Below are 57,671 nucleotides of genomic sequence, written 5' to 3'. Positions count from 1 at the left end.
TTCCTCTCCTCTTTTTTCATCGACTCCATCAAATCGTCTGACTCATAGATACGCTTTTCATTCAAATAAAATGGAAAAGGCTTCAACCCTCCCTCACTGATCCACGCTTCTACCGGTGAACCTCCGACACTGGAATTTATGATTCCTACCGGAACCTTTGTCTTTTGATAGACATCTTTAGCGAAGAAATAGGCCAAAGCAGAGAAAGGCATCACATTTTCAGGAGTCATCGCTTGCCAGGAAATTCCCGGAATATCTGCCTGCGGAGCATGAAAATTATAGAGCAGAGGTGTTTTTATATAGCGTACCATCGGATAGTTACTGTCCGTAGATATTTCATCGCGAAAACGATCTGTAACCCGTGAAACAGGCAATTCCATATTCGACTGTCCCGAACATACCCAAACATCACCAATAAGAATATCCTTTAATTCGATATCATTAATGGCCATCGTATAAGGTCCGCCAGCTTTCAATATAGGCAAAGTCACTTTCCAGTTACCTTGTACATCAGCAACAGTCTTATATTTCTTTTTCAGGAAAGTTATATCAACGGTTTCATCAGGATCAGCCGTTCCCCAGATATTGACAGGTTCCCCACGCTGAAGTACCATTCCGTCGGAAACAAGAGTCGGAAGTTTAACCTTTGCTCCGCCCAACAAGGCGAAGCAAAGGAACACAACTACTAACCCTACCTTATAAAACCAATACTTATTCATTCTGTCTTTTCTTTTATATGTCTTTATTTCATGATAATTTAGCAAGAGAAGAAATCCATCGGGATTCCACTTTGCAAACTTAGGAAGTTTCTTCCCACTTACCCAGAAATTCTGATTCAAATCATTACTCGCTTGTTACATCATCGTTTACGTATGTTACAAAAACTTGTTGCAATGTTACATTCAAGCTGAAACCACCGATAAACAAGAGGAAAGGGAAAGTTTTAGAACGAGCGGATTACAGTAGTTATTGTTATTCATTTAATCCACTCCAAGATAATAACAACTACTGTAACCCTCACTCTCCCCTTCTTTAATCGTTATAAAATCATTTATTCCAAATCTCCGGTAAAGTCTCCGCTGACATCTTTACCAGCCAAACCATCGGCCACTCCCTTATAAGCATGTTTACGTGCATAATTAGCATCCCAAAGGTTCGGAGCATCATTCGGTATCCAATTCACATGTTCTTTTTCATTGTCCGATACTCCCCAGATGGTAATACCATATTGTTTGTCCGCTGGGATATACTTCTTGTACATATCAATGACATACTGATACATTTCTGCCTGTTGTGCCAGATTTTCAGTAGTAGGCGACGAAGTGTTAACCTTAATATCCAACTCGGATACTTTAATCAACTTGCCGGTAGCACCCAGTTTCTGGAACATTTGAGCAATATTGTCTTTATTGGAATCAATAGCAATATGCATTTGTGTACCAATACCATCCACTGTGGCCCCTTTGCTTTCGATGTATTCCACATATTTAATCAGACCGTCACACTTATTGAGGTTATATTCCAGATTATAATCATTGATGAATAGTTTATCATCCGGATTTCCATACTGACGGGCAAGTTTGAAAGCTTCTACTGCATAGTCTTTCGGAGTCAGGAAATAATCTTGCCAGTAGAATTCATCAGAAGCCAGATCAGTTTTGCCTTTACCAGTCTTAATGTCTGATGTTTTTCCGTCATCCATTGGTTCATTGACTACGTCCCATGCATGAACATAAGGTTTGCAATGGGTAACCATCTTTGAAATCCAGTCTTCCATAGCATCTCTGATAATCTCGGCTTTTTCTTCGTCGGTCTTCTCAATGATAGTAGGACCGGAAGCACGAGTGACAGCACGTGTCTCCACCACTTTCTCCGACAATACGATATTATCTATATAATAATCACCCGCACTAACTCCGAAATTGATACAGAATCGATTCATATCCTCTTTAGACACTGTAAATTCTTTCTTAAATTCTGTCCAAGTCGTACTCACATTTCCATCTACATAGCATTCACCTGCATAACTCGTTGAGTTCTGAATTTGAATTTGGAAAGTAGTTGAGACACTTGCTTTAATCATAGCAGAGAACTCATAGGTCTTGCCGACTTCCAAAGGAGTATCAAAGCCATATCCAGCCTGTGCCTTATATGCATTGCCCGCCCCTCCGTCAACAGAACTAGTCAGCTTCATCGAATATGAACTTCCATATCCTTCACCTTCTTCCGAAATCGCGGCCTTTCCACTACTCCAAGCTCCCCAAGGAGTAATAGCTTTGCTTTCAAAATCTCCGTTAGAAATCAGATTAACCACAGTAGGCTCCGCATCTTTGTCTGTCACAACAATATTATCTACATAATAAGTCACATCCGGCAAATAACCAAACTCAAATGCAATCTGAAATGTAGTACTAACAAAATCATTCACCGTAATCTTCACCTGCTGCCATTGAGACGTCGTCTCAAAAGCTTCCGTCCAACTGCCACCTGTAGCATACCAATCCTTATATGGATAATTATTTCCTAACCCATCAAAAGTCAACCGGGCTTTACCGGGATTATCCGAACGGACAAAAAATGAAATTTCATAATTATGCCCACTTACTGCTGAAATGTCAGGAGTATATAATTGCACAGAATGAGCAGCCGTTACAGAAGATCCTACTGTAAATTTCAATGCTTTGGAAGTAGTTGTCAGTCCTTCCCCTTCCACAATGGACATCGCATCACTTCCATTTTTACGATTCCAGCCATCAAAGGTTCCATCTTCAATGCCTGACAGATCCAACAAATTACTGCCCGCCGGTCCCGGAATAACTTCCGGTGCAATCAGACTATTCAGATAACTCGCATTCTGATTAGTGTGCCAAATCAGACAGTGTCCATAAATGCTTATACCCGCTTCTGTAGTCTTTGTAAACAATTGATCTACCTTATCAAATTTCAAATTCCCTTTAGAATCGACCATAGGACCGTGCTTCATGGCATATCCTATCGTCAGATCATTAAAGTTCTCATTCACAATGGTAGTCGTTGTCTCGTCACCAAGATATTCATCCATCCCCACTCCGATACCCAACTTAAAGTTGGGATCGGATAAATATTCTTTCAACGGCTTGTAACGGGAAATCTTTTCAGCCAACTGTAAAGGCAGTTCGGAAGAAGTAACCGCTCCATGTGTAGGGTCTTTATACCACTCCATCTTATTATCGTCACACGATGTCAATATCAGCACCGACAAGGCAACAAACGGAAGCATATTTCTGTATTTCATAATCTTTTCAATTTAAAGTCATTATTATTCTGCATCCTCTTCTTCGTCCGGGAAATCGGTATATTCCGGCTTCGTCAAAGGTACGACACGCCAGTTATCAATATAAATCTTCACGGAAGTTGCTTTGGATAGAAACTCTGTTTCTTTATCCGAGCTCGCACCTGTGATCTTATCCAATGTAATATCAGAGTTCTCAAAATAGAAACCGAAGTTGGCATAAGAAGCAGATGCACGGGTAGCGGTCACATCGGCAAAAGTGGTCCAAGCTCCGCTGGATGCTTTCGATTTGTAGAATTCACTAAACGGAACAGTTACAGTCTGCCAACCGGTTGTCTGGAAAGGAACAATCTTTCCGTCTACAAGCCACGGTACGTAATTATAACAGTCTCTCTCCCATTCTCCACCGTTGAATCCGTTCTGACCACAAATCTTCAGGAATCCGGATTCAGACCAAGGTTCGGGCACATAAATTTCAAACTGAATAGCACATTCGGCAACAGGAGTTTCAGCAGGGACACCCAGCGTCAACCAGTCAGGATCAGTGCCATTACCAGCTGTCCAAACTTCAGCACAACGATTCTTCGCTGCTGCCACCGGCAACTGTCTTTCTAATGGCAAACGACAGTAAGCACCTTGCGACACATTACCTTCACCAATCGAAGCTGATTCCAGTTCGGTTGTTTGAATCATACTTTCAGAATCGCCCCATGCCCCTTGTGCACCCACTCCGTCGAAGTTCAACAACAAGCCTTTCTTATAATTGAAATAGGCAGGAGAATAAGCACCACCATTCGAACCTTCTACGAAAATAGAACCGCCCTCTTCAGAAACTCCGGCAGGCATATCCACCATAAAATATTCACCGTCAAGATCAGAAATAATACCTTCTGTCACCACCACATTTCCGGGGAAAACGACTTTTGCTATTTCCGTCAATCCACTTCCATAAACAATGATAGGTTCACCTACATTCGGCATACAGTTGGAGATTTTCGTTATAGACGGTGCAGCAGCACGAATCTGGAAATCATAAACGTATTCACCACCATCTTTTACCAAACGAATTGTATTACGTACATTCTCGTCTGCTTCTGTAGTCGGAACTTTACTGTTCACACTAACCAGAAAAGATTTATTCGAAACAAATACCGGATTAAAATAACAGTTATATCCATTAATATACACTTTCTTCAATCCGTTGAATCCTTCACCTTCAATTCGGATCAGTTGTCCCAAACGGGCAAAATCAACCAAACGGTCAGGAACATTCGACTTCGCGTCTTCCAGATAGATCCCTGTTATGTTCATCACAGAACTTCCGCCATTATCGTCATCGTCGTCGCACGAAACAAATGAACAAGAGCAGATGAGCAGACTCACCAATAAGCCAAATGCTTTCATACTATTTTTATATATCAAGCTTTTCATTCGTATTCTCGTTTTTAGTTAAACAAATCGGTTATTCTGTCTTCCTTAAATGCATAAGGCATAGGATCCGCTTTCAACAAAGGATTTTGCACAGTCTCCGATTCCGGATAAGGAAGAAGGAATATACTGGAATCGACGTCACCTATGGCACGCTTCGTTTCATCCGAATCCTCGTCTCTCTTCAAAGTCTGTGTATCCGCATCCCATACTACAGGAATAGCAGTACCCCTATCCTGTCCGGTGATATAATTGAGTACTTCCTGTTGTTTATAATAAGCTCTACGTACCAAGTCATACCAATACTGTCCTTCCAGACAAAGTTCCAGTCTACGCTCACGACGAATATCTTCGTAAGTAATCGAATTTTGGGGTTCCAAACCGGCACGCTTGCGCACTTTGTTAAAGTATTCCATTGCATCGGCATCATCTGTTGAAGGATTATTTCCCAATATAGCTTCTGCATAAATCAGATATACTTCTGCCAGACGCAACATGTAAGTATTGATAGGAGTACTTCCGGAAGTGATCTTCGCATTATCTTTGCTAGAACCACAAACATATTTCTTACAATAAATTCCGGAAACAGTACCCGATGCTTTCTTCTCACAAGTATATCCTCCGTTTGCTTTCTGTATTTCAGGATAATGATCGCCATAAGCCATCCAAGTCGGCTGACGCCGTTTATCTCCTTTTTCATACTCCCAAATCACGTCCGGTTGTGCAAAAACATAACCGCCCCATGCACGGTCATTACCGGTAATAGCCGACTCACAAGCAAAATAATCCTGTATCGTATTACATTCCCCATACGTACCATTACTAACCCATTGTAAAGCAAACAGTGTTTCCGAGTTGTTATTTTTATCAATCATAAACAAATCGGCATAATCAGTCATCAGTTCAAAATTTCTGTTTTCTATCACTTTTAAAGCCGCTTTCTTTGCCAAATCCAGATAGTCCTGATTACGGGTCGCACTATTAGGGTTACTACTATAACCGGCATACGTCAGATAAACACGCGACAACATGCCAAAGGCACTGTATTTATTGACACGTCCGGCAGCAGAAGAAACCTCCGGCAAATATTTTGCCGCAAATTCCAAGTCACGCATCGCAAATTCATAGACATCACTTACCGGGCTAGTATTGACAATTGGATTAGCCACCAGTTCATCCGTATCCTCATTTATAATAACATTTCCCCATAACATCGCCAGATAGGAATAAGCAACTCCACGCATGAACCGTGCTTCAGCAATATATGGGTTCTTCACTTCTTCGCTATTGGATGAGTTACCTTTGATCCCGTTAATAATCTTATTAGTTTGCTGTACTATATTGTATAATGAGCCCCAAGCCGAAACTAACGGCCCCGTCAATCCGGTTTCGGTCAAATCGGCAAAAGGATAGATATAATTAGAGGTTGTCGCACAAAGGTTGAATCCGCGTCCATCACCCAGTCCATAATAGAACTTATCGTTAAAGTCGAACCACACCTTATTATACAAAGGAGCTGTTGCTGCCCGGAAATCATCTTCCGTTTGATAAAAGTTATCTCCTGCGATATTGGAGTTATCTTCAGAATCGAGGAAGTCACTGCATCCTGCAAACGCCAAAGCTACAGCCAACATGAAAGAGTATATATATTTACTTGTTTTCATATTTAGTCACTTTAAATGATTAAAAGGTTAAATTCAGACCGAATGTATAAATTCGCGGAGAAGGATAACGATAGTTATCAAAGCCTGTAAGCAAAGCGTCCTGATTGGCAGAACCTATTTCCGGGTCCATCCCTTTGTATTTTGTGAATGTATATACATTCTGCAGGTTACAATAAAGTTTCAGATTCTGAATACCAATCGGTGCCAACCATTTACGCGGGAACGTATAGCCGAAAGAGATAGACTGAATACGCAGGAAAGAACCATCTTCCACAAAGCGGTCACTGAAACGATAATTGGAATCATCTGTCCCTTTGGCAATAGCCATACGGCAAGCATAAGGGTCACCGCCTACAATCTGTATATTCCGATAATCATCCGGACCATTCGGATCAATCAAAGCCAGTTGTGCATAATCCAACGCCGATTTCAGGATATTATTATTGCCCCGTGGATTTTCAAGTTCACGACGCCCCCAGTTTACAACTTCATTTCCCACCGATCCGGTCAGGTTAATGCTCAAGTCGAAGCCTTTATAAGAGAAAGAGTTACCGAAGCCGAAAGTAAAGTCCGGTTCAGGATTACCGATATAAGTACGGTCCTGTTCATTGATAACACCGTCTTTGTTTACATCTTCAAAAATATAATCACCAATCCAGATACTATTCTTGGAAATCGACATACCTTCAGGCAATGCTACCGGCTTAATTGCTCCAGAAGCATCTCTATAGTAAAAGTCAGTAGCCTTTTCAAAGCGGCCAATCACTTTATAACCATAAAACTGTCCGATAGGGTTTCCTACTGATGTACGTGTCAGTACGGTTATTGTTTCGCCTGTCTGATTACTCTTATCTATCAGGCTGGTTGCCGTATCCAGCGATTTTACTTTATTACGGTTCATAGAGAATACCACGTTACTTCTCCATTGAAATCCGCCTTTATCAATATTCACTGTATTTAAAGTCAACTCAAGTCCTTTATTCTCCAAAGAACCCACATTCTTCCAGGGTGCGGAAGTAGAGCCCTGACCTGAAGTTCCCACGTAAGCAGGAAGAGGCACTTGCAACAACAAATCATTTGTTTTCTTATAATAAATATCGGCTATCAATTCAATCCTGTTCTGGAAAAGATTAATATCAAGTCCCAGATTACTTGAATAAGTAGACTCCCATTTCAATTCGGGATTCGGAGTATTGCCAGCCAGCAACCCTGTTCCCCAAACGGTAGCAACAGATGAATAAATGGCTTTATATGCATTATTAGGCACATTCTGATTACCTACAACACCCCATCCTAAACGCAATTTCAGATTATTAATAATATTGTTGTCTTTCAAAAAAGATTCATTGGAAACCTTCCAAGCCAAAGCAGCCGACGGGAACCATCCCCAACGATTATCTTTGTAAAATTTGGAAGAACCGTCGCGACGAAGAGTAAATGTCAACAGATATTTGTCATCGTATGAATAGAACAGACGGCCGAAATAAGATAAAATCGAACTTTCTCCACTATTACCATTATTCTTGGCTGTTGCGGCATCTCCCAATGTCAGGTCGGTTGCGGCATTGGACAAATATCCCATACGGCTTCCCATCAGATATTCCCATTTGCTCTCCTGCATTTCCTGACCAATCATTGCATTCACATTGTGCACTCCAAAAGTTTTCATGTAATTCACGATATTTCTCCAACTCCAGAACTTATTATATGATTTGGAGAAAGTCCCCTGACGGTCCGTATTTTCAATCGCACCAAAAGTATATGAGGGATCAAATTTATAAGTATTAGTTACCCCATAATCGAAAGACAATTCCGTTTTAAACGTCAGTCCGTCAATGATAGTAGCTTCAGCATAGGTGTTTGCCCGAATACCCATTTTCTCATTGCGGTTATCCTTAATCATGGCAAGACCCACCGGATTCGTTTGTACCCATTCGTCCGTATCCGGTCCGTCAAATGTGCCTTCAGCATTACGAACAGCCACACTCGGACTCTGCAATAAAGCAGTTCTAATCAACGACTCGTCAGATACAGTCAATTTCTGACGGGAATTACTAAACGCAAAGTTAATACCCATTTTTAAATAGCTCTTCACCTGGGCATCAAAACTACCTCGTAAGTTCAGACGCCTGAACCCTGAACCAACAGCAATACCATCCTGATTGAGGTAACCTGCTCCCAATGCATAGTTACTTTTATCAGTACCTCCGGTCACAGAAAGATTATGACTGGTCATCATAGCTTTAGAGAACATCTCATCCTGCCAGTCTGTACCCTCACCTAGTAAATCCGGACGAACAAAGTTATTATCCTTGTTCACTATTCCCCAATCATTTCCCGAATAGTCTTTTCCTGAACGAACATTCTTATGCTCCGCATATTCACGCAGATTCAGCATATCCAGTTTTTTAGGCATTTCCTGCCATCCTATATATCCGTCATAAGTTATTTGCGCCTCACCCTTCTGTCCACGTTTGGTAGTAATCATAATCACACCGTTTGCAGCTCGCGCACCATAAATAGCAGTGGCGGAAGCATCCTTTAATACGTCCATAGAGACGATGTCCGAAGGATTGATAGATGCCAGTGCATTATCACTTCCCGAACCTGTGGAACCGTCGATGATAACACCGTCAATGACAAAGATAGGTTCATTGGAGGCATTCAAAGAGTTGATACCACGAATACGGATGGAAGAACTACCACCGGGCATACCGCTATTAGCCTGTACCTGCACACCAGCAGCACGTCCTTGCAGTACCTGGTCAACGGAAGTCACTACAGATTTCTTAATGGCTTCATCGTTGACCGATACAACAGAACCGGTCAGGTCACTACGTTTCATCTGACCATATCCAACTACAACTACTTCGTCTAATACTTTTGCATCTTCTTTGAGGGTAATATCAAACTGCTTTTTCCCGGCTACAGGAATCGTTTGTGTCTGATATCCGATAAAAGAAATCTTCAAGCTACCTTTGGCTGATACATTCAACTTAAAATTACCATCCAAATCGGTAACTATACCATTGGTAGTGCCAGCTTCTACTACACTGGCTCCGATAATCGGTTCGCCCGATGCATCTTTGACCACTCCCGTCACGGAAACAGTCTGTGCCAATACCCATACAGGAAAGAGGCAGAAAAGAATGATAAGACCTAACGGTCGAAAATAATGATTTGTGCTTTCCATAAAATCATTTTTTTAATTAATAATGATAGTGGTTAATCCAAGTTATAGGTTTTTCTCTTCTTATTTATAATAAGGAATAGAGTAAGGAATTCATGTTTCCATAAGCAGTTATTATTTTAAGGTGTCCGACAATTCATTTTTTTGGTTAATGCAAATTTATGGATAATATATCAAGCATAGGTGGAGATTTTGTTTCAAGCAATTGACAGGCGGTTACATACACTTGCATGTACGTTACAAGCTATTGCACACCCGTTACATACCCCTCCCAGAAGCATCCCTAAAGGGTTTGCACGTAACATCAGTAAAAGGAAAAGTAACAAAGCTAATGCTATTTTAATTTAATATAGTATCTTTGTCTATATAAAAAGCACCAATAAACCCTGCTTATATTAATGAGTATGAAAGCACAAATCCTATTCCTTTTTTCCATATACTGTTTCCTGATAGGAAGCACTCCTGTTATGAAAGCACAGACCGGCAAATTCTATTCAACAGACAAAGAACTTTCCAACAGTCTGATCAATGCCGTATATCAGGACCGGAAAGGATTTATCTGGATAGCTACCGAAAACGGACTTAATAAATTCGACGGGACACGTTTCTCGATCTATCGACATAATGCTACGGATAGCACCAGTTTGAAAAACAACTATGTACGGACATTATTCGAAGACAGTCGCGGTAATTTCTGGATCGGATGCATCAATGGCTTACAGCGATATGACCGCGCCACAGACAACTTTCACGAATTATTCATCTCTCGGAAAGACGGACGAAAGAATCCTCATATCACTTCCATTATTGAACGCCGGAACGGAGATCTTTGGATAGCAACTTCCGGACAAGGCGCCATATCCCTAAAAAAGAACAGCAATCCCGCCTCCTTCCATATCGAAACCGAACTGACAGACCGGATAGGTAGTAACTACCTGAATGTCATTTTCGAAGATTCCCGGCAAAATTTATGGATTGCTACAGAAGAAAAAGGACTTTACCGTTATTCTCCGGAAAGTAAAGAGCTTAAAAGCTATAAAGCACCTTATCATATAGCAGGTGATGACGTTTCTGCCATTTGTGAGGATGCACACGGACAAATTTTCGTAGGAACCTTGACAAAAGGTCTTTTCAGACTATCATCCCGACAGGAAGGAAACTTCGAACCTGTCCTCTACCAAAACCGGATGAATTTGAATATCCGGACTCTCATCATTGATACCCGTGGAAAACTTATCATAGGAACAGACGGTGAAGGAGTAAAAGAATATCAGCCTCAACAAGATATTATTGTGGACAGTGAGATTAATGCGGGTCCCTTTGACTTCTCCAAATCCAAGGTTCACTCGTTAATCGAAGATAAAGATCACAATTTATGGCTGGGCATTTTTCAGAAAGGTTTGATACTAGTGCCCGGCATTTCAAATAAATTCGACTACTACGGCTACAAATCAATACACAACAACACCATTGGTTCCAGCTGTGTTATGGCTATTCATACAGATGAACAAGCTACAATCTGGATAGGTACGGATAACGACGGATTATATGCCATAAACGATCAGGGAAAACAATTACGCCATTACACCCATCAGGCAGGTAATCCCCAATCTGTCCCCGGCACTATCCTATGTCTCTATGAAGATTCCAATCAGGAACTTTGGCTAGGATCTTACTTCGATGGTCTGGCACGGATGAACAAACAAACCGGAACATGTCAAGATGCCACCTCGCTTTTACAAGGAAATCTTAACGCAGGCAAGCCCAAAGTTTCCTGCATCATTGAAGACAAAAACAAGAATCTCTGGGTGGGTACTTATGGTTCGGGCTTATACAAAATCAATTTACCAACTCAACATGTCACCTATTACGAATCTACCCGCAACGAAAACGATGACTGGAGTATCAACCGTCTTCCGAACGATTGGATCAGCTACCTACTGGAAGATAAAGAGGGAATGATATGGATCGGCACTTATAAAGGTCTGGCCGTACTCAATCCTCAAACGGACAATTTTATCAATTATAAAAAGCAAAACAATCTCCTCCCCGGGTATGTCGTTTACAGTTTATTGGAAAGTAGTAATGGAGAGATCTGGGCTGGTACTTCCGAAGGATTGGTCTGCCTGAATAAAGACAGACTAACACCTGTACTTTTCACTACTGCCGATGGGCTCCCCAGTGATATTATTTGCGGCCTGGCTGAAGACGAGAAAAAAAATATATGGATCAGTACCCATCAGGGAATCTCCAAACTGAATCCTCCGGAAAAGAAGTTTATCAACTATTATGCAGGCGACGGTCTGCAAGGAAATGAGTTTACACGCACTGCTGTATTTAAAGATAAACGCGGCAAGATATTTTTTGGAGGTACCAATGGAGTAACTGCTTTCTACCCCCAGGATATCACCGAAATCAAAAAAGAAATGAATGTATTGATTACCGGCTTTCACGTTGCTAACCGCCCTGTGAAAAAAGGGGATAAATCCGGCAACAATGTCATCACTGATACTGCTGTCATGGATACCGAGCAATTTACACTGGCATATAATGAAAATACATTCAGCATTGATTTTTCTGTTTTGGAATTCAGCAATCCCGACCGGATTAGTTATCAATATAAGATAAAAGAATTAGGCGATGAATGGATCAGTACGCAACCGGGAACAAACCGGGTGACTTATAGCAGTCTGAAACCGGGGAAATACACTTTCTCCGTACAGGCACGCGACCATAATAATTTCTCTAATATCCGCACAGTTACTATTGCCATCACTCCACCCTGGTACCAGACCTGGTGGGCAAAAGTAATCTGGGGATGCCTCGGAGCATTACTAATCTATGCTCTTACCATGTATATTCTGTCACGTATCCGCCACCGGCAAGAAGTGATGCGACAAAAACACATGGAACAGATTAACGAAGCCAAATTACAATTCTTCATTAATATCTCACATGAAATACGTACCCCGATGACTCTTATCATCAGCCCGTTAGAGAAACTGTTAGCCGAACATTCCGAGAAACAACCGGTTTATCTCATGATTTACCGGAATGCCCAACGTATTCTACGTCTGATCAATCAACTGATGGACATACGAAAACTGGACAAAGGACAAATGCATCTGAAATTCCGGGAAACAGACATCGTAGGATTTATCAATGACTTGATGCAAACATTCAATTATCAAGCGCAAAAAAAGAACATCACATTTACTTTCGAAAAAGAACTGGAAGGTGCTGATTCTCTGAAAGTATGGATTGATCTAAATAACTTTGACAAAGTATTGATGAATGTCCTTTCCAATGCTTTCAAATATACACATGAGGGAGGAAATATCGAAGTGTCATTGAAAACCGGTCACAACGATGCCTACCGGGGTGCTTTGAAAGATTATTTCGAGATAGATATCACCGATAACGGAATCGGTATTGACAAAAACAAAATAGAACAAATATTCGAGCGTTTCTATCAGATTGACAACGACATGACACAATCTAATTTCGGTACAGGAATCGGACTGCATCTTTCACGGTCGTTAGTGGAACTGCACCACGGCATCATCAAAGCAGAAAACCGCGAAGACGGACAAGGAACCCGTTTCGTCATCCGCCTGCCGTTAGGTAGTAATCACTTGAAAGCAGAGGAACTGGAAAATCCTGAAGAAACCGGAAGCGAACCAACAATCTCCCAACTTCCCAAAGATTCCATCTATGAAACGGAAGAAGAAAACAAAACTAACGAGTACAGGAAACCCAAAGCAAAAACACGTTATCGCGTCTTAATCGTAGAAGATGATGAAGAAATACGTCGCTACATACGTAGCGAACTGGATAGTGATTTCCGTATCTACGAATGTACAAATGGACGGGAAGGACTGGAAACCATTTTGAAGGAGAAACCCGATCTCGTCATCAGTGATGTTATGATGCCCGAAATGGATGGAATCACTCTCTGCCGGAAAATAAAACAGAATATCAATATCAATCATATACCTATTATATTATTAACCGCCAAATCGAAAGCCGAAGACCAAATCGAAGGACTTGAAATTGGAGCAGATGCTTATATCGTAAAACCATTCAACACTGAATTATTACGAACTACTATCAGTAATCTGATAGCCAATCGGGAAAGACTGCGTGGCAAACTGGTAGGTGAACAACAAGTAGAAGAAAAAATAACAAAGATAGAAATGAAGTCCAATGATGAGATCTTGATGAGTAAAGTAATGAAAACCATCAATGACCATCTTGCCGACCCTACCCTTAATGTAGAGATGCTGGCAGCCAACGTTGGAATGAGCCGCGTACATATGCACCGCAAATTAAAGGAGTTGACTAATCAGTCAGCACGAGATTTCATTCGTTCTATCAGACTGAAACAAGCTGCCAATCTGCTACGTGAGAAGAATCTAAGCGTTTCGGAAGTTGCATACGCTACAGGCTTCTCCAACCTCTCTCATTTTTCCAATACATTCAGAGACTTTTACGGAATTTCACCGAGTGAATATAAAGAACAACAGATGTAACAAACAGAATTAGACTTGTTACAAACAAGAATCTAAATTAGAAAGAAAGCCGTTATTGATATGACAAATAATGACTAAAGCTACTTATACATAATCAATGCAGACTGTCCGGGAATAATTACTTCCGGTCCGATCTGCGTACCTAATCCACGCACATCTATCACACCATCTTTGCATACCACTGTATATTTACCAACAGGCACTTCCAAACGCGCAGGAGTCATACGGGAATTAAAAGCCACGATAATATCTTCCCAACTATCTCCGTTCGCATGATCCTTCAGGCGGAATGCAATCAGGTTTTGTCCTTCCACCGGAAGAAACTCCAGATGCTTCCGAACCTTTTCCGCATCTCCCATACGGAAAGCGGGATGGGACTTACGCAGATCTATGAGTCGCTTATAATACATGAAAACATCTCCGTTCGTCGTTTTACGTCGCCAATCGATAGCATTGACTGCATCCGGACTCTTATAACTATTGTCCACCCCTTGTTTATCGCGCATCACTTCTTCTCCTGCATAGATAAAAGGAATACCTTGCGAAGTGAAGACTACCGTCTGCGCAAGCTTATCAAGTCGAACCTGTTGCTCGGGAGTAGCTCCCGGCATACTTGCTTTCAAGCGATCAACAAGACACAAACCGTCATGGCAGGAAACGTAGCTAATCATCTGGGTAGGCTGCTCCGCCCACGGTTTCTGACTGTAATTAACAGAATCACACCGTACTTGCGGATGCTCAATAGCACCCACAATACCGAATTTAACACTCATTTCTGCTCCCGGAACTCCGGCGAGGAAAGCCCCTTTCTCCTTTTTCCACACAGGTCCGCAAAGCCCATCACGCAATTCATCCGAGAATACGGCAATTCCCGGCATGTGGGAAACATTCCCTTTCATTGCCAACGAATCTGCCGGATATTGGGGAGTGTCGGCTGCCCAACCTTCTCCATAAATACAAATGGTAGGATCAACCTTGTTCACCGCTTTCCGGATCTCATTCATGGTTTCAATATCATGCACTCCCATCAAGTCAAAACGGAAACCGTCAATATGATATTCTTTTATCCAATAAAGAACGGACTCTATCATAAACTTGCGCATCATAGGGCGTTCACTTGCCGTCTCATTACCGCATCCGGAACCATTTGCCAATGTCCCGTCTTCTTTCTGACGATAAAAATAACCGGGAACAGTACGTTCAAAATTACTTTCAACGGTATTAAAAGTATGATTATAAACCATATCCATTATCACACGGATACCAGCTCTATGCAGTGCTTGTACCATTTGTTTGAACTCTTTCACACGAGTGGCAGGTTGATAAGGGTCAGTTGAATAAGAGCCATCCGGCACATTATAATTCGCCGGATCATATCCCCAGTTATAGTGGTTTTCTTCCAGTTTTGTTTCGTCGATAGAAGCATAATCAGAGGAAGGAAGAAGATGTACATGTGTCACTCCCAGTTCTATCAAGTGATCGATACCGGTCAATAACTTATCTGAATTCATGGTCCCGTGTTCAGTCAATGCGAGGTATTTACCTTTATTCTTAATTCCCGAAGTAGAATCAACCGAGAAGTCACGATGATGCATTTCATAGATAATCATATCAGCAGGAGATTTCAGAGAAGGACGCCTGTCACTCTCCCATCCCTCGGGATTTGTAGTCTTCCAGTCAATAATGGCAGCACGTTTCCCATTCACTCCGACAGCATGGGCATTGATTCCCGGCGTGTCTCCCTGCCATTTATCATTGATTTTTACATTGAAGGCATAGAATTTGCCAAGCAGGTTCTCATCTACTGAAGTTGTCCAGGTTCCATCTTCTGTGGGCTCCATCTTTACTGTTTCATAAGCATGTCCGCCTTCACCGGCATCATATAGCATCAGGCGTACTTCTTCTGCAGTTGGTGACCAAAGATAAAATTTGGTTGCCAACGGCGTATATTCCATTTCCGTAAGACTTCCCGTACGAACCGGATACAGCTCAAAAGAAGCATATTCCTTTTTCGCAGGGGAGCAGCTCATTACTGTTGTCACTGTAGTCACCCCTAATATTGCTAAATAATTACTTCCCATCTTCATTTAAACCTCCCCTAGATATTTCCTTTATATCTATCCCTATAATCAGTCGCTTTACTTCACCTTATCCGGATTCTTCGCTATAAAATCCTTCCAGCTATTATAACCTTTTTCCATGGTCGGCCGCCCCATTTGCAGGAAATGACAATAGGCTGCTGCCAATCCGTCTGTTGCATCCATAAAAGTAGGCATATCCTCTTTGGGAAAGCGCAACATCCGCTGCAACATATCCGCTACCTGTTCTTTGGATGCCTGCCCGTTTCCGGTGATAGCCATCTTTATCTTCAAAGGAGCATATTCCGTAATCGGAATGTCCCGGCTCAACGCCACTGCCATCGCTACCCCCTGTGCACGGCCCAACTTCAACATCGATTGTACATTTTTACCGAAGAAAGGCGCTTCAATAGCCAGCTCATCAGGCAGATAACTTTCAATAATACTCAATACCCGTTCATGGATATGGCGAAGTTTCAGATAGTGGTTGGCAAATTTACGCAAGTCGATAATCCCCATCGCAATCATTTCAGGCTTGGTTCCTTTCACTCTTAGAACACCGTATCCCATGATTGTCGTACCGGGGTCAATCCCCAGGATTATCTTTTCTTTTACCGGTTGAATCACTCTATCACCTCCATCAAGGTCGGAAACCCGATCACTTTATCTTTAAATATTTTTGCCAGTTCGTCATTCAAACGTACTCCCTGTTCCAAATGCCAACGATGCAGTAACCCACTGCTTTCCACCTCCCATTGCAAAGAATACGCACTTCCTTCTTCCCGATGACTTAATATCCTGCAAATGCGCGGTGCCTTCAACGTACCGTGTTTCTGTACTTCAGGGATATAACTTTCTTTTATCCAAATCATGAAATTGTCGTGAACATCCTCGTCCACTTGAAAAGTTGTATTATAAATCAGCATATCTTAATTTCATACTATTATTTACCGCAAACATAGCAATTATTTCAGAATAATGCATTATATTTGCGGCAACAAAAAAGATTCGTTTACAAACGTTATCATATAAGACAAAAAAGGGGCGTTAGCTCATCTGGCTAGAGCGTAACACTGGCAGTGTTAAGGTGATCGGTTCGAGTCCGATACGCTCCACAAACATCGCAGAAGGGTTCTAAAACAGAACTCTTTTTTCTTTTTTTATAACTATTCCATCCCTCTATTCCCTTCAAAAGAAAAACTCATAGAAAAAAACGCCTAAATCTCCCATGTTTCCGGCCTTACAGCTGCATTTCCGACTGAACATCTACACTTTCAAAAAGATATCGAATACCTACAAATAGGTATTTCAATGACGTTTTATCATAAAAACATAAACAAGAAGTATTATATCTTAATATTTTTATGTTATTTTGCATTGCATAATTCTATTATAAAAATGAATCATTTAACGGATAAAGAATTAGTAAGTCTATTCAGTACGGATAAAGAGAGGGCCTTCAACCTTTTCTTTCAGCGTTACTATATCCGTTTATGTATGTATGCAGTACAGATTACGGATGACTTTTCCGAATCCGAAGATATCGTTCAAAGTTTTTTTATTTCATTTTGGGAAAAGAAGCTCTATAAAACCATTACTGACAATCTGAAAGGATATGCCTATCTCTGTATTCGCAATGCATCACTGAAATTCATTGAAAAACGAGAAAAGATAGACTCCAGCGATATTCTTCTCAACGAAGAAGAATACCTATATATATGTGAAAGCCTTGAAGAGAATGAACGTGAACAAAAAGAAAAGGAGTTGGAAAAAGCTTTAGCAGCATTGCCCGAACAAGAAAAGAAAGCACTCTATGGTGTCGTTATTGAAAACAAAAGCTATAAAGCAGTAGCCAGTGAACTGCATATCAGCGTCAATACATTAAAGACTTATCTTGCCAGAGCGATGAAGAAACTGCGTAAAAACGAGAAATTACTTCTAGTATCTTTATTCTTGATAAACCTATCATAAATCTTCCAAGAAAAAAAGTCTCTCGTTTTTGACACCCATTTTACACAATTCCGGATCATATAATAAAACGAGAGAAAAGATGAATCAAGAAGACCATAATAAAACGGAGAAAAATCTGATTACTTTGCTCAACTGGTACCGGTTGAAACGGGTAAATGAATTTGCGGCACAATGCGATGAAGCACAAGCATGGGAATCAATCCAGCAACGCATCCGCCACCGTAAACGGATACGAATGTACACCTATTGGAGCAGCACTGCCGCTGCCTGCCTGTTAATAGCAGCTTTCAGTTTTTACACACTCACAGAATATGACCAATCTCTATTTGCACACAGAGGGGAACAGAAAGCAACCCTGTTTGTAAATAACGGAGAATCTTACGACCTGCTGTCGCAAGATAAATCCATATTCAATGCAAACGGCATGCAAGTTGCTCAAAATACAGAAAAAGAATTAAGATACGACACTCAAACGAGTATACAAAAGAATGCAGAAAAGCATATTTTAAATGTACCCAGAGGAGGAGAATATAAACTCGTGCTTTCAGACGGTACACGCGTACACGCCAATGCCGAAAGCCGTCTTACTTATCCCGTTTCTTTTACCGGTAATAAAAGAGAAGTCTACCTCACAGGAGAAGCTCTCTTTGAAGTTGCCAAAGATACGCTCCATCCTTTCATTGTACATACCCCGTACGGTATAGTAGAAGTAGTAGGAACACGGTTTAATGTCAATACTTACGAGAAGAATCAAACTACCGTAACCTTGGAAGAAGGAGCCGTAAAAGTATACTGCGAGGAAAAGAAAGGGACAGAACAAAAATCTCTTTCACCCGGTGAACAAGCTGTCATACAATCAAAAACAATTAATACACAAACAGTTCAGGTACAGGAATATACTTCCTGGGCAAACGGTATATACGAATATACCGATACGTCACTGGAAACTATTGTGCAACAACTTTCGCGCTGGTATAACGTTAACATGACCTTTGCCGACCCGCAATTGCGTGAACGAAAGTTTGCAGGAGTCATCTTCCGCGACCAACCATTACAAAAAGCAGTAGATATATTATCCAAAGTTTCTAATGTACACTTCAGACAGAAAGGAAATGTTATTGAGATAACAGAGAACCGTCCCCAATATTAAACAGGAAAAAGCGTTGTTCAAATATGAAAAAATATCTTTTAATCCGGATGATGCAAACAGTAGCCATTATCCTGTTTGCCGCCAATGTATCGGCACAAAACCAAAATGTGGTCATATCAGTACGGAATATCCCGGTACGTACCACACTGACCCAGATTCGGCAAGCTGCCAATGTACATTTTGTCTATGAAGAGAAGAATATTAATAGCCAACAGACTGTAACACTCAATTATCCGCAAGGGACATCATTGAGCACTTTACTCAACAACCTTTGCAAGCAAATAGGACTGACGTACGAAATCAATGAATCCGTTATTCTACTCTATCCTGCTCAAAAGCAAACCACCACTCATGACATCCATATCCTGTTGTTGGAAAGGGGAAACAAACAGCCGCTACCAATGGCAACCTGCGTTCTCAATCCGCTAGGAGCTTATGCCGCAACCGACATGGAGGGAAAGGCAGTACTAAAAAACGTCCCCACAGGAAAATACATATTAAATATTTCGTATGTAGGCTTCGAGACTGTGCAACGGGAAATCAACGTTGAACAAAACCTGGATCTGACGATCCGCATGTCTCCCACTTCGCTAGCTTTGAAAGAGGTAGTAGTGGTAGCAAAACAAAATGCGGCCGGAGAATCTACCAGCTCCATTATAGGCAGACAAGCGATAGACCATTTACAGGCTATGAGCCTTGATGACGTGATGCAACTCATACCGGGGCACTTAATGAAAAATACAGATCTGACATCCCGTTCCAATGTACAGCTCCGTACTCTTGTTAACAATAACACCAATGCCTTCGGTTCGAGTATCATAATGGACGGAGTTCCCATGTCCAACAATGGTACACTATCGCAAGGAGGATTTTCAAGTACCGCATTTGTCGGAACAGACTTACGCCAAATTAGTGCGGACGATATTGAATCCGTAGAAATAATCCGTGGTATTCCTTCTGCCGAATACGGTGATTTAACCTCCGGACTTGTAGTTGTTCATTCCAAAATCGGACAAACTCCCTGGCAGATCAAGGGAAAGATAAATCCCGGAACAATGAATTACTCGCTCGGTAAAGGATTACGTTTAAACAAAGATGCCGGTATCCTGAATTTCAATCTCGACTATGCACAAGCATGGGGAGATCCACGCCAGAAAACAAAGTCATTCGACCGTTACACCTTTAGCTTGGGATACAGCAAAGATTTTTCACGTATCTGGCATACAGACACAAAGGTACGTTACATGATGGGCAAAGACTGGAATGGAAAAGACCCGGATGCCATTGACGACGGCACTTTTCAAAAGAATCGCAACCAGCTGTTCTCACTAAGCCATAATGGCAAACTATCAATTAATAAACCATTCTCACGTACTGTTAATTACACATTAGGTGTCAGCTATACTCAAACAGAGATGGAAAAGAGCGCCATTGTTGCCAATTCGTCCGGGTTGCTACCGATACTTACTGCCACAGAAACAGGGTATTATAATGTGCCTTTCGAGCAAAGCTCCTATCAGGCAAGCGGAGGTTCCCTTAGCCGTCCCGGAAATGTATATGCCAAAGTCAGCAACACGTTCTTCGTAAAATCAAAGAAAACATATCAGAACTTCAAAATGGGAGTGGAATACCACTACGACTGGAATAATGCCCGCGGATATTATAATGATGACGACCGTTACCCATTGCAACCCAACAGTAACGGACGTCCCCGTCCTTTCTCCGATATTCCGAGCATCCATCAGATGGCCGCTTACATAGAAGATAACTTCCGTTGGGATATATCAGAAAACAGATTTCTGAAAATACAGTTAGGCGGACGTTTCACCACTTTACAGCCGTGGGCGGATGAAGCAACCTTTTCTTTCTCTCCTCGTGTAAATGCTTCATTCTCCGTCAACAAATGGCTAAATATCCGTGGAGGATTCGGACTCAACTCAAAAACTCCCGGTTTGGATTATCTCTATCCCGACAAAAAGTACATCGACCGTGTAGCTGCCAATTATATGCCTCAAGACGACAAAGTCGGACAAATATTAATGTACCACACCCAAGTGTACAACGTGCAACGAACTAAAGGATTGAAGAATGCGACCAATCGCAAATGGGAGGCAGGGTTCGACATAAAGTTATCGGACAAGCATAAATTAAGCCTCATCGGTTATCATGATAAAACCGCTAACGGATTCGGATCGGCCACAGAATATTTTACGTATACAGCCAACTATTATTCTGCGGAAAAAGGACTGATTATCACTCCTGGACAAGCCACAAAAATAGATTGGGATAATCCAGAACGCACGGACCTTGTACTCAGTACGACCGGTAAAATAGGAAACACGAATGTCTCTATCAATAAAGGGATAGAAATGGACTTTGACTTCGGCGAGATTCCGGCACTGCACACTTCATTCTATCTGTCAGGAGCATATATGGAATCCAAGACTTACTCTACAGACATCAACAGTAGCAATCCTACCGATCTACCTACTGAATATCAGGTAACCAATACCATTCCATTCAAAATTGTATATCCATCCGGGCTAAACTATAGCACTTACCGCCGCTTTACGAACACTCTGCGGATTGTGACCAATATCCCGGCACTGCGTATGGTAGCTTCGTTCTCAACACAAGCCATCTGGTACAATTATTCCAAGAGCAACAATCCTCCGATGGACCCCATCGGATGGATAGACACAGACCTCTCTTATCATGAAATAACAGCAGATATGCTGGCAGATGAGAACTACAAAATAAAAGGGGTATCATTGAAAAGCCAACGCAAGAATCCTAAAGACAATGTGCCAAGCAAAGCCCCTATTACATGGTTAATGGCGGGACGCCTCACCAAGGAGCTGGGCAATATAGGCGGCATTTCATTCTATGCCAACAACATACTCTTTTACGAACCTTTTCTCAAAAACTCTACCTCCAACACGCTAGTACAGCGTAATACAGGTAATTTCAGTTTTGGTGTCGAATTATTCTTTAATTTATAAATCACAATATGAATAGAACAATTTCTTTTATTACAAAAATGATGTTTGCGGCTGTCACAGTTATCATGGCTGCATGTTCCTCTGACGACAATGCCACACAAGCATTGACCGTACAAGTGAAAGTATCCATGCCCGAAGGATTCAAGTCCGACATTCTATATACAGGGCACACTGTTACAATGGGTAAATACACTGCCATTACAAACGAAAAAGGTATAGCCACTTTCGAAGGAGTGATTCCCGATTTGTATGACATCTCTACTTCCTGCGAAATCACTGCAGAAGAATATGAAGAAATGACAGGCAACGATCCGCAAAATGAAAATTATGTGATTTCCGGCAGTCTATTGAAATATACTGTCGGCTCGTCAACAACCATCGAACTTCAAACAAGTATTTCTGCCAAACAATCAATTGTTATCAGCAAAGTTTACTATGCAGGAACCAAAGACAACAATAATAAAAATTATCTGGCAGGAAAGTACATTGAGTTCTTTAATAACTCGGACCAAACCGTTGATATAGCCGGACTTTATTTCGGACTGGTAGAGTCGGAAAGTACTCCTGCATATACGCTTGGCTCCACACCGGAATATATCTACCTAAAACAGATTTATCGTTTCCCATCTAATGGAGTCACAGAAGTTGCACCGGGAGCCTCGATAATCGTTGCCAATAGTGCCATCGACCATACAGGAAATAATGAAGTAGATTTATCCAAAGCCGACTTTGAAGCTAAAGATACGCAAGGGAAAACAACCAACAATCCTGCAACCCCGGCTGTAGAACTGATATATACAACATTTCCCACAATCAGTAATATGAATCTGGTACAAGGTGGTCCCTGTTCTGTTGTATTATTCAGTACGGATGAAGATGTAACCTCATGGGAAACTGTATACGTTGACGGTAAAGATAAAGGAAGCAAGTTTGTCAAAACCCCTGTAAAATACATAATGGATGGTGTAGAATGTTTGAAAAACAAAAGTACGGGAGTAGATAAAAATTCCAAACGTCTTTACAACTACATTGATGCAGGCTATCAATACACGGAGGCTACCACCGGATATACCGGAGAAGTAGTCTACCGCAAAACAGCCAAGACAGAAAACGGGCGCACCATTCTTGCTGATACCAATAACAGCAGTAACGATTTTGCCGTATCAACTGAAATCAAACCGAGGGAATACAAATAATAGAAAATAAAAGAGACTGTGCCCCAAGAACATATAACCTTCCGGTACAGTCTCTTCAACTACTTCACGAAATAATTAAACCAATTCAGAAATGATGATGAACCATCGATATATACTCTTTACCGGTCTGATGGTAACTGCACTGTGCATACATGCCCAAGATATCGAATTACAGACAAAAGAAAAATACGAGTACGCCGATGCTACCCAGTTATGGAGACGTACCCTGAATCCTGCCGGGCTCTCTTTGGATACGCTGACCAACCGGGGAATCAGTTATTTCGAATTCTCTCATCAGCAAGGCACACACTATCGGGTTCAGGACGGTGATGAGCAAAACAAATTATTGTTCACTTCGGAACGATACCAAAAAATTGGAAAATATCTCTACGGATACGGGCGTTTTACCTTTGACATGGGACGGCAATTCAACCGTTCATGGAGCGACGTATTGCGTAGCCACCACTCCAATCCTTACTTTTCAGGAAGCTCCATCAAAGGAAAGTACGACTTCCAGAACTTCGACCTCTCGGCAGCGTTAGCCACTCTGCCTATCAAAAACTTCACTTTCGGCGCACGACTGGATTATAAAGTAGGAGATCTTTCCCGACTGAAAGACCCCCGTTCACGCACCAATCTGGCAGACTATCAACTGACTCCTGCCGTCACCTACACGTGGAACAAACACTCGCTGGGTCTTAGCGGTTATTACCATCGCAGAAAAGAAAAAATCCCTAACATCACCACCGTACAAACCGATCCGAACCTCAAATACTACACCTTCACCGGAATGGAAAATACTGATGGTACCACTGGTGGTTACTCCGGTTTTGAACGTGAATTCGTCAACCATGAATTTGGCGGTGAATTGTCTTATCAATATAAAAACGAACGGATTCAAACACTTACTACCCTTTCATACGCCAAAGGCAACGAAGACGTATGGGGAGACATCAAATATTCACCGGGAAAATATCACACCACCACCTACAACTTGCTTTCTATGAACCGGATCAAATCCGGACGCACAGAACACATCATCGACATTTCCATTAACTATCAGACCGGAAAAGCCGACGAATACCGTCAGGAAAAAATAATAGAAAAAGATCCGGTAACAGGTATCGAATCTTCCTACTGGAACACACTTCTCACGTACGACGAACGTTACACCGTCGATTTACTCAATGCCAATCTGCACTACCGCCTGTTGTGGAGTAATCATCACACCGGAGAAGCCACAGCCTACGCAGGCGCACGCGCCTATTTTCAATCGGTAGAAGATCAATACAATCTTCCGTCTTCATCGCTTACAGTCCGACAGGCAACTATCTGCATGGAGGGCGGATATTCATTCCTGCGCAAAAACAACCGTTCATTATGGATAGAAGCAGAAGCCGGATATCACATTTCGCTATCATCGGACCTGTCACTCAACGATCCGTCCACTGAATACGCCCAAAGTGTGCTTTTACCCGACATGACCTATTATGGAGCATCGTATGCGCACGGAAAACTTCAAATACAATATCAAATGCCTGTAACTATAAAGAAACACACCAACGTGTGGTTCGTCAAAGCCACAGGAGCATATCTGAAGACCGACAAGAAAACCGATTCCAAAATGTTCGGAATAAGTCTCGGATTGTACCATTAACCTTCCTCACCCCACAAAAACCAACCAGATAATTTACACCAATCATGATGAGAATTGCCAATAACAAACTTCGGTTGCTACTCCTGCTGCTCTTTCCCACCCTCCTTTGGGGTAACTCTGCCCCCATGTTTCACATCCGGCAAAACGCTAAAGGATGTTTTGTAGAAATACCCAAACGGTTGATAAACCGGGATTTTCTGTTAGCAGCCCGTGTGATGACCGTCAGTTCTCCCAATAATAAAGTTAAACTTTATGCAGGCCAGCGACTTTATGATCCGGTATGGATACGTTTGAAATATGACAAAGAACAGTTATATCTATTACGTCCCGACTCCAAAAACTTATGTGAGGACACAACTCATCTTTCATATCCGGCCTATGCGCGCAATGCTATCACTCCCATAGCGGAATCCTGGAAAATAGAACAGGAGACAGACAGCTCGATTGTTGTAAACTGGAGCAAATTTCTTAGTGAGCCCATAGAAGGTGTAGACCCCTTTGGAGGGAAAACGTCACCAGGACGCTCCCTGCCCCAACTCAATAAAATACTTCAGGTAGACGTCCACGAAAAGAACCTGGAAGTCAGCGTACAGTATGGTTTTGAAGGAACCACCCAACCTTTCCTCACTACCATACGGAAATCGCTGTTACTACTGCCTGAGCAACCTATGCAACCACGTATACACGATGCCCGGGTAGGATATGACAATATCCCTAAACGGAAATTCAACTTCGATACTCCCTCAATCGCAGCGGAAAACTACATCACCCGCTTCCGGATTGTCCCCTCTCCTAAAGATGTACGCAGTTATTTGCAAGGCAAACAAGTGAAGCCTCAACAACCCATCGTTTTTTATATAGACGATGCCTTCCCTCCTCTTTGGAAAAAAGCCATACGCAAAGGAATACTGGATTGGAACAAAGCATTCGAAGAGATTGGCTTTAAAGAAGTTATGCAAGCAAAGACATACGCCGAAGCCGGACCGGAGTTCGATCCGAACGATATACGTTTCAACTGTTTCCGATATGTAGTCAGCGATTTCCCGAACGCAATGGGAAAACACTGGGTAGACCCGCGTTCAGGAGAAATTCTGCAAGCAGACGTATTGTTTCACAGTAATGTCATAGCCCTGCTACGCAAATGGTATTTCCTGCAAACATCAGCCTACCATCCTGCGGCACGCACGAAAACACTACCGGATGACATAACGGCACAATTAATCCGTTACGCCGCCGCCCATGAGATAGGTCACTGCCTCGGACTGGAACATAATTTCAAAGCCTCGTATGCCCATAATACAGAAGACCTGCGTCGTCCGGAATTTACAGAACGTTACGGCACCACCCCGTCCATCATGGATTATGCCCGGTTCAATTATGTCGCCCAACCGGGAGACGGCGTCCGTTACGTATTACCTCCCCTGTTGGGAGTATACGACCGATACGCCATCCGTATCGGATACGCCTATCTCTCCCGCGAGAACACCCGAACTGTAGCCGGATGGATAGATGAAAAACAAAACGACCCCATGTATCATTGCGGACGCATGGCACCGAGCACCATTCCCACTGATCCTACCGTTCAAACCTCCGATCTCGGTAATGACCCCGTCGCATCGGCAACCTACGGAATCCGCAACCTTCAACAAATATTGACGCAATTGCCGGAATGGAACAAAAAACGTCTGACAGATAACCCGTTTGAGGAGATGCCCGCCACCTATACCGATTTGCAGCAAGCCTATTTCGACCATCTGGAACGTGTGATTCCTTTTATTGGTTTCTCCGATGAAGTATCCGGAAAAGCTGTCGAATTTCTTTGGAAAGAACTGCTTGGCGGATACAACTTCCTACGGACGGATGCCGTATGCAAATATGCCGGCAACCCAACCGAAGCCATCATAAAAGCACAAAAGACAATTATTGAAAAGATGTTTGGCAGAATCATTGCCGAACGAATCTCTTCGAACGAAACACCAGCAGGATTTACCTACGCCCATTATCTGGAAGTCTCTGCCAACTATCTTTTTACGGACAAGACACCGGACATATTCACACGACATTTGCAGGAAAGCTATCTCCAGACCTTGCAATCATTGCTAACAGAAGCACGTACCTCCTCTTTCAGTGTACTCTTCTCCCCTACGGTCAGCGAGCATCTTACCCGCATCCGCGAACAGTTAACAACTAATCCTTCTACCTGGAATAATTATTTAAAAAACAAAATACAATGAAGCTAACTACCATTATTTCCGCCTTCTACCTCCTCTGCCTGTTGTGCATACAGCCCGTGCATGCCGATGGAGGCTTCTGGCTGCCTACTCAAATACAAGGAAAAGTACATCAGGCAATGAAAAAACAGGGATTGCGCCTTAGTGAAAAAGATATTTACGACATCAACCAGTCGTGTCTGTCGAATGCTACCCTTTCATTAAGTTATGACAACAGTACATTTTCTCCCTCTGCCAGTGCCTCTTTCATCTCCGGTGAAGGACTGGTATTGACCAACTTCCACTGTGTCGCACGTTATCTCGAACATATCTCCGATGCAAACCACGATTACGTGAAGCATGGCTGCTGGGCTACCCAACGCAGCGAAGAGACTTATCTTCCGAATTTACAGGTCAATCAATTAATCACTATCAAAGACGTAACGACGGAAATAACACAAGATACCGGAAATCTTACCGATCAGGCACTTACCCAAAAGATCAACGAGAACGGGAATAAAATTGTCAAATCCCAAGCCAAAGGTCGTGGTGTAGAAGGAAAAATCTACTCCTTATTTGGTGGCAGACAATACATCCTGGCTGTCTTCCGCTGCTTCAAGGATGTGCGTATCGTAGCCGCTCCCCCCATCTCGATAGGGAAATTCGGAGGCGACACAGACAACTGGCAATGGCCCCGTTACTCTGCCGATTTCGCCATCTTGCGCGTTTATGCCAACGATAAAAATCAACCGGCAGCCTACAACAAGCAGAACCGCCCCTATCAACCCGACGCTCATTTGTCTATCTCTACCAAAGGAGTGAAACCCGATGATTTTGTAATGGTTGCCGGCTATCCTGCACAAACAAGGCAATATGTCCCTTCGTTTGCCCTTGAGAAAATTGTATTCAAAGACACGCAAGCAGAAGCAGATATTGCCAAAATCAAGCTCGACTTCTACACACAACGTAAAGAAACGGCTGCCGACTCGCTTTATTCCTACTATAACATTAAGGCCGGAAGCGCTGCTAATGTCTATCTAAAATCAATTGGTGAGATCAGTGGTGTGAAAGAATCCGGCATCATTGCCCGGAAACAGCAGGAGGAACAGGCGATGACAGGATGGATTCTGTCTGATGACACCCGTACGCAACGCTACGGGGCAACATTGCTCGATGATATGAAAGCAAACTACGAACGTCTTACCCAACTGAACTTCACAGACCAGATGTTTCGCGAAGTCGCACTTTATGGTGCCAACGTCATTCCTTTTGCCGGAAAATTTGAAAAACTGGTGCAAATGGAACAAAGAAAAAGCAAGAATGTAAAGACTGCCATGAAAGGAGAAATCCGCAAACTGAAACCGCTTACCGTAGCATTCTATCGTGATTTCAGACCTGAAGACGACAAATATATCATGAAAAAGATGTTGGCTTATTATCTGGATCACGTAGATTCTATTTTCTACTCCACAGCATTGAAAAAGGTAGAAAAGCATTACCCTCAACATCTTTCTGCCTATATAGACAGCCTGTACGATCATTCCCCCCTGCGTAATCAAGAAAGTATGCTCGCACTTCTGGACAGTGTACCGACACAAGGAACAGCTGCACTGTCACAAGATGGGCTGTATCAGTTGTCACTCGGTTTCTATCTGGTGTATGTAGAAAAAATAAACCGTTTGAAACAAGCGTATCAGAATAAAAACATGAAACTCTACTCTTTGTATCTGCAAGCATACGCTGAAAAGAACAAGGGGACACAAATTGCATTTGACGCCAACCGCACCCTGCGTTATTCTACGGGAAAAGTAAAGGCAGCCGTTCCCAGCGAAGGAGTCATCTATACTCCATTTACAACTGTTGACGGAATGCTCAGCCGTCATCGCCTTTATGCCGGAAACAAGGACTTCAATCTGCCGGCACGTTTCGTCAAACTCATCGAACACCGCCAACCCAGTAACTACTTTAGCCAGAAAGTGACACCCACCTGTTGTTTCCTGACAGATGCACATACCACTTCTGGTAGTTCGGGCAGTCCGGTATTGAATGCCAAAGGAGAAGTGGTGGGTATCAACTTCGACCGTATCTGGCAGGGACTTAGTTCCGACTACGAAACTGTAGGAAATGAGAAAAGTCGTAACATCGCAGTAGATATCCGCTATGTGTTATGGACTTTGGAGCAATATTCACGTTCCCAATACATATTAGACGAATTGGACATTCACTAACTTAGTAAATTCTATATAAAAATGTTATCTCCCAAAACGCTCAAATACTTACGTTTAACGCACCGTTATGTATCTTTCATTTGTGCAGGCATCCTGTTTGTCTATCTCCTTTCCGGCTTCCTGCTCAACCACCGGAAAGAATTTACATTCATGAATCAGAAAAAGGAACGTACGGTGGACTATATATTCCAGCTCCCTGCCAATAAAGACGATTTTACAGAAGCCGATGCACGAAAGATTATCTCCGATCTCTCATGCAATCCCGACCTGTATAACCGTTTCAGCCTCAGTAAAAACAAACTGACCATCTTTGGCAAAGAACAATTGGTAATCAAGTTGGATGCAACCAGCCAGCAAGCATTTATTAAAGAAATGCATCGTCCTGCTTTCCTAACCGCATTGAATAAGCTACATCGCAATCCGGGTTCTTTATGGACAATAACCTCCGATGCATTCCTCTTACTCATGTTTATTTTGCTCATCACCGGGTTACTGATTGTTCCCGGGAAAAAGGGATTGTGGGGCATCGGCGGAATTCTAACGATAATAGGAATTTTAATACCTATATTGATTTACTGGATGATAGTATAATTTCTTATTTTTATTCATCCGTATGCATCTTTCTGTACTTTCTTTCCGTATCGCAGAAAACAAAAAAGGACCTTTATTCAAGGTCCTTTTTAATCACTTCGTCCATTTCTTTTATACGTTTCTCACGGTTTTTAATAGGACCGTCTTTCTTGTCATTCTTGAATACGTCATCGGCACGGTCGGCAACCTCGCCGCTCCATTCTTCAAACTGGTCCTTAGCCGGACGACCATTCGGCTCGATATTTTCCTCGGCTATCGAATCATGCCTGTTAATCATATCATCCATAAGTTTTCGTTTTAAAAGTTTATGGCTATAAGACAATACAAACGAAGAAAAGTTTTCTATTTTAATGATTTTTGAAGAAATCAGCCATGTTATTATACTATCAAAGAAACACTCCAGCCCAATCTGTGTCATTCATCCAGATACCTATATAAATTGCAGTTGCCGGCAACGTCCAGTACATTCAGCTCTTTCAAGCGTTTTTCCACTTTCTTTTGTGAAACCAGCCCGAAATTCCGTAACATATCACGCAACTTCCTAAACCCATATTGAGAAGTGATTTGTAGCAGTTCCCGGAGTGTTTTTATATCAGCTTCAGAAATGATCCGCTGCGACCGAATATCGAATTTCAATTCTGTGATAGGAGTATCAAGTAAAGCCTTTGCCGCTTTTATATCTTCGGGAATAAAAATTTCCGGATTCGTTTCTTCCGCCTCTCTCATGAGCATATCATTATCAAAGCCATTTTGGCGGGATTTCATTTCATACATCCGTACTGTTGCTCTAAGACGGATATTTTCTTCCTTATAAGTCCTAAGGAATCCCGCTTGAGATTTTATTTCCTGTACAAGTCCCTCAAATGCCTTCTGTGCTTGACGATATTTCATATGTTTCCGGACACTAAAATCCTTAATATTTCCTTGTAAGACGGTATAAAGAAATAGTTGTCGTCTTTCATCATTCCTTATCATTCCGGCAAGCTCTTTTATTATTAACCGGATCAATGGGGTCAACTCTTTCAGCGATTGAAGTAGAAAAAATTCCTCTTCATTTTCCTTCATCTTCTCATCCATCCGGCGTTTGTGTTCTTCTTCGGAAAGACTGAACCGAATATTTCGTTCAAGACAATCCGTCAGACTGTTTTCATCAAGCATCAGATAATCACCGATTTCTGAATAAATAATCTCTTGCCTTTCACACCAAGTAATAATACGTCTGGTAGATACCTGATACTTGGTTGCCGCTTCTTCAATACCAATCCATTGTTTTGTTGCCATAACTCGTTTGTTTTTAGATGTATACGTCGCAACCGGATATAAAAAAGGTGCGAACGATACATGTATTTCCTAGTAGAGGTAGTCGCATACCCATAGATGAAAAATACAGTATGCCCGCACCAGAACTTATATATCGATAGGGATATAAGCTTGGCACGGACATTTGATTTATCATCTATTCGAAAATGCGACTTTCCTACTAATAAATTAAATGTCCTATAAATACAAGTCCGGCTGTCAAAGGTCCGGTCCTTGATTGCAAATATACTTCTTTTTTCTGAAAAGAAAGATAATAAATGACAAGCTTTTTAGTTACAATAGAATTTTATATAAGACAAATAAGTAAACAACTACACGGGAGAATAGTTTCATCGGTGAGAAACTAAAGTTCCATCAGTGTGAAACTATAGTTTCATCAGTAAGAAACTAATAGTTCCAAGCAAGAGAAACTAAAGTTTCAAGGCAATGAAACTTTAGTTTCGCACCGCAGAACCAATAGTTTCAAGCCTTGAAACTATCGGTTACAAGGCAGGTCCCGCCCCGTAAGTACAGGGGTAATAAATAAAATAGCTTATCTGCCTGTGGTTAATACTATTCAGGCAATGAAACTTCATCTGTGATTTTTACTTGATTTGGGTATGCATCTCTACCATACCGCCTTTGCAGTGCGTTTATCTCTTCTTTGCTTTGCAGTGACAGCATTATTGCCGTCACAGTGCTGTCACCATGCTGCTGTCACGCCATTAACTTTTCATAATCAAACAGTTAAGCTACAATCTGTGACAGATGACAGCAAATTTATTTTTTTTATTTATTGGAGAGAGTATAAGTTCAACTTATAAATGCAATATTTCTTTTTTATTAATCGGACTTTAGATGCAAAGTTGCTTATTTATTCCGATAGAGTTGCGGACGGAAAGGAACATAAAGAGTGTAATTACTATCCGCCGGCTTTCCTCCCACCAATGCAGGTGACCATTTCGGCATTCCTTTGACAATGCGGAGAGCCTCCTCTGCAAATTCCGGATGAGTGGAACGTAGAATATGAGGACGAAGGATAACCCCTTCTTTATCAATAGTAAACTCACACAAAGCATAACCCGAAACATTCTTCTCCAAAAGCCCTGACGGATAAACCATTTCACTGGCAATATATTCTTCCGGAGTCATCGCAGAGAAATGAGCAGGTTCCTCCACCTGTCTTCCGGAAAGTGTCTTTGAACGGGGACCCACCGGATAAATTCCGATATACATCGGCCGCTTATAAGCATCCGGCTCTTCCTTGGTGCGCTGTTGCAATGCTTTTAATAAAGCAGCAGCCTCCACTGCCAACGTCTGTTCAGAAATATTTTCCCCTCGGGATAACATATAAGCCGACTGACAAACCAACACGAGACGTTCCATCAACGTTCCCTTTTCCGGCGACCATTTACGTCCCATCTGCTCTTTACCTTTAGCATCCGTAGAAGAGAAAAAATAAACAATTCCATCCAAACCAGCCGTAGAACCGTCCAAATCCTGTACCTGCTCTGTCACCAAACGAAAGATAGCCCCTAAAGACTGATATAGGGAAGCACTAATGACAACCGATTTAGTATCCACCGTCACCGTCCCCTTCTCTGCCTGCCAATAAGTACGCGATAATGTGTTCGAAACCAGGGTATAACGTCCGTTCCTCTTCTCTACCGACATTGCATACTCCGGCGAAAAGGAAGGGATAGCTGCAAAACGCGCATAAGGCTGTTTCTGGAAGCCCGTATTAAGTAAAGAAAACACACTACGATAATATTCGCCTAACTCGCCTGTATAAGTGGAAAAAGGTTTCACCGGCTCCAAATAGTCAATCTGGGCCGCAAGGCGAAAAGAAAAGGTTAAAAGCAGAAGACAGAAAACAATCTTTTTCATAAGTTGCCGGATTTTCGGTACATATCGGCAACAAAGTTACTACAAAAAAGTGAAATGCGGAAGAATATGGTAATGGATTTGATTTACAGGGGTTTCATTTACGCTGCCAATTATTCCGAGAGCCATTACAATCCACGCCGAAGCCAAATCAAGACGGAGCTACGTTACTTGTTCGTAACCACGCTCAATAGGTGACGAAATGGACACGAATAACGAAACAAGGCTTTAAGGATTAGTGAGTTACTGACAACTCACGCAAAAAATCCGGTAACGAAAAAAGATTGCGCCGTTCTTCCGCAATTTGCGTATCAGAGGAGGGCTCTTCACCAACTAATTTTGAACAAAAAAATTAAGGACGATGAAGAGTACATTTTCAGTTATTTACTACCTCAAACGTCAGGTAGTGAAAAAAGACGGGACGGTTCCCGTCATGGGACGCATCACGGTGGACGGCAGCCAGACGCAATTCAGTTGCAAACTGACCATCGATCCCAAGTTGTGGGACACCAAAGGGGGACGTGTCACGGGCAGAAGCACGGCGGCACTCGAAACGAACCGCATGCTTGACAAGATGCGGGTGCGCATCAACAAGCACTATCAGGAAATCATGGAGCGTGACAACTTCGTCACGGCAGAGAAGGTGAAGAACGCCTTTCTCGGACTGGAACACCGCTATCACACGCTGATGCAGGTGTTCCAGCAACACAACGAGGACTATGCCAAGCAGGTGGAAGCAGGCATGAAAGCCAAAGGCACACTCTTGAAGTACAAGACCGTTTACAAGCACCTGCAAGAGTTTCTCAACATCCGTTACCACGTGAAGGACATCGCGTTGAAAGAGCTTACCCCCGCTTTCATTTCCGACTTCGAGATGTTTCTGCGCACGGACAAACACTGCTGCACCAATACCGTGTGGCTGTATGTATGCCCACTTCGGACGATGGTGTTCATCGCCATCAACAACGAATGGCTCACACGCGACCCGTTCAGGGAGTATGAAATCAAGAAGGAGGAAACGACACGCAGTTTCCTGACCAAAGACGAAATCCGCCTGCTGATGGAAGGTAAACTGAAGAACGCCAAACAGGAACTATACCGCGACCTCTACCTGTTCTGCGCCTTCACGGGCTTGTCATTCGCCGATATGCGCAATTTGACGGAAGAGAACATCCGCACCTACTTCGATGAACACGAGTGGATAAACATCAACCGCCAGAAGACGGGCGTGGTGTCTAACATCCGCCTGCTTGACATTGCGAAACAAATCATCGACAAATACCGCGGGCTGTGCGAAAACGGCAGGATTTTCCCTGTTCCCCACTACAACACGTGCCTCGCCGGAATCCGTGCCGTCGCCAAGCGTTGCGGCATCACCAAGCACATCACGTGGCATCAGAGCCGCCATACGGCAGCCACGACGGTGTTCCTCTCCAACGGTGTACCCATCGAAACAGTCAGTTCCATGCTGGGACACAAGAGTATAAAGACAACGCAGATATACGCGAAGATAACCAAAGAGAAGCTCAACCAAGACATGGAGAACCTTGCCGCAAGATTGAACCAAATCGAGGAATTTGCAGGATGTACCATCTAAAACAGAGACGCCATGAAACGTGACATAATCATTATAGAGGACAAGACGGTCAGCGTAACCGGTAACGAGGTATGGATGACCGCCGGGGAAATCGCCGAAGAGTTCCATGCCACCGTCCCGGCAGTGAACGCCGCCATCAAAGCCGTCCGCAAGTCGGACGTGCTGAACGACTACGAGGTATGCCGCTACATACAGCTTGAAAACGGCCTGTACGCGGATGTTTACTCGCTTGAAATCATCATTCCAGTAGCCTTCCGGCTGAACACATACTATACACACGTGTTCCGCATGTGGCTGGTGGAGAAGGCACTCTCAAAGGAAAAGAGGCAGGCATACGTGATGTTCATACAGAACGGGAAAACCGGATATTGCTGAACACGCATACAGACAACGAAAAAGGAAACGGACAACGCCATCGGGTGCTGTCCGTTTCCTTTTTTTTTCATGCAACCGCCTTATTCCAGCGGCTTGAGGTAATTCGCCTCCAACAGTTCACGCAGTCCCGATTCGGGATAAAGCACCTTACCTGCCAGAAGGATAAAGGGCAGCATCCTGTTGTTGCGATACTCCTGCAAGGTGCGGCGGCTTACCCGGAGCATTTCCGCCACCTCCTTGTCCGTCAGGTAATGTTCCCCGTCCAGTGGCGGACGGTAACTTTCCAAAAATGCGGAGAGCCATTTGGAGCCTTTGAGCATATTCTGTATCGCGGTGGCAACCTGCTCGTCCTCCATTGAGAAAACCTCGTTGTTCTCGTTCATCATAACATCGGATTAAGTGGTTAATAAAAACAGAGTCATTTTCCATCGGGATAGATCGTGCCGATAAGCGGAATAAGCCGCCTGACCTCCTCCGGCCTGTAATAGAACCTGCGGTTCATCTGCGAGTAGCCGATAAGCCGCCTGTCACGCAATGACTGCAACGTGCGCGGGCTGATTCTCAACTGCCCGCAGACCTCCTCGCCCGTGAGCCACCTTTCCAGCCGCCCGCCGTCGCTTTTGCGCCTGAGGGCGGCGACTTTCTCCGAGAGGGCGTTGAATGACGCCAGCATCATCTCGAAGGTCTTTTTCTCGATAGATACGATTTCCATATACCAAAACATTTAATGATTTACCGCAAAGGTAACGCAGCCGCCTTGAATGCGTGCCGTTTTCCGCTATACGGCAGCTTGTTGCGCCGGTTGTCCGGGTTACGGAGTCACTTTCAAAGAAAATCTTACGTGAGTCACGTAATGAGTTGTTAAAGCCCCTTTTGTTTATTGCCGAATTTTGCCGCAGAGAAACAAAAGAAAGGATAAAATATGAAAGTGATAACGATTGAAAGTTCCGCCTTCACCGCCCTGACGGAACAGATAGCCGAGATAGCGGTCTATGTGCGTGCCGTTTCCGGTGAGAGTAAGGGAGAGTCTTCCGACATGCTGCTCACCACCCGCGAGGCGGCGCACCTGCTGAACGTGAGTACCCGTACCCTCCAACGTATGCGCAGCGAACAGCGCATCGGCTATATCGTGCTGCGCGGCAAATGCCGCTACCGCCGGTCGGAAATAGACCGCCTGCTCGCAGACTGCACCGTGGCAGAAGATGCAGCGACACTGACGGAACTGAAACGCAACCACACGCTGCGCACGGGCGGCGGCAAACCCAAAGGAAGGAGGACATAAGATATGGAACTGCTTACACGAAACAATTTTGAGGACTGGATGCAGAAGCTGATGGAACGGCTCGACCGTCAGGACGAGCTGTTGCTCTCCCTGCGACCGTCCGGCAAAGCCCCGAACCCGATGGAAAGTATCAGGATGTTCGACAACCAAGACCTCTGCATGCTGCTCCAGATAAGCAAGCGTACCCTGCAGCGCTACCGCAGCATCGGTGCATTGCCGTACAAGACGCTCGGCAAAAAGACCTATTACAGCGAGGAGGACGTACTGACATTCCTCTCCGAACACGTAAAGGATTTCCGCAAGGAAGATATAGCCTTCTACAAGGCGCGTATCCATAATTTCTTTAACAAATAACCCATTAAAACATTTTTCAAATGGCAAAGAAAACAACAGAAAAAGACGTGCTGATAGTCCGCGACGAGAAGACGGGCGAGATCAGCGTGGTAGCCGGGCTTAACGCCGACGGCTCACCCAAGCGTACCCCCGCAAAGGCGGAGAACGCGCAGAGTTTCCTGCAATTCGACAGGCACGGAGACGTGCTGGACAACTTCTTCAAGAACTTCTTCCGGCAGTGCAAGGAACCCAGCCGCTTCGGTTTCTACCGTGTCGCGGCGGACCAAGCCGACAAGCTGCTGGAAGTTATCAAGGACTTGCTGAAAGACCCCGAGGGCAACAAGGAGATGCTTGCGCCCCACAAGGTGGACACCTCCGGCTACGAAAAGAAAGTACAGGAGGAGCAGTCCGCCGAAAAGCAGGAACAACCGGAACAGAAACAAGATGACGAACCTAAAAAACAGGAAGAAATAGAACAGAAAAACGAACAGAATCAGAAAAGCCCACAGCAGGCGCAAAGCAACCGGGGCTACCAACCCATCGACGAGAGCAAGATCAACTGGAAGGAGTTGGAGGAGAAATGGGGCGTGAAGCGCGACGACCTTGAAAAGTCGGGCGACCTTGACCGGATGCTCAACTACGGCAAGTCCGACTTGGTGAGGGTATCGCCCAATTTCGGCGGAGAGGCTTTCGAGCTGGATGCCCGCCTCTCCTTCAAGAAGGACGGCGAGGGCAACGTCAGCCTTGTGCCGCACTTCATCCGCAAGGAGCAGAAACTCGACGAGTACAAGGAACACAAGTTCTCCGACGACCGGAAGAACCTGCGCGAAACGGGCAACCTCGGCAGGGTTGTGGACCTCGTGGACAGGGAAACGGGCGAGATCATCCCCTCGTTCGTCAGCATCGACCGCAAGACGAACGAAATCACAGATGTCCCGGCAAACAAGGTGCGCATACCGGAGCGCATCGGCAAGACGGAAATCACCAAGCAGGAGCAGGACATGCTGCGTGCCGGGCTGCCTGTGCGCGACAAACTCATCGAGCGCAAGGACGGCAGGAAGTTCGTCACCACCCTGCAAGTGAACGTGGAGCAGCGCGGCGTGGAGTTCGTGCCGGGAACCGGCAGGTCGCCACGTGCCGCACAAGCACAGGAAGCCAAGAACACCCCCGCACAGGGACAGGCGCAGGGTACGGAAAACACAGCCAACACGAACAAGGAGCAACGCCGCAACACGTGGACGAACGCCGACGGCAGCATCCGCCCCATCAGCAAATGGAGCGGCGTGGACTTCACCGAGCAGCAGAAAGCCGACTACGTGGCTGGCAAAGCCGTGAAACTGGAGAACGTGACCGACAAGCAGGGCTTCCACGCCACGATGTACATCAGGTTCAACCCGGAGAAGGGACGCCCGTACCGCTACGACACCAACCCCGACAACGCGCAGAAGGTCGCGCCTTCCAACGAGAGCCGCACGCAGGTGGCGGTGAACAGCGAGGGCAAGACCAACGAGGCTACCAAGAACCTGAAGGAGCCGTTGCGGAAGGGACAGACCGCCCCGAAGGACACCGCACAGCAACAGCAGCAGGAGAAGCCGCAAAAGAAAAACAATAAGGGCATGAAGATGTAATCCGGTGTCCGCCACTAAATCCGAAGTAACATTTGTAAAATTCAAAACGACAGAAAAATATGAAGACAATCATTGCAGAAAAGCCGTCTGTGGCACGTGAGATCGCCCGTATCGTGGGCGCGGCAAAGAGAGAGGAAGGATATTTCGAGGGAGGCGGCTACGCCGTGACATGGGCGTTCGGACACCTCGTGCAGCTTGCCATGCCCGACGGTTACGGCATACGCGGCTTTGTCCGTGACAACCTGCCCGTCATACCCGACACCTTCACGCTCGTCTCCCGTCAGGTAAAGACGGAGAAGGGCTACAAGCCTGACAGCAGCGTGGTGGCGCAGATCAAAACCGTCGCCCGGCTATTCAAGGAAAGCGAACAGATCATCGTGGCGACCGATGCCGGACGCGAGGGTGAGCTTATCTTCCGCTACCTCTACCATTATACCGGATGCACCACCCCGTTCGTCCGCCTCTGGATAAGCTCGCTTACCGACAAGGCTATCCGCGAGGGACTGCGCAACCTCGAAGCGGGCGACAAATACGACAACCTCTATCTTGCCGCCAAAGCACGGAACGAATCAGACTGGCTCGTGGGCATCAACGGCACGCAGGCACTCTCCATCGCCGCCGGACACGGCACTTACTCCGTCGGGCGGGTGCAGACACCCACGTTGGCGATGGTGTGCGCACGCTATTGGGAGAACCGCCGCTTTACCCCCGAAGCCTTCTGGCAGCTCCATATCGCAACGGACGGCTGCGATGAAGGAACGGTGAAGTTTTCCTCTTCCGAAAAATGGAAAGAGAAAGAGTCCGCGACGGAACTGTATAATAAGGTGAAGTCGGCAGGCACAGCCACCGTCACGAAAGCCGAACGCAAGGAGAAGACGGAGGAAACACCGCTCCTGTACGACCTGACCACGCTCCAGAAGGAAGCCAACGCCAAGCATGGCTTCACGGCGGAACAGACGCTTGAAATCGCGCAGAAGCTCTACGAGAAGAAGCTCATCACCTATCCGCGAACCGGAAGCCGCTACATTCCCGAAGACGTGTTCGCGGAAATCCCCAAGCTGCTTGCCTTCACCGGCAGCCTGCCCGAATGGAAGGGCAAGTTGCAGCCGAAAGCCGTGCCGACACGCCGCAGCCTGGACGGCGGCAAGGTGACAGACCACCATGCCCTGCTCGTCACGGGCGAGAAGCCGCTGTTCCTCTCCAAAGAGGACAGCACCGTCTATCACATGATAGCCGGGCGCATGCTTGAGGCTTTCTCCGAAAAATGCGTCAAGGACACTGCCACCGTCACGGCAGAGTGTGCCGGAGTGGAGTTCGTGGCAAAAGGCAGCATCATCAGGCAAGCCGGATGGCGTGCCGTCTATGGCAAGGAGAATGGAGAAGAGAACAACAGCCAAGAGGAAACCGCCGCCATTCCCTGTTGGCAGGAAGGCGACACGCTGGCACTGAAAGCCGCCTCCATCACGGAGGGAAAGACCAAACCCAAGCCGCTGCATACCGAAGCCACCCTGCTGTCCGCGATGGAAACGGCTGGCAAGGAGATAGAGGACGACGCATTGCGGCAGGCTATGAAGGATTGCGGCATCGGCACGCCCGCCACCCGTGCGTCCATCATCGAAACGCTTTTCAAGCGCGGCTATATGGAACGCTGCAAGAAGTCGCTTGTCCCCACCGAAAAAGGGCTTGCCCTCCACTCGGTCGTGAAGGCGATGCGTATTGCCGATGTCGCCATGACGGGCGAATGGGAAAAGGAATTGGCACGCATCGAGCGTGGGGAACTGCCCGCCGATGACTTCCGCAGGAAGATTGAGGCATATACACGGGAAATTACCTCCGAACTGCTGTCGTGCGACAAGCTGTTCGCCCGCAGGGATTCCGGCTGCAAGTGTCCCAAGTGCGGAGCGGGGACGATGCAGTTTTACGGCAAGGTCGTCCGCTGCGACAACGCGGAGTGCGGTCTGCCCGTGTTCCGCCTGAAAGCAAACCGCACCCTCTCTGATGATGAAATCAAAAACCTGCTCACCGACGGACACACGAAACTGCTCAAAGGATTCAAGAGCAAGCAGGGCAAGAGTTTTGATGCCGTAGTCGCCTTTGACGGGGACTATAACACGGTTTTCGTGTTCCCAGAAAGGAAAAGTAAAGCGACCTCTGCGAAAAGAAGAAAATAAATGTTTAACTTTGCCACTGGTTCAGAGTAATGAATTGTTCTTCGATACCGGATTACACTCATACTTTGGATTTAGTGGTGGCACTCGGAGGGATACCGGGTGCCTTTTTCTTCTCGTTTTCCAACGATTATCCCTATCATCATTATCAATCCACTAAATTCCAAAGAAATGAACAACAAGAAGAAAAACGAGGGTCGGACCGACTTTTCCTATTACGGTCTGTACCTGCTGGACTACCTCACCACGAACAAGTTCGAACAGGCAGCCGATGAAGCCTTCATCCGAGAAAGAACCGACCGTGCCGCCGAAGCGTATGAACGGGCAAGGCTCGAAGGCTATCCTGCCGACGGGGCGCAGGAACTGGCGATGAAGGTGCTGACGGAGGGCCTTCGCTACTCCAGGCACGCCATCCTGCGCGAAGTCGTGGAGAACGAATTTGCGGGTGAAGTACCGGGAGAAAAATGTGAAGCCTTTACCCAGAAGCTGCTACCGCTTGTCGGAAACGTATTCTCCATCTATGACCTCTCGGACGACAATTTCGCCCTGTCGCCCGACTATGACCTGCTCTACACGGAGCTGACGGGAGCCGTCATCCTCTATATCGAAGAGTATGGCGTTTAACCGCAAACAGAGACTGCGGGACAACATCGAGGCGATACGGACGGCATTCCTCCTTGACAGGGAACAGCGCACACCCACCGCACGCGAACGGCTCTTGTTAGAACGTTATTGCGGTTTCGGGGGACTGAAGAACATACTCAACCCTGCAAGGGAACTGACGGATGCCGTCCACTGGGCGAAGTCCGACCTCGAACTGTTTGCCCCTACCGTGGAACTGCACAGGTTGCTGCGGGAGAACACAAAAGACGAGACGGAGTACAAACGGAATATGGATGCCATGAAGCAGTCCGTGCTGACCGCCTTCTATACCCCGCCGGAGATAACCGGGACCATCGCGGACGTGCTGCATGAACACGGCATCCGTCCCGACCGGGTGCTGGAGCCGTCGGCAGGTGTCGGTGCATTCGTGGACGCCGTGCTGGAGAACAGACCGGACGCGGACATCATGGCTTTTGAGAAAGACCTGATGACGGGCAAGATACTGAAGCACCTGCATCCCGGACAGAAAGTAAGGGTACAGGGCTTCGAGAAGATAGAAAAGCCGTTCATGAACCATTTTGATTTGGCTGTCTCCAATATACCGTTTGGCGATGTGGCGGTGTTCGACCCGGATTTTTCGGGCAGCAAGGATCCTGCAAGGCTCTCGGCGGCACGGACGATACACAATTACTTTTTCCTGAAAAGCCTTGACGCGGTGCGTGAAGGCGGAATCGTGGCGTTCATCACCTCGCAGGGGGTACTGGATGCCCCGACCAACGCGCCCATACGCGAGTATATGATGAACCATGCCAATCTGGTGGGCGTAGCCCGCCTGCCGAACAACCTCTTTACGGATAACGCGGGAACGGAGGTGGGCAGCGACCTGATTATCCTGCAAAAGAACAGCGGAAAGAACGGTGAACTGTATTACAACGAAAAACTCTTCGTGCAGACCGAACAGACCCCTATCGGCACTTCCGTAAATGGGTATGTATGGAGCATCGGTTCGCTTTCACACACGGATTTGATCAGAAGTACCGACCCGTACGGGAAACCAGCCTATAAACTCCTGCACTGTGGGGACATCGCACAACTGGCGGAAGACTTGCGGGAGCATCTGAAAATAGAACTGCAACAACTTGACAGGAAACTGTATGAGAGACACAGGCTGCATCCGACAAAGGAGGAAAGCACGGCTGCGGAAGTGCAACCTGCTCCGAAAACAGAAAAGGTATCACCTTCTGTAATAGCCCCCGTTTCTGTAATTGAGCCTGTCAAGGGAGTGGAGAAGCCGCAGGCACAGCCCATAGAGGAAAAGCCGGAGATTGAGCCGCGCCAACCCAATCATTCGTCAGCCGTGCAGCTTACCCTGCTCGACCTTTGGGGTATGCCCATAGAGGAACCGGTAAAAAAGAAAAAGGCAGCGAAAAAGGAAAGCAAGCCGAAGCCTATGCCGTCCACGCCTAAACCGCAAGTCAAAGTTACTCCACCCGTTGAAGCCGCCAAGCCGATAAACGGTAATAAGGAAGAAAAGCCGGAAAATGCCGAAAAGCCAAACGACCCGGACGACATTTACGCCACTCTGGATTGGGAAACCAATCCTCCCATCAACGGCTTCTATGAGACAATGATGAGCCTGACAGCGGAACGGCGCAAGGCCCTACGGCTTGAGGCAGAACGGCACAGGCAGGAACAACTGAAAAAGATGGGTATCAAAGACACGTTGAACCCTGCTTTTGCGCCTTCTTCGGACAATATGGATAAAAAGCCGGAACAAACGGAAGAAATAAAGCAACCTGAAACACCGGCAGAAGTTGTGCCTACTTCCGAAACGGTTGCCACTTCCCTGTTCCCGGAACTTGAAACGGAAAAGCCGAAGGAGGAAGTCATGGACCTTTCTCCCCGTCCGTTCAACGGCCTGCTGGAGCCACACCACCGTGACGGCTCGATGGTGCTGGATGCTTCACGCAATCTCGGTTACCTGAAAGACCTCACGCCTTACGGTGCGACCTTCCAACCGCTCGACCTCCGTGGCTATCAAAAAGAGAAAGCGATGCTGTATATATCGCTCCGTGACGCTTACGAACGTCTGTATAGCCACGAGACGGAGAACCATACGGAACACAAACCGCAGCGCGGGTATCTCAACACCTACTACGATGAGTTTGTCATGCGTTACGGTAACCTCAACGCCAGACAGAACGTGAAACTGGTGATGATGGATGCCGGAGGGCGCGACATCCTTTCGCTGGAACGTGCGGAGGACGGCAAGTTTGTCAAGGCGGACATCTTCGACCGTCCCGTTTCCTTCTCGGTGGAGAGCCGTGTCAATGCAGGCTCTCCCGAAGAAGCCTTGTCCGCATCGCTCAACAAGTTCGGCACGGTCAATCTCGTCTATATGCGGGAGATAACCGACACTACGGAAGAGGAACTGCTTGGTGCCCTCAAGGGGCGCATCTTCTACAACCCGCTCGTAACCGGTTACGAAATCAAAGACCGCTTCATCGCGGGGAACGTGATAGAGAAGGCGGAACGCATAGAGGGCTGGATGGAGGACAATCCCGAAAGTGAGCGGATCCCGGAGGTGAAACAGGCGTGGGAGGCATTGAAGGAAGCCGAACCGCAGCGCATAGCCTTTGAAGACCTCGACTTCAACTTCGGTGAACGCTGGATTCCCACGGGCGTGTATGCCGCATACATGAGCCATCTTTTCGACACGGACGTGAAAATCGCCTATTCCGCCAGCATGGACGAATTTTCCGTGGCGTGCGGCTACCGCACCATGAAGATCACGGACGAGTTTTTAGTAAAGGGCTATTACCGGAACTATGACGGTATGCACCTGTTGAAGCACGCCCTGCACAACACCTGCCCCGACATGATGAAAAGTATCGGCAAGGACGAGAACGGCAACGACATCAAGGTACGCGACAGCGAGGGCATACAGCTCGCCAACGCGAAGATAGACGAAATCCGTAACGGGTTCTCCGAATGGCTGGAAGAACAGTCGCCGCAGTTCAAGGAACGGCTCACGACGATGTATAACCGCAAGTTCAACTGTTTCGTGCGCCCGAAGTATGACGGCTCGCACCAGACTTTTCCCGACCTCAACCTGAAAGGGCTGGCAAGCCGGGGAATCAAGAGCGTTTACCCGTCGCAGAAGGATTGCGTCTGGATGCTGAAACAGAACGGCGGCGGGATCTGCGACCACGAGGTGCTGCGCCCATAAGGGCATATAGTAAATGTAGGCTTAGCAACCTACCCGGCAAGGGTTTTCAACGCCGGTCATTAGCCAACTTATCCACTTAGCCGAAAGGCGGTGGGGAGTGTCGCATGTTGGAAACGGCATAAGTCAGCTAACTATCATGCTGCTACTGAATGTCTAAATGAAATGATAGATATGAGGATGAAGACTATACTGTTTGAACGACAGTCCGAGTTGTTAGTTGGTAAACCCCGACGGAAGATAGTTACAAACGTCGGGCTGCAATACTTCTACTTTCCTACCTCAAGTACGAGAGCCGAAAACCGATTGCAGAACAGCCGCAATAAGCGGAAAAGGACGAAAATCGCATCCGACAATCTATTGAGCTATGTTACTATATGTCTAAATGGGGATTGTCTAAGTAGGAATGCCGAAAGGCTATGGGGTTTGCCCCCTGAATATCCTATATGACAACAGAGTCTCCGTAGTAGTCCGAGCAAGGGAAAGCCTTGTACATGGCGAAGGGAGACAGTGAGTTATTATTTAATATGTTTAACGAATGATGTGTGAGACATTATGAGAGATTCAGCAAATGTATTAAACAGTCTGGCTGGGCACAGCCAAGACCCTAATTACAAGTTTGAACGGCTTTACCGACTGCTGTTCAATGAAAATCTGTACGCACTTGCCTATCAAAAGTTGTCGCAGAATGCGGGCAACTATACGAAAGGCACAGACGGGCAGACCATAGACGGAATGAGCATAAAGCACATTCACTCTATCATTGGACAGTTGAAAGACGAAAGTTACCGTCCGTGCCCTGCACGGAGAATTTACATTCCCAAAAAGAATGGCAAGCAACGTCCTTTAGGCATACCAGCCTTTAAGGACAAACTTGTACAGGAAGTTGTAAGGATGATTCTTGAATCCATCTACGAAGGTCATTTTGAAGACTGCTCGCATGGATTCAGACCACACCGTGGCTGTCATACGGCTATGGCTTCCTTACAAAAGGGAGGTACGGGAGCACGTTGGTTCATCGAGGGAGACATCAAGGGTTTCTTTGACAACATCAACCATGATGTTTTAATCGGAATCCTTGCTGAAAGAATCAATGACGAGCGTTTCCTGCGACTGATACGTAAATTCCTCAAAGCAGGCTACATGGAACAATGGGAGTACAAAAATTCCTATATCGGAACACCGCAGGGAGGCATAATAAGTCCGATTTTGGCGAATATTTATCTTGACAAACTCGATAAATTTATGCGGAACTACATAAACGTCTTCAATAAAGGTAAAGCACGTGTACGCAACCCCGAATATAAAAGGGTTGCAAATCGTAAGGACAAACGTGTAAAGAAACTGAAGAATGAAACAGACGAGCAGAAGAAAGAAGCATTGCGCAGGGAGATAGCCATTCTCCACCGTGAGATGCAACAACTTCCTGCAACTCTTGACATGGACGAAAACTTCAAACGCATGAGGTATGTACGCTATGCCGATGATTTTCTGATTTGCGTAATCGGAAGTAAAGAGGACTGTGTAAAAGCAAAGGGGGACATTAAGACCTTTCTGCAAGATACGTTGAAACTCGAACTTTCGGATGAAAAGACGTTAATCACCAACTCACACGACGCAGCCAAATTTCTCGGCTTTGATGTTACAGTCCGCAGTACGGACAAGACGAGAAAGGATTTCAGAGGAATCCCCATACGCTCACTTGACCATAAAGTGGTTCTTCTCCTGCCTTATGAGGTTATGAGAAAGAAACTGCTTGACTATAATGCGATGCGCATAATAATCAAGAATGGCAAGGAAGCATGGGAATCGACCTCACGCCCGTATCTCCGTAGTAATGATGACCTTGAAATACTCAACCGATACAATTCGGAAATTCGGGGAATCTATAACTACTACTGTATTGCAAACAATGTCAACATTCTCAATAGTTTCTATTACTACATGAAAGAGAGTATGTATAAAACATTATCATCCAAGTATGAATCAACCGTAAGGAAAATAATCCGTAAATATTGCCGGAATAAAGTCTTTACAGTAAGGTATGAAAACAACAAGGGCGAAATGTTGGAACGTACTATTTATCATGGAGGGTTCAAGCAGAGAAAAGACGCGCGTATTGACAATGCGCATATCATGCCCAGTTATCGCGGGACTGAAAGTACCAGCCTTATGGCTCGGTTGAAAGCCCGTGAATGTGAATATTGCGGAGCGGAGGACAACCTTAGAATGGTGCATGTCCGCAAGCTAAAAGACCTGAAAGGCAAACAGGAGTGGGAACGCTTCATGATTGCCAGACAGAGAAAAACAATAGCAGTATGTGAAAATTGTTATCGTAAGATTCATGAAAAGAAATAGACTGAAAATAACCATGGAGAGCCGTATACATGGAGACGTGTACGTACGGTTCGGTGGCGAGCGTTTAGAAACCTACCGTCCGAAAGGACGGCAAGGCGCTTTGCGCTTAGCCTGTGGAACCGGCAAGACGCTGATAATGTGCATAGCGGCACATGAGATGAAGCGTCTGAACTTGGCGCACAAGCCGATGATTATCGGGCTGAAAGCGAATGTGGCGGAGATTGCCGCCACCTATCAGGCGGCATATCCCAATGCGAGGATTCTCTACGCTTCTGAAAAGGATTTCTCGACCGCCAACCGCGTGCGTTTTTTCAACAACATCAAAAATAACGATTACGATTGCGTCATCATGTCGCACGACCAGTTCGGCAAGATACCGCAGTCACCGGAGTTGCAGCAGCGCATCCTGCAGGCGGAGCTTGACACGGTGGAGGAAAACCTCGAAGTCTTGCGGCAGCAGGGCAAGAACGTGTCGCGGGCGATGCTGAAAGGGCTGGAGAAGCGCAAGCACAACCTTGTGGCGAAGCTGGAGAAGGTGGAACACGCCATCAAGTCCCGCACGGATGATGTGGTGGACTTCAAGCAGATGGGCATCGACCACATCTTCATTGACGAGAGTCACCAGTTCAAGAACTTGACTTTCAACACCCGTCATGACCGTGTGGCGGGATTGGGAAACTCGGAAGGAAGCCAGAAGGCCCTGAATATGCTCTTTGCCATCCGTACCATACAGGAACGCACGGGCAAGGACTTGGGGGCTACGTTCCTTTCGGGCACGACCATTTCCAACAGTCTGACGGAACTGTACCTGCTCTTCAAATACCTGCGCCCCAACGAACTGGAACGGCAGGACATCCGCTGTTTCGATGCTTGGGCTGCCATCTTCGCCAAAAAGACGACCGATTTTGAGTTCAACGTAACGAACAATATCGTTCAGAAGGAGCGTTTTCGCTATTTCATCAAGGTGCCGGAGCTTGCCGCCTTCTACAACGAGATTACCGACTACCGCACGGCGGAGGATGTAGGTGTGGACAGACCAAACAAGAATGAGAGACTGCACCACATACCGCCCACACCGGAGCAGGAGGACTTCATACAGAAGCTGATGCAGTTTGCCAAAACCGGCGATGCCACTCTGCTTGGCAGGTTACCCCTGTCGGAAACGGAGGAAAAGGCGAAGATGCTCATCGCCACCGACTACGCGAGAAAGATGGCTCTTGATATGCGCATGATAGACCCGAACTACGAGGACCATCCCGACAACAAGGCAAGCCATTGTGCCAAGATGATTGCAGAGTATTACCACAAGTACGAGGCGCACAAGGGTACGCAGTTCGTGTTCTCCGACTTGGGGACATATCAGCCGGGGGAAGGATGGAACGTGTACAGCGAGATAAAACGCAAGTTGGTGGAGGATTACGGCATACCGGCAAGTGAGGTGCGCTTCATTCAGGAGTGTAAGACGGATAAGGCTCGTAAGGCGGTGATAGATGCCATGAACGCCGGGACGGTGCGCGTGCTGTTCGGCTCCACAAGTATGCTCGGAACGGGCGTGAATGCGCAGAAAAGATGTGTCGCCATCCATCACCTTGATACACCGTGGCGACCGTCCGACCTGCAACAGCGTGACGGACGGGGTGTTAGAGCCGGGAACGAGATTGCCAAGCATTTTGCCGAGAATAACGTGGATGTCATCATCTACGCGGTGGAAAAGTCGCTGGACAGCTACAAGTTCAATCTGCTGCACTGCAAGCAGACGTTCATATCGCAGCTCAAAAGTGGAGCGATGGGCGCACGTACCATCGACGAGGGAGCAATGGACGAAAAATCGGGTATGAACTTCTCTGAGTATATGGCGTTGCTCTCCGGCAATACCGACCTTTTGGATAAGGCGAAATTAGAGAAGCGTATCGCCTCGCTCGAAGGGGAACGCAAGTCGTTCAACAAGGGCAAGCGCGATTCGGAGTTCAAGCTGGAATCCAAGACGGGAGAACTGCGCAACAACACGGCTTTCATCGAAGCCATGACGGAAGACTGGAACCGTTTTCTTTCCGTTGTGCAGACTGATAGGGAAGGCAGTCGTCTTAATCTTGTCAAGGTGGACGGCGTGGATTCAACGGATGAGAAGGTCATCGGTAAGCGTTTGCAGGAAATCGCCAAGAACGCCATGACTGGTGGACTGTACAAGGCTGTCGGGGAACTTTACGGCTTTCCGATAAAGGTGGTCAGCGAGAGGACACTCAAAGAAGGTCTGGAGTTCACCGACAACCGCTTCGTGGTGGAGGGCAACTACAAGTACACCTACAACAACGGGCATCTGGCGATGGCAGACCCGATTGCTGCCGCACGAAACTTTCTGAACGCATTGGAGAGGATTCCGACCATCATCGACCAGTACAAGTCTAAGAACGAAGTGCTGGAAAAGGAGATTCCGCAGTTGCAGGAGATAGCGGGCAAGGTGTGGAAGAAGGAGGACGAGCTGAAACAGCTGAAGTCCGAACTCGCCGCACTGGACCGCAAGATACAGCTTGAGCTGGCTCCGGCTCAGGAAAACACGGAAGAGAACCGGCAAGGCAACGAGAAAAAACAGACGGAACAACAGCCGGAAAGCCCGCACGTGGACTTTGTACGCAGTCATTTAATTATAGGGAGACCCGGTTTATCGGAATCCAAAGGTGTAAAACTTTAATATCGAAGTCTTGACAGAAAAAGCCAGTGGTTGAATTTTTCACCACTGGCTTTAATTCTAATAATTTTTCAATCTAATATGACCGAATCTATAACGTTAAATCATAGATTATGTGTCTATTTGTGAAGAAAAAGACGTAACTTTGTATCAAAATCAAATAAGCATAACAATGGAGCCATCTATATCTATATACAGTTTTTCACTTTATACCGCACTGCCGTTGATGTTATTCTTCGGCTTTTATTTTTTGTTTGCAAAGACTCCTGAAAAGAAAATTTTCAAGAATTATCTCCGCTCCCGACAGATTATGGGTATAGCTATGCTGCTGCTTTCGGCAAATTATTCGGTACATTTCTTCTTTGGTATTCGATTCAAAAATGCGGATTCTTCCATATTGATGAACATGTCCACATACTTCCTGTGCTATTCTCTGTTCAGTTCGGCATTGATAATGTTGCTTGATTGTTTTTACATTACCAAACGGCGTGTGTGGACACATATCATTTTATGGATTATATTCTCAACTCTTTCCGGAGTTGTGTTGTTCCTGTTGCCAAGCGGAATCATGCAAAAAATCTCTTTATTTGCTTTAGCTGTCTGGTTAATCGTTTTTGGAGTCGTTTTAGCTCGCAGAGTCATAATTGCATATCGTAGAGCCATTCGGATTTTCAATGAAACTCAGGCGGATGATATAGGCACATATATCGAATGGCTTTCCATATTCACTTATTGGGCTGTTATCTTCGGTGTCGGATGCGGATTGCTGACATTTCTGCCAGACAAATATGTTTTTATCTGGATTTTGTCGTCAATACCGTTCTACAGCTATCTTTTCTACAGCTATCAGAACTACCTGCTGTTCTATGAACAGGTGGAAAATGCTTTTGAGCAAGATATACAGTCTGAAGAAGAACTTCTGACAGATACGGAAACAGAACCTGAAATAGTTTCTGAGAAAGAAGTTCCAGTGTCCTATACAGAAATTATAGAGAAAGTGGCCAACTGGATAAAGACAGACGGCTATGTCCAGCAGGGACTTACCATAAAAGAACTGTCCGAAATACTTCATACGAACCGTACCTATCTTTCCGCTTATATCAAGACTACGTATAAAATGACATTCCGCGAATGGATAACCGGTCTCCGGTTGGAGTATGCGAAAAACATACTGAAGGAGCATCCGGAAATCAATATACAGAAGCTGGCTGAGTCTTCCGGTTTTCTTTCCCGCAGTAACTTTATCAAATCATTTACAGAGAAGGAAGGATGTACGCCTGGCAAGTGGAAAAAAGCAAATCTGGAATAATTTGTGTGGTAAAAAGCCGATGAAAAAGGTCTCAGAAGCTCATTTTCAAAAAGTGCTCAAGCGACAAAAAAGTGCTAATTCGACAAAAAAAAGTGCTCAAACGACAATTTGAAAAGTGCTCAAACGACAATTTTTATAAAAACGCTGTATTTCAACAGAAAAAGTTTTTGTAATATTTTGGGCGCTGAATGGCATTTATTACCTTTGGAGAAGACAAAGATAATAAATTCAAGTTTATATGAGCAGAAAAATCACTTTTCTCACCCTGTTTCTGTGGCTGATGACGGTAACTTTTCCTGTCATTGCGCAGCAGAAAGCAGACACGACCTACACCTTCCGGTTCGTTCCGCAGAAGGACATGTTCTACGTGCCTTGGAATGGCAATGACACGGAACTTGCCCGTCTGCTGGAATGCATCGAGCGCAACAGAACGGACATTCTTGACGGCAGGCTGCCGCTGCTGGTTGACGGCTACTGCAACTCGCTGGGCAGTGAAACCGAGAACCTTGCCACGGCGAAGATCCGTGCCAACCGTGTGAAATCCGAACTGATTATCCGTGCGGAAATCAAGGAAGAAAACTTCATTACCCACAATCATGCGACAGGGGGTGATTTTGTAATCGTGCGCCTAACGGTACCCGCAAAGGAAACAGCCGCGATGGATGCGGAAGCGGAAGCGCGACGCAGGGCAGAAGCCGAACGCTTAGAAACCGAGACGCGTGCCGAACAGGAACGGCGTGCCGAAGAGCAGCGCAAGGCGGAAGAAGCCCGACTTGCCGCTGAAAAGGCAGAAGCCGAGAAAGCCGCTCTACAAAATACACTTGCCGGCACGCCGTCGGAAACTAAAATCACAAATGATTATCATCTCTCCCTGCGTGCCAACCTATTGCGCTGGGCTACCCTGACACCCGATTTAGGACTTGAATGGCGCATCTGTCCGTCGTGTGGCATTGCCGTAAACGGCTCATGGACTTCTTGGACGTGGAGCGACAAGGACCGCCGCTATGCACTCTGGGAAGTGGTTCCGGAAATACGTTATTACATGGGTGAGAAGAAAGCCTGGTATCTGGGGGCGATGTTCAAGGCCGGACAGTTCAACTACAAGATCTCCGAAACAGGCAAGCAGGGCGACCTGATGGGTGGCGGCATCACCACCGGCTATCAGCTACGGCTGAACAAGGCACTGACTCTTGATTTCAACCTTGGCTTGGGCTACCTGAATGCCGATTTCGAAAAATATGAAGTCATCGATGGTGTGCGCGTGCGCTGTGGCAACGAGACAAAAAATTGGTGTGGCCCCATCAACGCCGGTGTGACATTGGTATGGAAGTTATTCTAATACGGAGGAATAGAGTATGAAAGCAAGACAATATATAAATATGGTAGGAATGACAGCCGCCGTGCTGCTCTCTTCCTGCGTGAAGGACACGCTTTATGACACGCCGCATCCCGACTATGGGAAAATTGCGGTGACAGCCGACTGGTCGGCCTGCGGTGAGGGTATCAACATACCTGCCACGTGGACGGTCACCATGGGCGACTATACGGGTACGGAGACTTCCGCCACCCATGCCCCCGACCATCTGTTTGCTCCGGGCAGCTACACCCTTGCGGTGTGGAACCCGGCTGAAGGAATCACGGTAAATGGTACCACCGCCACCATTGCCGCAGCCACGGGAAACCGGGCAGGCACGGATGCCTTTGTGAACAATGCCCCGGGATGGTTCTTCACCTATACGAAACAGGTGAGCATCGAGAAAGACAAGGACTATCCGCTGACCGCTGCAATGAAGCAGCAGGTACGCGAACTGACGCTTGTCGTCAAACCGACGGGTGATGCCGCCGGACGCATCACGGAGATTGTTGCCCATCTGACGGGTGCAGCCAGAACACTCGATTTCGCTACCGATACCTACGGAACCGCTTCAAACGTCGTGCTGCCCTTCACCAAGATAACCGAAGGTGACGATGCCGGCAAGTGGAAAGCCACGGTGCGGTTGCTGGGTGTGACCGGCACGGAACAACTGCTGACGGCTGAAATCCGCTATGCGGACGGCAACCCGAGCCCCACCACGTTGAAAAGCGACCTCACGGAAGCTCTCAAGGAGTTCAACACCAGAAAGGGCAAATCGCTGACCCTCGGCGGAACGCTGGTTGAGACACCCGAAGGCATGGAAGTGGACGGAGCCGAAATCAACGGCTGGGAAGAAGTGAAAGGTGATGATGTAAATGCTGATTTGTAAATAATAAAATTATAGACATAATGAAGACAAGATTTTTTACACTTGCAGCGCTCGCCCTCGCACTGGTAGCCTGCAACAACGACAACGAGAACCTGAACGGTGACCCCGTGGCCGCCCAGTTTACCGCCAACATCGCCCCCGCCACCCGCGCCAGCGGAACCACCTGGACTGGCGGCGACCGTATCGGCATCACCGACATCGGCAACGATTCCCAGTACGGCAACGTGCCTTTCATCCTGAAAAACGGGAAATTTGAGGCAGAAGGAAAGGTTATCTATATCGAAGATGCAAAGACCCATACTTTCCGCGCCTACTATCCGTACAACGCGGCGGGAGGCATCCTCACAGCCACGACCGATGCCACGGCGCAGCAGAACCAGCCTGCCATCGACTTCCTCTTTGCTTCAGGAGCCACGGGAGACAAAAACAACCCGGTAGTAAGCTTCACCGACAAAACCGCCAAAGGCGGTGAAGACAACTCCTTCCACCACCGCATGAGCCAGATAACCCTTACCTTCGAGGCGGGCGACGGCGTGAATTTCAGCGTGGTCAAGCCTGAACGTTACACGCTGGACGGATTGTTACTCACCGGTACGTTCAACACGGCCGACGGTATTGCCACCGCAGACAACGGACTACAGACCGGAGAACTGACCATGAATCTGGCAGACGGCAATCTCACGTCATCGATCATCCTCTTCCCGCAGACAGTTGCATCCCTGCCGTTGGTTGTGAATTACAAAGGTCAGGAATATCATGCCACACTCACCATGCCCGATGGCGCACTGCTGGCGGGCAACAACTATACCTATACCGTCAAGGTACGCAACAAAGTCCTTGAAGTCAGCGAAGCCACCATTGCAAAGTGGAACGATATAGACGGTGGAGATGTGGGTGCTGACCTGTAGGATGTTAATAATTAATCGATTAGAATGAAGAATTATGAGACATAGATTATTTATCCCCGCAGCCACCGCACTGCTGTTCGCCCTCGCCGCCTGCACGCAGGACGAACTTGCTGGCGATAACCGTCTGCCCGAAGGTGAATGCCCCGTCGTCATCCGTGCCACCGGATTGTCCGTAGAAGCAACGCCGCTGGCAGCCCCTTCCACCCGTGCCTCTGTGGACGGCGACTGGCAGGGCGTCACTTCCGTGGCACTCAAGATGGGCGATGCGGTAAAGGAATACACCGTAACGGCTTCTACCGATTTCAAGAGTGCCACGCTTTCACGCGAGAACGACCCGTACTACTGGACCAGCCGCGACCCGATTACCGTATCGGCATGGTGCCCCTTCGACAAGGCTGACATCACACAGATGCCTGCCGTGAAGGTGGCAGAAGACCAAAGCAAACTGGCTGACTTCCAAAACAGCGATTTCATCTCTGCTGAGAACCGGAAGGTGGAATTTAACAACCCGACTCTTGAATTTACCCACCGCACGGCACGCGTGACAATCGAACTGAAGCCCGGCACGGGATTCACGAGCGTCGCTGGTGCCACGGTGAGCCTCGTGAGCCTGTCCGCCGATAACGGCAACCCGACCGCCATCAAGACCTACAACGCAAGCGGCAACACCTACGAGGCACTGACCGCCCCGCAGACCGTTGCGGCAGGCAAACCGTTCGTCAAGGTGGAACTCGGCGGCGGCACCTTCTACTTCCGTCCGCAGAACAACGTCGTATTAGAAGCGGGCAGCCGCTATAAATATACCGTTAAGGTGAACACCACCGGCCTGACGTTAGAGGGTTGCACCATCGGCAGCTGGGTTGACGGCGGCGGCGAGAGCGGCGAGGCTGAGGATTTGGGCTATTCTATACAGAACGACGGCAGTTACATGGTCTATAACGCTGACGGCCTACTGGCATGGAACAAAGCCGCACAAAAGGACGAATCGATAAATTGCACCCTCACCGCCGACATCGACCTGACGGGTAGGGATTGGACACGGATAGACACATGGCCTGGCTACTCCGGCGTCTTTAATGGGCAGGGACACCGCATTACGGGATTAAACTTTTCAGCAGCGACTACTGAACTTTTTGGGTTATTAAATGTACGTGGTGTGATAAAGAACCTACAACTCATAGATGTGAATCTGTATGGCAGTAGTGGATCAGCAGCTGGAATAGTGGAGCAAAATGAGGGTCAAATCATTGCCTGCTCTGTGACGGGAAAAATTTCTGCATATGGTAGAACTTGTGGTATAGCCGGTTCAAATTATGGCAGTATCACAGCTTGCTGGTTTGACGGCACATTGAAAGATTATGAATCTGGAGCTATAGTGCGTTTCAACTACAATACTATAACTTCCTGTTATTGGGGAGGCAATGCCGAGCGAGGAGAATTCCGTAATTTTGGAGGAACGGTAGATGCCACGAAGGTGGACGGCGCGACCGTGAAATGGCAGACAGCCGTCGACGGCATGAACATCGCCCTCACCGACAATGACTACCAGTGGGCACTCGGCACAGACGGTCTGCCCGTACTGCAAAAGAAACAATAACAACCCCTAAACAACACGCATCATGAAACGAACAACCATCCATATATCCGCAGCCATCGCCCTGCTGCTCGGCCTTGCCGCCTGCACACAGGACGAAGCGGGCTTCCTACCAGAAGGGGCGGAAGGCACACCCATCGTCTTCACCGCCACGGGGCTGAACCCCGCCGCGACAGCCACCGCCGGCACCCGTGCCCCAGCGGATGGCAATTGGACGGGTGTGCAGAGCGTGGCAGTCATGATGGACGGCATGGTGAAGACGTACAACGTGACGCCCTCCACCGCCGACCCCACCAGCGCCACACTGACCTCCACCGACCCGTACTACTGGACCAACCACAACGACATCACCGTCACGGCGTGGTGGCCCTACACCGCTGGCGAGACAACTCCGCCTGCGGTAAAGGTAAAAGCCAACCAAAGTGCCCAGAAAGACTTTGAGGGCAGCGACCTCATCGTAGCCGACGGACAGACGGTGACCTACGGTAGCCCCACGCTCCGCTTCACCCACCGCACGGCACGGGTGACCATCGTTCTGACGGACTACACCGAGGGGCTGGCATCCGTGCAGCTGACGGGCCTCTCCACCGAAGGCGACAACCCGGATATAATCGTCCCGTATGACAAGGGCAGCAACACCTACACCGCCATCGTAGCCCCGCAAAATGTGGCAGCTGGCACGGCCTTCATCGTCTGCACCTTCACTAACGGCAAGACCTTCGTTTATAAGATGAAGAATGCTACCGACTGGCAGGCGGGCGGTGAATATACCTACACCGTCTCCCTCGCTGCGGCAAAAGACCTGGGCTATACCATAGAGAGCAACGGCAGCTACACCGTGACCTCCGCCGATGGCTTGATGAATGTAGCCAAATTAGTGAACGGAGGTAAGACCGACATTAACATTACCCTCGACAAAAACATTGACCTCACCGGCAAAGACTGGACGCCGATAGGCACAGACTACGACAACTCATACAAAGGCACCTTCGACGGCGGCGGCCATACCATCACGGGGCTGACCTTTACGACAAATGACGAATATGCGGGTCTGTTCGGCTGGCTCAATAGAGCTGGTACGGTGAAGAACGTGGTGATGGAGGGCGTACAGATAACAAGCCATCAAATATATGGCGGCAGTATTGGCGGCGTGGTAGGATCTGGCTGGGGCACCATTGAAAACTGCTCGGTGTCGGGCAGCGTCAGCGGCACGGTGTATGTCGGCGGTGTGGTGGGTGTTCAAATAGGCGGTTCCATCACCGGATGCAGTTCCTCTGCCACAGTGAAGGGAATGGTTGATGTCGGCGGCGTGGCAGGTCAGACGAATTCGAGTGCCACCCTGACCGCTTGCTATGCCACAGGCAACGTGATCATAGAAATGGACCCCAAAAAGAATATCGCTGGCGGCAGTCTGGTGGGAATGAACGCAGGAAGCAGCCTCCTTGCCTGCTATGCCACGGGCAACGTAACCAGTACGGGTAGTAGCACTGGCTATATGCATATCGGCGGCTTTTTGGGAAATAACTACACCACCGTGACCGCCGGCTATTGGAAGAACAATCATGAACAAGGCATCGGCTACAATAGGGAAAGCACCGGAGCCACGAAGGTGGACGGCTCTGTCGTTACCTGGCAGAACGCCGTTGATGCCATGAACACCGCCTTGCAGAACGCAGGCTCAGAGTGGCGTTACGAACTTAACGGAGCATTGCCTACCTTGAGGAAACAGTAAGCCGTTGCTGGCGGAAATGTTCCGCCCGCAACGAACATTAACCGAAGTATAACCCCAATAAAAAAAGGAGGACGTGATGGAACACACGGAGAATCCACCATATAGGTTTTGGCATCAAGGCATTGTTAATAATAATATAGACTCCAGTGTAAATATGGAAGCTGTAAGCCGGACATTGCCAAGATTGGTGCTCATTAAAGGCAACAAATCAAGTAATTAAATTAAAAACATGGGACTTTTTCACAGAGACAAGAAAAATAATGACGATGAGCCGGACA

At 46.3% G+C, this 57,671-nt stretch carries 37 protein-coding genes, 1 tRNA gene and 3 pseudogenes (2 of these 41 running past the window's edge); 28 read left to right on the top strand and 13 right to left on the bottom strand.

All coding sequences use genetic code 11. The annotated features are described in order from the left end of the window. The 5 genes from KSX81_RS18510 to KSX81_RS18490 form a co-directional block, all read right to left on the bottom strand. Positions 1–719: the start of a sialate O-acetylesterase gene (locus tag KSX81_RS18510; protein ID WP_004304379.1), read on the bottom strand. It extends 940 nt beyond the left edge of the window; 719 of the gene's 1,659 nt are visible here — the first part of the coding sequence; the start codon lies at positions 717–719; the stop codon falls past the left edge of the window. A gap of 332 nt (positions 720–1,051) precedes the next feature. Further along, on the bottom strand, positions 1,052–3,274 hold the full coding sequence (locus tag KSX81_RS18505) for an endo-1,4-beta-xylanase (RefSeq protein WP_004300842.1): 2,223 nt from the start codon (positions 3,272–3,274) through the stop codon (positions 1,052–1,054). A gap of 24 nt (positions 3,275–3,298) precedes the next feature. Then, positions 3,299–4,675 (bottom strand): glycan-binding surface protein, encoded by a 1,377-nt coding sequence (locus KSX81_RS18500; RefSeq protein ID WP_224440855.1) that lies wholly within the window; start codon positions 4,673–4,675, stop codon positions 3,299–3,301. A 41-nt stretch (positions 4,676–4,716) separates the two neighbouring features. Next, complete coding sequence (locus tag KSX81_RS18495; RefSeq protein WP_004300844.1) at positions 4,717–6,363, bottom strand: RagB/SusD family nutrient uptake outer membrane protein; 1,647 nt, start codon at positions 6,361–6,363, stop codon at positions 4,717–4,719. 19 nt (positions 6,364–6,382) lie between these two features. Next, a complete protein-coding gene (locus tag KSX81_RS18490; protein ID WP_004300845.1) occupies positions 6,383–9,556 on the bottom strand; it encodes a SusC/RagA family TonB-linked outer membrane protein in 3,174 nt (1,057 codons plus the stop codon). A gap of 395 nt (positions 9,557–9,951) precedes the next feature. On the opposite strand from KSX81_RS18490, the gene KSX81_RS18485 reads away from it, so the two are divergent. Further along, on the top strand, positions 9,952–14,085 hold the full coding sequence (locus tag KSX81_RS18485) for a two-component regulator propeller domain-containing protein (RefSeq protein WP_004300846.1): 4,134 nt from the start codon (positions 9,952–9,954) through the stop codon (positions 14,083–14,085). 80 nt (positions 14,086–14,165) lie between these two features. On the opposite strand, the gene pulA is transcribed toward KSX81_RS18485, so the two are convergent. Genes pulA through KSX81_RS18470 form a run of 3 tightly spaced genes read right to left on the bottom strand, consistent with a single transcriptional unit; the run spans position 14,166 to position 17,089 of the window. After that, positions 14,166–16,172 (bottom strand): type I pullulanase, encoded by a 2,007-nt coding sequence (gene pulA / locus KSX81_RS18480; RefSeq protein WP_004300847.1) that lies wholly within the window; start codon positions 16,170–16,172, stop codon positions 14,166–14,168. 51 nt (positions 16,173–16,223) lie between these two features. Further along, a complete protein-coding gene (gene ruvC / locus KSX81_RS18475) occupies positions 16,224–16,790 on the bottom strand; it encodes a crossover junction endodeoxyribonuclease RuvC (RefSeq protein ID WP_004300848.1) in 567 nt (188 codons plus the stop codon). After that, positions 16,787–17,089 carry a DUF4286 family protein gene (locus KSX81_RS18470; RefSeq protein ID WP_004300849.1) on the bottom strand — a complete coding sequence of 101 codons (303 nt, stop codon included), beginning with the start codon at positions 17,087–17,089 and terminating at the stop codon, positions 16,787–16,789. The genes ruvC and KSX81_RS18470 overlap by 4 nt, the downstream gene beginning before the upstream one ends. Before the next feature lie 115 nt (positions 17,090–17,204). Here KSX81_RS18470 and KSX81_RS18465 point away from each other — a divergent pair. The 9 genes from KSX81_RS18465 to KSX81_RS18425 all read left to right on the top strand — a co-directional run bounded on the left by KSX81_RS18465 (position 17,205) and on the right by KSX81_RS18425 (position 30,168). Continuing rightward, positions 17,205–17,278 (top strand) — tRNA-Ala (locus KSX81_RS18465). 283 nt (positions 17,279–17,561) lie between these two features. After that, positions 17,562–18,134: a sigma-70 family RNA polymerase sigma factor gene (locus tag KSX81_RS18460; RefSeq protein ID WP_004321495.1), complete on the top strand. Its 573-nt coding sequence runs from the start codon at positions 17,562–17,564 to the stop codon at positions 18,132–18,134. 79 nt (positions 18,135–18,213) lie between these two features. Further along, entirely contained in the window at positions 18,214–19,284 is a 1,071-nt protein-coding gene (locus tag KSX81_RS18455; protein WP_004300852.1) for a FecR family protein, read from the top strand. A 23-nt stretch (positions 19,285–19,307) separates the two neighbouring features. Then, positions 19,308–22,286: a TonB-dependent receptor gene (locus KSX81_RS18450; protein WP_004300853.1), complete on the top strand. Its 2,979-nt coding sequence runs from the start codon at positions 19,308–19,310 to the stop codon at positions 22,284–22,286. Between the two features lie 8 nt (positions 22,287–22,294). Then, positions 22,295–23,482, top strand: a complete 1,188-nt coding sequence (locus KSX81_RS18445) for a DUF4876 domain-containing protein (protein WP_004300854.1) — start codon at positions 22,295–22,297, stop codon at positions 23,480–23,482. 91 nt (positions 23,483–23,573) lie between these two features. Then, entirely contained in the window at positions 23,574–25,139 is a 1,566-nt protein-coding gene (locus KSX81_RS18440; protein WP_004300855.1) for a DUF6850 family outer membrane beta-barrel protein, read from the top strand. Positions 25,140–25,183: 44 nt separating this feature from the next. Then, positions 25,184–27,373: a zinc-dependent metalloprotease gene (locus KSX81_RS18435; RefSeq protein WP_004300856.1), complete on the top strand. Its 2,190-nt coding sequence runs from the start codon at positions 25,184–25,186 to the stop codon at positions 27,371–27,373. Continuing rightward, positions 27,370–29,577 carry a S46 family peptidase gene (locus KSX81_RS18430; protein WP_004300857.1) on the top strand — a complete coding sequence of 736 codons (2,208 nt, stop codon included), beginning with the start codon at positions 27,370–27,372 and terminating at the stop codon, positions 29,575–29,577. The genes KSX81_RS18435 and KSX81_RS18430 overlap by 4 nt, the downstream gene beginning before the upstream one ends. 21 nt (positions 29,578–29,598) lie before the next feature. Beyond that, the gene (locus KSX81_RS18425; protein ID WP_004321502.1) at positions 29,599–30,168 is read left to right on the top strand and encodes a PepSY-associated TM helix domain-containing protein; all 570 of its coding nucleotides are present in this window, start codon (positions 29,599–29,601) and stop codon (positions 30,166–30,168) included. A 73-nt stretch (positions 30,169–30,241) separates the two neighbouring features. Here the strand turns inward: KSX81_RS18425 and KSX81_RS18420 are convergent, their stop codons facing one another. The 3 genes from KSX81_RS18420 to KSX81_RS18410 form a co-directional block, all read right to left on the bottom strand. Continuing rightward, positions 30,242–30,454 (bottom strand): hypothetical protein, encoded by a 213-nt coding sequence (locus KSX81_RS18420; RefSeq protein ID WP_004321504.1) that lies wholly within the window; start codon positions 30,452–30,454, stop codon positions 30,242–30,244. A gap of 128 nt (positions 30,455–30,582) precedes the next feature. Then, positions 30,583–31,449, bottom strand: a complete 867-nt coding sequence (locus tag KSX81_RS18415; protein WP_217725750.1) for a hypothetical protein — start codon at positions 31,447–31,449, stop codon at positions 30,583–30,585. 888 nt (positions 31,450–32,337) lie between these two features. Further along, positions 32,338–33,354 carry an energy transducer TonB gene (locus KSX81_RS18410; protein WP_004300861.1) on the bottom strand — a complete coding sequence of 339 codons (1,017 nt, stop codon included), beginning with the start codon at positions 33,352–33,354 and terminating at the stop codon, positions 32,338–32,340. 358 nt (positions 33,355–33,712) lie between these two features. Between KSX81_RS18410 and KSX81_RS18405 the strand changes: the two genes are divergently transcribed. Beyond that, complete coding sequence (locus tag KSX81_RS18405; protein WP_004308432.1) at positions 33,713–34,948, top strand: site-specific integrase; 1,236 nt, start codon at positions 33,713–33,715, stop codon at positions 34,946–34,948. Between the two features lie 12 nt (positions 34,949–34,960). Further along, entirely contained in the window at positions 34,961–35,323 is a 363-nt protein-coding gene (locus KSX81_RS18400) for a hypothetical protein (RefSeq protein WP_004308431.1), read from the top strand. Between the two features lie 80 nt (positions 35,324–35,403). Here KSX81_RS18400 and KSX81_RS18395 read toward each other — a convergent pair whose 3' ends face one another. Together KSX81_RS18395 and KSX81_RS18390 are read right to left on the bottom strand one after the other, a co-directional pair. Further along, complete coding sequence (locus KSX81_RS18395; protein WP_008616581.1) at positions 35,404–35,709, bottom strand: helix-turn-helix domain-containing protein; 306 nt, start codon at positions 35,707–35,709, stop codon at positions 35,404–35,406. 32 nt (positions 35,710–35,741) lie between these two features. Then, the gene (locus KSX81_RS18390; RefSeq protein WP_008645715.1) at positions 35,742–36,035 is read right to left on the bottom strand and encodes a helix-turn-helix domain-containing protein; all 294 of its coding nucleotides are present in this window, start codon (positions 36,033–36,035) and stop codon (positions 35,742–35,744) included. Between the two features lie 210 nt (positions 36,036–36,245). Between KSX81_RS18390 and KSX81_RS18385 the strand changes: the two genes are divergently transcribed. The 16 genes and pseudogenes from KSX81_RS18385 to KSX81_RS18315 all read left to right on the top strand — a co-directional run. Next, entirely contained in the window at positions 36,246–36,605 is a 360-nt protein-coding gene (locus tag KSX81_RS18385; RefSeq protein ID WP_151849581.1) for a helix-turn-helix domain-containing protein, read from the top strand. A gap of 3 nt (positions 36,606–36,608) precedes the next feature. Further along, a complete protein-coding gene (locus KSX81_RS18380) occupies positions 36,609–36,959 on the top strand; it encodes a helix-turn-helix domain-containing protein (protein ID WP_004308425.1) in 351 nt (116 codons plus the stop codon). Positions 36,960–36,979: 20 nt separating this feature from the next. Next, positions 36,980–38,566 (top strand): DUF3945 domain-containing protein, encoded by a 1,587-nt coding sequence (locus KSX81_RS18375; protein WP_332058668.1) that lies wholly within the window; start codon positions 36,980–36,982, stop codon positions 38,564–38,566. A gap of 59 nt (positions 38,567–38,625) precedes the next feature. Next, entirely contained in the window at positions 38,626–40,737 is a 2,112-nt protein-coding gene (gene topB, locus KSX81_RS18370) for a DNA topoisomerase III (RefSeq protein ID WP_332058667.1), read from the top strand. 99 nt (positions 40,738–40,836) lie between these two features. Next, on the top strand, positions 40,837–41,358 hold the full coding sequence (locus KSX81_RS18365; protein WP_254888451.1) for a DUF1896 domain-containing protein: 522 nt from the start codon (positions 40,837–40,839) through the stop codon (positions 41,356–41,358). After that, positions 41,348–42,196 (top strand): annotated as a pseudogene (locus KSX81_RS29135) (N-6 DNA methylase); the annotation flags it as partial. The gene KSX81_RS18365 and the pseudogene KSX81_RS29135, both read left to right, overlap by 11 nt. A gap of 699 nt (positions 42,197–42,895) precedes the next feature. Beyond that, positions 42,896–44,554, top strand: a pseudogene (locus KSX81_RS29130) (DNA methylase); the annotation flags it as partial. 564 nt (positions 44,555–45,118) lie between these two features. Beyond that, on the top strand, positions 45,119–46,921 hold the full coding sequence (locus KSX81_RS18355; RefSeq protein WP_008646012.1) for a reverse transcriptase domain-containing protein: 1,803 nt from the start codon (positions 45,119–45,121) through the stop codon (positions 46,919–46,921). Positions 46,922–47,036: 115 nt separating this feature from the next. Beyond that, positions 47,037–49,463 (top strand): annotated as a pseudogene (locus KSX81_RS18350) (helicase-related protein); the annotation flags it as partial. Between the two features lie 370 nt (positions 49,464–49,833). Continuing rightward, positions 49,834–50,916 carry a helix-turn-helix domain-containing protein gene (locus KSX81_RS18345; RefSeq protein WP_077155676.1) on the top strand — a complete coding sequence of 361 codons (1,083 nt, stop codon included), beginning with the start codon at positions 49,834–49,836 and terminating at the stop codon, positions 50,914–50,916. A gap of 238 nt (positions 50,917–51,154) precedes the next feature. Continuing rightward, positions 51,155–52,255 carry a DUF3575 domain-containing protein gene (locus KSX81_RS18340; RefSeq protein WP_217731702.1) on the top strand — a complete coding sequence of 367 codons (1,101 nt, stop codon included), beginning with the start codon at positions 51,155–51,157 and terminating at the stop codon, positions 52,253–52,255. 16 nt (positions 52,256–52,271) lie between these two features. After that, complete coding sequence (locus tag KSX81_RS18335; RefSeq protein WP_137569037.1) at positions 52,272–53,159, top strand: FimB/Mfa2 family fimbrial subunit; 888 nt, start codon at positions 52,272–52,274, stop codon at positions 53,157–53,159. Between the two features lie 20 nt (positions 53,160–53,179). After that, entirely contained in the window at positions 53,180–54,067 is an 888-nt protein-coding gene (locus KSX81_RS18330; protein ID WP_004302137.1) for a fimbrillin family protein, read from the top strand. Positions 54,068–54,101: 34 nt separating this feature from the next. Continuing rightward, positions 54,102–55,664 carry a fimbrillin family protein gene (locus KSX81_RS18325; RefSeq protein WP_332058665.1) on the top strand — a complete coding sequence of 521 codons (1,563 nt, stop codon included), beginning with the start codon at positions 54,102–54,104 and terminating at the stop codon, positions 55,662–55,664. Positions 55,665–55,686: 22 nt separating this feature from the next. Further along, positions 55,687–57,393 (top strand): fimbrillin family protein, encoded by a 1,707-nt coding sequence (locus tag KSX81_RS18320; RefSeq protein ID WP_149990488.1) that lies wholly within the window; start codon positions 55,687–55,689, stop codon positions 57,391–57,393. Between the two features lie 229 nt (positions 57,394–57,622). After that, positions 57,623–57,671: the start of a DUF2589 domain-containing protein gene (locus tag KSX81_RS18315; RefSeq protein WP_005680436.1), read on the top strand. Its footprint extends 449 nt past the window's final position; only the first 49 of its 498 coding nucleotides appear in the window; its start codon is at positions 57,623–57,625; its stop codon lies off the right edge, out of view.

Origin of the sequence: Bacteroides sp. MSK.18.37, assembly GCF_019129155.2 — a bacterium.
In the GTDB taxonomy this organism is placed as follows: Bacteria; Bacteroidota; Bacteroidia; order Bacteroidales; family Bacteroidaceae; genus Bacteroides; species Bacteroides ovatus.
This window is presented reverse-complemented; position numbering and strand designations above follow the sequence as displayed.

What these genes read in the sequence shown, in the direction of transcription:
- KSX81_RS18460 (WP_004321495.1), top strand. Translation starts at nt 17,562, where the DNA reads ATGAATCATTTAACGGATAAAGAATTAGTAAGTCTATTCAGTACGGAT.
- KSX81_RS18440 (WP_004300855.1), top strand. Translation starts at nt 23,574, where the DNA reads ATGATGATGAACCATCGATATATACTCTTTACCGGTCTGATGGTAACT.
- KSX81_RS18445 (WP_004300854.1), top strand. Translation starts at nt 22,295, where the DNA reads ATGAATAGAACAATTTCTTTTATTACAAAAATGATGTTTGCGGCTGTC.
- KSX81_RS18470 (WP_004300849.1), bottom strand. Translation starts at nt 17,089, where the DNA reads ATGCTGATTTATAATACAACTTTTCAAGTGGACGAGGATGTTCACGAC.
- KSX81_RS18355 (WP_008646012.1), top strand. Translation starts at nt 45,119, where the DNA reads ATGAGAGATTCAGCAAATGTATTAAACAGTCTGGCTGGGCACAGCCAA.
- KSX81_RS18490 (WP_004300845.1), bottom strand. Translation starts at nt 9,556, where the DNA reads ATGGAAAGCACAAATCATTATTTTCGACCGTTAGGTCTTATCATTCTT.
- KSX81_RS18345 (WP_077155676.1), top strand. Translation starts at nt 49,834, where the DNA reads ATGTTATTCTTCGGCTTTTATTTTTTGTTTGCAAAGACTCCTGAAAAG.
- KSX81_RS18425 (WP_004321502.1), top strand. Translation starts at nt 29,599, where the DNA reads ATGTTATCTCCCAAAACGCTCAAATACTTACGTTTAACGCACCGTTAT.
- KSX81_RS18435 (WP_004300856.1), top strand. Translation starts at nt 25,184, where the DNA reads ATGATGAGAATTGCCAATAACAAACTTCGGTTGCTACTCCTGCTGCTC.
- KSX81_RS18450 (WP_004300853.1), top strand. Translation starts at nt 19,308, where the DNA reads ATGAAAAAATATCTTTTAATCCGGATGATGCAAACAGTAGCCATTATC.
- KSX81_RS18430 (WP_004300857.1), top strand. Translation starts at nt 27,370, where the DNA reads ATGAAGCTAACTACCATTATTTCCGCCTTCTACCTCCTCTGCCTGTTG.
- KSX81_RS18390 (WP_008645715.1), bottom strand. Translation starts at nt 36,035, where the DNA reads ATGGAAATCGTATCTATCGAGAAAAAGACCTTCGAGATGATGCTGGCG.
- pulA (WP_004300847.1), bottom strand. Translation starts at nt 16,172, where the DNA reads ATGAAGATGGGAAGTAATTATTTAGCAATATTAGGGGTGACTACAGTG.
- KSX81_RS18400 (WP_004308431.1), top strand. Translation starts at nt 34,961, where the DNA reads ATGAAACGTGACATAATCATTATAGAGGACAAGACGGTCAGCGTAACC.
- KSX81_RS18340 (WP_217731702.1), top strand. Translation starts at nt 51,155, where the DNA reads ATGAGCAGAAAAATCACTTTTCTCACCCTGTTTCTGTGGCTGATGACG.
- KSX81_RS18320 (WP_149990488.1), top strand. Translation starts at nt 55,687, where the DNA reads ATGAAACGAACAACCATCCATATATCCGCAGCCATCGCCCTGCTGCTC.
- KSX81_RS18375 (WP_332058668.1), top strand. Translation starts at nt 36,980, where the DNA reads ATGGCAAAGAAAACAACAGAAAAAGACGTGCTGATAGTCCGCGACGAG.
- KSX81_RS18385 (WP_151849581.1), top strand. Translation starts at nt 36,246, where the DNA reads ATGAAAGTGATAACGATTGAAAGTTCCGCCTTCACCGCCCTGACGGAA.
- KSX81_RS18410 (WP_004300861.1), bottom strand. Translation starts at nt 33,354, where the DNA reads ATGAAAAAGATTGTTTTCTGTCTTCTGCTTTTAACCTTTTCTTTTCGC.
- KSX81_RS18395 (WP_008616581.1), bottom strand. Translation starts at nt 35,709, where the DNA reads ATGATGAACGAGAACAACGAGGTTTTCTCAATGGAGGACGAGCAGGTT.
- KSX81_RS18455 (WP_004300852.1), top strand. Translation starts at nt 18,214, where the DNA reads ATGAATCAAGAAGACCATAATAAAACGGAGAAAAATCTGATTACTTTG.
- KSX81_RS18405 (WP_004308432.1), top strand. Translation starts at nt 33,713, where the DNA reads ATGAAGAGTACATTTTCAGTTATTTACTACCTCAAACGTCAGGTAGTG.
- KSX81_RS18330 (WP_004302137.1), top strand. Translation starts at nt 53,180, where the DNA reads ATGAAGACAAGATTTTTTACACTTGCAGCGCTCGCCCTCGCACTGGTA.
- KSX81_RS18325 (WP_332058665.1), top strand. Translation starts at nt 54,102, where the DNA reads ATGAGACATAGATTATTTATCCCCGCAGCCACCGCACTGCTGTTCGCC.
- KSX81_RS18380 (WP_004308425.1), top strand. Translation starts at nt 36,609, where the DNA reads ATGGAACTGCTTACACGAAACAATTTTGAGGACTGGATGCAGAAGCTG.
- KSX81_RS18485 (WP_004300846.1), top strand. Translation starts at nt 9,952, where the DNA reads ATGAGTATGAAAGCACAAATCCTATTCCTTTTTTCCATATACTGTTTC.
- KSX81_RS18505 (WP_004300842.1), bottom strand. Translation starts at nt 3,274, where the DNA reads ATGAAATACAGAAATATGCTTCCGTTTGTTGCCTTGTCGGTGCTGATA.
- KSX81_RS18335 (WP_137569037.1), top strand. Translation starts at nt 52,272, where the DNA reads ATGAAAGCAAGACAATATATAAATATGGTAGGAATGACAGCCGCCGTG.
- KSX81_RS18420 (WP_004321504.1), bottom strand. Translation starts at nt 30,454, where the DNA reads ATGGATGATATGATTAACAGGCATGATTCGATAGCCGAGGAAAATATC.
- KSX81_RS18415 (WP_217725750.1), bottom strand. Translation starts at nt 31,449, where the DNA reads ATGGCAACAAAACAATGGATTGGTATTGAAGAAGCGGCAACCAAGTAT.
- KSX81_RS18495 (WP_004300844.1), bottom strand. Translation starts at nt 6,363, where the DNA reads ATGAAAACAAGTAAATATATATACTCTTTCATGTTGGCTGTAGCTTTG.
- KSX81_RS18500 (WP_224440855.1), bottom strand. Translation starts at nt 4,675, where the DNA reads ATGAAAGCATTTGGCTTATTGGTGAGTCTGCTCATCTGCTCTTGTTCA.
- topB (WP_332058667.1), top strand. Translation starts at nt 38,626, where the DNA reads ATGAAGACAATCATTGCAGAAAAGCCGTCTGTGGCACGTGAGATCGCC.